Annotated in this window: 40 protein-coding genes (1 of these 40 running past the window's edge); 31 read left to right on the plus strand and 9 right to left on the minus strand. The window is 62.8% G+C overall.

What is annotated here, in order from left to right:
* Positions 1-311 precede the first annotated feature (311 nt).
* A complete protein-coding gene (gene nrdG / locus DF196_RS03705; protein WP_109056551.1) occupies positions 312-1,043 on the plus strand; it encodes an anaerobic ribonucleoside-triphosphate reductase activating protein in 732 nt (243 codons plus the stop codon).
* A gap of 218 nt (positions 1,044-1,261) precedes the next feature.
* Here the strand turns inward: nrdG and DF196_RS03710 are convergent, their stop codons facing one another.
* The gene (locus tag DF196_RS03710; RefSeq protein WP_109056552.1) at positions 1,262-2,314 is read right to left on the minus strand and encodes a LacI family DNA-binding transcriptional regulator; all 1,053 of its coding nucleotides are present in this window, start codon (positions 2,312-2,314) and stop codon (positions 1,262-1,264) included.
* Between the two features lie 159 nt (positions 2,315-2,473).
* Complete coding sequence (locus DF196_RS03715; protein ID WP_109056553.1) at positions 2,474-4,021, minus strand: glycoside hydrolase family 31 protein; 1,548 nt, start codon at positions 4,019-4,021, stop codon at positions 2,474-2,476.
* A gap of 382 nt (positions 4,022-4,403) precedes the next feature.
* Between DF196_RS03715 and DF196_RS03720 the strand changes: the two genes are divergently transcribed.
* From DF196_RS03720 to DF196_RS03745, 6 genes are all read left to right on the plus strand, one after another.
* Positions 4,404-5,648 carry an ABC transporter substrate-binding protein gene (locus DF196_RS03720; RefSeq protein ID WP_109056554.1) on the plus strand — a complete coding sequence of 415 codons (1,245 nt, stop codon included), beginning with the start codon at positions 4,404-4,406 and terminating at the stop codon, positions 5,646-5,648.
* Positions 5,649-5,838: 190 nt separating this feature from the next.
* Positions 5,839-6,825, plus strand: a complete 987-nt coding sequence (locus tag DF196_RS03725) for a carbohydrate ABC transporter permease (protein WP_241519570.1) — start codon at positions 5,839-5,841, stop codon at positions 6,823-6,825.
* Between the two features lies 1 nt (position 6,826).
* On the plus strand, positions 6,827-7,669 hold the full coding sequence (locus DF196_RS03730; RefSeq protein ID WP_109056555.1) for a carbohydrate ABC transporter permease: 843 nt from the start codon (positions 6,827-6,829) through the stop codon (positions 7,667-7,669).
* Between the two features lie 146 nt (positions 7,670-7,815).
* On the plus strand, positions 7,816-9,099 hold the full coding sequence (locus DF196_RS03735) for a glycoside hydrolase family protein (RefSeq protein WP_109056556.1): 1,284 nt from the start codon (positions 7,816-7,818) through the stop codon (positions 9,097-9,099).
* A gap of 326 nt (positions 9,100-9,425) precedes the next feature.
* Positions 9,426-14,591: an acyl-CoA dehydratase activase-related protein gene (locus tag DF196_RS03740; protein ID WP_109056628.1), complete on the plus strand. Its 5,166-nt coding sequence runs from the start codon at positions 9,426-9,428 to the stop codon at positions 14,589-14,591.
* Positions 14,592-14,859: 268 nt separating this feature from the next.
* Positions 14,860-16,137, plus strand: coding sequence for a glutamate-cysteine ligase family protein (locus tag DF196_RS03745; protein ID WP_109056557.1), 1,278 nt, complete (start codon positions 14,860-14,862; stop codon positions 16,135-16,137).
* Positions 16,138-16,442: 305 nt separating this feature from the next.
* Here DF196_RS03745 and DF196_RS03750 read toward each other — a convergent pair whose 3' ends face one another.
* Positions 16,443-17,360 carry a MerR family transcriptional regulator gene (locus DF196_RS03750; protein ID WP_109056558.1) on the minus strand — a complete coding sequence of 306 codons (918 nt, stop codon included), beginning with the start codon at positions 17,358-17,360 and terminating at the stop codon, positions 16,443-16,445.
* A gap of 167 nt (positions 17,361-17,527) precedes the next feature.
* On the minus strand, positions 17,528-17,659 hold the full coding sequence (locus DF196_RS14035; protein ID WP_277745282.1) for a hypothetical protein: 132 nt from the start codon (positions 17,657-17,659) through the stop codon (positions 17,528-17,530).
* Between DF196_RS14035 and DF196_RS03755 the strand changes: the two genes are divergently transcribed.
* The 13 genes from DF196_RS03755 to DF196_RS03815 all read left to right on the plus strand — a co-directional run bounded on the left by DF196_RS03755 (position 17,658) and on the right by DF196_RS03815 (position 36,785).
* Positions 17,658-18,593 carry an SDR family NAD(P)-dependent oxidoreductase gene (locus tag DF196_RS03755; protein WP_109056559.1) on the plus strand — a complete coding sequence of 312 codons (936 nt, stop codon included), beginning with the start codon at positions 17,658-17,660 and terminating at the stop codon, positions 18,591-18,593. The two genes, DF196_RS14035 and DF196_RS03755, sit on opposite strands and share 2 nt — an antisense overlap.
* Entirely contained in the window at positions 18,590-19,858 is a 1,269-nt protein-coding gene (locus DF196_RS03760) for an L-lactate MFS transporter (protein ID WP_109056560.1), read from the plus strand. The genes DF196_RS03755 and DF196_RS03760 overlap by 4 nt, the downstream gene beginning before the upstream one ends.
* Before the next feature lie 64 nt (positions 19,859-19,922).
* Positions 19,923-20,960, plus strand: coding sequence for a Gfo/Idh/MocA family protein (locus DF196_RS03765; protein WP_109056561.1), 1,038 nt, complete (start codon positions 19,923-19,925; stop codon positions 20,958-20,960).
* A 137-nt stretch (positions 20,961-21,097) separates the two neighbouring features.
* Entirely contained in the window at positions 21,098-21,733 is a 636-nt protein-coding gene (locus DF196_RS03770; RefSeq protein ID WP_170114970.1) for a TetR/AcrR family transcriptional regulator, read from the plus strand.
* Positions 21,734-22,035: 302 nt separating this feature from the next.
* Positions 22,036-23,364: an MFS transporter gene (locus DF196_RS03775; protein ID WP_109056563.1), complete on the plus strand. Its 1,329-nt coding sequence runs from the start codon at positions 22,036-22,038 to the stop codon at positions 23,362-23,364.
* Positions 23,365-23,601: 237 nt separating this feature from the next.
* Entirely contained in the window at positions 23,602-25,737 is a 2,136-nt protein-coding gene (locus DF196_RS03780) for a beta-galactosidase (protein WP_109056564.1), read from the plus strand.
* Between the two features lie 432 nt (positions 25,738-26,169).
* Entirely contained in the window at positions 26,170-27,516 is a 1,347-nt protein-coding gene (locus DF196_RS03785) for a glycoside hydrolase family 30 protein (RefSeq protein WP_109056565.1), read from the plus strand.
* Between the two features lie 265 nt (positions 27,517-27,781).
* A complete protein-coding gene (locus tag DF196_RS03790; RefSeq protein ID WP_109056566.1) occupies positions 27,782-30,319 on the plus strand; it encodes a glycoside hydrolase family 31 protein in 2,538 nt (845 codons plus the stop codon).
* Positions 30,320-30,371: 52 nt separating this feature from the next.
* Positions 30,372-31,016 (plus strand): TetR/AcrR family transcriptional regulator, encoded by a 645-nt coding sequence (locus DF196_RS03795; RefSeq protein WP_109056567.1) that lies wholly within the window; start codon positions 30,372-30,374, stop codon positions 31,014-31,016.
* 151 nt (positions 31,017-31,167) lie between these two features.
* Entirely contained in the window at positions 31,168-31,806 is a 639-nt protein-coding gene (locus DF196_RS03800) for a TetR/AcrR family transcriptional regulator (RefSeq protein ID WP_109056568.1), read from the plus strand.
* A 353-nt stretch (positions 31,807-32,159) separates the two neighbouring features.
* On the plus strand, positions 32,160-32,453 hold the full coding sequence (locus DF196_RS03805) for a hypothetical protein (RefSeq protein WP_109056569.1): 294 nt from the start codon (positions 32,160-32,162) through the stop codon (positions 32,451-32,453).
* A gap of 61 nt (positions 32,454-32,514) precedes the next feature.
* Positions 32,515-34,860 carry a glycoside hydrolase family 3 N-terminal domain-containing protein gene (locus DF196_RS03810; protein WP_109056570.1) on the plus strand — a complete coding sequence of 782 codons (2,346 nt, stop codon included), beginning with the start codon at positions 32,515-32,517 and terminating at the stop codon, positions 34,858-34,860.
* A 296-nt stretch (positions 34,861-35,156) separates the two neighbouring features.
* Positions 35,157-36,785, plus strand: coding sequence for a DUF5605 domain-containing protein (locus DF196_RS03815; protein WP_241519572.1), 1,629 nt, complete (start codon positions 35,157-35,159; stop codon positions 36,783-36,785).
* A 45-nt stretch (positions 36,786-36,830) separates the two neighbouring features.
* Here the strand turns inward: DF196_RS03815 and DF196_RS03820 are convergent, their stop codons facing one another.
* Complete coding sequence (locus DF196_RS03820) at positions 36,831-37,892, minus strand: TDT family transporter (protein WP_109056572.1); 1,062 nt, start codon at positions 37,890-37,892, stop codon at positions 36,831-36,833.
* Positions 37,893-37,977: 85 nt separating this feature from the next.
* Here DF196_RS03820 and DF196_RS03825 point away from each other — a divergent pair, with 85 nt between their 5' ends.
* Positions 37,978-38,628, plus strand: coding sequence for a GDSL-type esterase/lipase family protein (locus DF196_RS03825; protein WP_158276258.1), 651 nt, complete (start codon positions 37,978-37,980; stop codon positions 38,626-38,628).
* 317 nt (positions 38,629-38,945) lie between these two features.
* Here DF196_RS03825 and DF196_RS03830 read toward each other — a convergent pair whose 3' ends face one another.
* Together DF196_RS03830 and DF196_RS03835 are read right to left on the minus strand one after the other, a co-directional pair.
* Positions 38,946-39,992 (minus strand): MFS transporter, encoded by a 1,047-nt coding sequence (locus DF196_RS03830; protein ID WP_109056573.1) that lies wholly within the window; start codon positions 39,990-39,992, stop codon positions 38,946-38,948.
* A 209-nt stretch (positions 39,993-40,201) separates the two neighbouring features.
* The gene (locus tag DF196_RS03835; RefSeq protein ID WP_109056574.1) at positions 40,202-40,819 is read right to left on the minus strand and encodes a TetR/AcrR family transcriptional regulator; all 618 of its coding nucleotides are present in this window, start codon (positions 40,817-40,819) and stop codon (positions 40,202-40,204) included.
* A 265-nt stretch (positions 40,820-41,084) separates the two neighbouring features.
* Between DF196_RS03835 and DF196_RS03840 the strand changes: the two genes are divergently transcribed.
* The 3 genes from DF196_RS03840 (at position 41,085) to DF196_RS03850 (ending at position 45,163) form a co-directional block, all read left to right on the plus strand.
* Positions 41,085-42,344 (plus strand): MFS transporter, encoded by a 1,260-nt coding sequence (locus DF196_RS03840; RefSeq protein WP_109056575.1) that lies wholly within the window; start codon positions 41,085-41,087, stop codon positions 42,342-42,344.
* Between the two features lie 158 nt (positions 42,345-42,502).
* On the plus strand, positions 42,503-44,182 hold the full coding sequence (locus tag DF196_RS03845; protein WP_109056576.1) for a CocE/NonD family hydrolase: 1,680 nt from the start codon (positions 42,503-42,505) through the stop codon (positions 44,180-44,182).
* A 60-nt stretch (positions 44,183-44,242) separates the two neighbouring features.
* On the plus strand, positions 44,243-45,163 hold the full coding sequence (locus DF196_RS03850; protein WP_109056577.1) for an alpha/beta hydrolase: 921 nt from the start codon (positions 44,243-44,245) through the stop codon (positions 45,161-45,163).
* Between the two features lie 299 nt (positions 45,164-45,462).
* On the opposite strand, the gene DF196_RS03855 is transcribed toward DF196_RS03850, so the two are convergent.
* Complete coding sequence (locus tag DF196_RS03855; protein ID WP_109056578.1) at positions 45,463-46,062, minus strand: TetR/AcrR family transcriptional regulator; 600 nt, start codon at positions 46,060-46,062, stop codon at positions 45,463-45,465.
* A 313-nt stretch (positions 46,063-46,375) separates the two neighbouring features.
* Between DF196_RS03855 and DF196_RS03860 the strand changes: the two genes are divergently transcribed.
* From DF196_RS03860 to DF196_RS03875, 4 genes are all read left to right on the plus strand, one after another.
* Positions 46,376-48,628: an exo-alpha-(1->6)-L-arabinopyranosidase gene (locus DF196_RS03860; RefSeq protein WP_109056579.1), complete on the plus strand. Its 2,253-nt coding sequence runs from the start codon at positions 46,376-46,378 to the stop codon at positions 48,626-48,628.
* Between the two features lie 328 nt (positions 48,629-48,956).
* Positions 48,957-49,430 (plus strand): MarR family winged helix-turn-helix transcriptional regulator, encoded by a 474-nt coding sequence (locus DF196_RS03865; protein WP_109056580.1) that lies wholly within the window; start codon positions 48,957-48,959, stop codon positions 49,428-49,430.
* The gene (locus DF196_RS03870) at positions 49,427-51,352 is read left to right on the plus strand and encodes an ABC transporter ATP-binding protein (RefSeq protein WP_109056581.1); all 1,926 of its coding nucleotides are present in this window, start codon (positions 49,427-49,429) and stop codon (positions 51,350-51,352) included. The genes DF196_RS03865 and DF196_RS03870 overlap by 4 nt, the downstream gene beginning before the upstream one ends.
* Positions 51,349-53,367, plus strand: a complete 2,019-nt coding sequence (locus DF196_RS03875) for an ABC transporter ATP-binding protein (protein WP_109056582.1) — start codon at positions 51,349-51,351, stop codon at positions 53,365-53,367. Before DF196_RS03870 ends, DF196_RS03875 begins: the two co-directional genes overlap by 4 nt.
* A gap of 376 nt (positions 53,368-53,743) precedes the next feature.
* Here the strand turns inward: DF196_RS03875 and DF196_RS03880 are convergent, their stop codons facing one another.
* Positions 53,744-54,472, minus strand: coding sequence for a class I SAM-dependent methyltransferase (locus DF196_RS03880; protein WP_109056583.1), 729 nt, complete (start codon positions 54,470-54,472; stop codon positions 53,744-53,746).
* A 500-nt stretch (positions 54,473-54,972) separates the two neighbouring features.
* Between DF196_RS03880 and DF196_RS03885 the strand changes: the two genes are divergently transcribed.
* The 3 genes in view from DF196_RS03885 to DF196_RS03895 are tightly spaced (at most 14 nt apart) and all read left to right on the plus strand, a layout consistent with a single transcriptional unit that may run on beyond the window.
* Positions 54,973-55,725 (plus strand): ABC transporter ATP-binding protein, encoded by a 753-nt coding sequence (locus tag DF196_RS03885; protein WP_109056630.1) that lies wholly within the window; start codon positions 54,973-54,975, stop codon positions 55,723-55,725.
* Entirely contained in the window at positions 55,722-56,960 is a 1,239-nt protein-coding gene (locus tag DF196_RS03890; RefSeq protein ID WP_241519574.1) for a COG1361 family protein, read from the plus strand. The genes DF196_RS03885 and DF196_RS03890 overlap by 4 nt, the downstream gene beginning before the upstream one ends.
* A gap of 14 nt (positions 56,961-56,974) precedes the next feature.
* A protein-coding gene (locus DF196_RS03895; RefSeq protein WP_109056584.1) for an ABC transporter permease crosses the window boundary here: on the plus strand, positions 56,975-57,671 show its 5' end (the start). The gene runs 794 nt beyond the window's last position; 697 of the gene's 1,491 nt are visible here — the first part of the coding sequence; it begins with the start codon at positions 56,975-56,977; the stop codon falls past the right edge of the window.

Consider the following 57,671-nt stretch of genomic DNA (forward strand, 5'->3'; position numbering starts at 1 on the left):
CTCGGCAGCCCGGTCCAGCGCCCGATGGTCCACGGCCGCCACGAGGAGATCGCCCACCGCGTCAAGCACATGAGCGGTGAGACCGGTCGCGTGACCTTGGACGACGGCACCACCCGCGAGTGGTTCGAAGAGGCCAAGTAACTACTGCTAACTACTGCGCGTGAGTCGGCTCCCCTCTCCGAGGGGAGCTGTCAGCGAAGCTGACTGAGGGGAGTCCTGCAATCGGGCGGGGTCTCCCCTCAGTCGCCTAGCGGCGACAGCTCCCCTCAGAGAGGGGAGCCTGCGTGTTTTCGGCAAATACGGAGGTGGACATGTCGGGATTCCAAGAGACCGCGGCGCGCGAAATCAAGCGCCATGACTTTGCGGCAGGCGAGACCGGGCGAGGCCCCTCTGTACCATCCCATGGCCTGGCCAACGATCCACGTGCCGGACAATGGGACGGCCGGCGCATGTCCAAGCGGATGATCGCCGATTACAAGACCTTCATCGTCACCGACGGCGAGGGTGTGCGCAATTCCCTGTACGTCTCCGGCTGTCCGTTCCACTGTGTGGACTGCTTCAACGCCTCCATCTGGGATTTCCAGGCCGGCCATGAATACACCCAGAAGCTCGAGGACAAGATCATCGAGGATCTCCGGGCCCCGTGGGTGCAGGGCATCACGTTCCTCGGCGGCGAACCGATGCTCAACACCCCAGTGCTGGTACCGCTCGCACAGCGCATTCGTGAGGAATTCGGCCACACCAAGGACATCTGGTGCTGGACCGGATACACATGGGAGGAGCTCATGCGCCCCGGAGAGACGCCGGACAAGCTCGAACTCCTGCATCTCATCGACATCCTTGTGGATGGCCGGTACTTGAAGGACCAGAAGAACTCCCTGCTGCAGTTCCGTGGATCCGCCAACCAGCGCATCCTCGACGTGCCCAAGTCATTGGAGGCAGGCAAACCGGTGATCTGGGCCAAGCTCCATGACCAGGAGCGCGACATCCCAGAAATCTACCTCAAGGACCGCGAGGCCGGCGAAGGTTCGCAGGCCTCGTGACGATGGCGCGTTATCTTCGCCGAATCGCATAAAGGACAGCCCAGTGGACTGTCCTTTATGCGATTCGGCGCCTTCCCCTGGTGCGTCTCGATACCGCGCGCATCGTCACGACGCCTTCCGACGTCCTGAACCATATAAGGGGCGGTTCGGGAACGTCCGGTCTGATTTCCGCGGGTCTCCGGCGACACCATCGTGTGTAATGGAACACCAAAGGTGGCCTAATCGTAGGCATTCCAATCGATGGTTGTGGCGCGTCGCGTGATGCCTGCCGGCGCAATCAACTCGCATTGTGCATCACGGTCGCGATTGCCTTCGAGACGGTCGAAGAGCAGATCGGCGGCTCGTTCGGACAGCTGCTCAGGCGTGGTGGATACGTTGGTGACCTGCCATTCGAATGATGTTGCGGCGTAGTCCGAGCAGTACGACACCACGGAGACATCCTGTCCGGGAACCACATCGTGTCGGCGCAACGTGCGCAGCAGCCATTCGGTCGGTTGAGGCTGACGGACGATGATGCCAAGCCGATCGTCGGCATGCAGCAGCAGTTGATCGACGGTCTTCTCAATGCCGGGCCAGCCTTCGCCGAGTCGTTGCACGATGGAAAATCCCAATCCACGTTCGTCCGCGCGCTGGTGCGCGGTGCTGTAGAACTCGTCGACGAAGTTGTATTCATTCGGGTCGCTACCCAGTTGCGTACCGACCATCGTCACATGGTGATGCCCGGTGTCGGCGAGCTCATCCACGGCCAACAGTGCGGCTTTGCGGGCGTCGGCGTCCACGCAGTCCAGCCCGCGCGCGTTGGTCGCACGGCCCACGAGCGTGACGGGTTGGCTGAGTTCGGCGGCGATTGGGATGCGCGGGTCCTCACGGCTGACGTCCATGAGAATGAAGCCGTCACAGATTGATTTGCCGGCCATGCGCTTGAGCGCGGCCACGCCGTCATGCGTGGTGGTGAGGATGACGTCGTAATCGCGTGCGCGTGCGCTGCGCACGATGGCATCGATGTACGGCGTGGTCTCATTGGCGTCGATCGTCTCGCTCATCTCTACGAACAGCGCGATGATGTTGGTACGGTTTGTCTTCAACGTGCGTGCGCCGGCGTTTGGCTGGTAGTTGAGCTTGCGCATCGCATCCTCGACCCGCCGTCGCGTCGCTTCGGACACGGTGTTCTTGCCGTTGATGACGAACGACACCGTGCTTTGGGATACGCCCGCCAGGGCGGCGACGTCCTTGCTGGTCGGTGGTCGGGTTCCGGCTTGTCTGGTGGTCATGAGGTCCTCTTGCGTTGTATTGCGGCGGGATGCGCCGGCGGTCGCGTCGTCGCCACGCCGCTATTCGATATTAGCCCGTACGGCTAACCCCTTATGCTGCCGGTCTCTTGGCTGGCTTTATCCGATCGACTGAGGGGATGGTCTTTGCGAGTCATGCGATCAGCCTTCGCGCATGAAACGCGGCAGCCTGTCGAGCGGGCAAGGCGTGTCGATGACGGCAGGTCCCGCGATGATCCGCCCGTCGTCCCCACGCCATCGTCCTTCGGGAATCGATATTCGACGGGAGACCGCATGGCGTTGCGTGCAGGGGGCGACGATGATGTCACTGCCCAGAAGGAACTGGTCGGTGACGGTATCCATGTCAGGGAAGTGGTAGGCCATCGGGCGGATGATAGGCTCGCCGGTTTGCGCCGCATGATCGGCAAGCCGAAGAATCGTCGGCAGGTATTCCTCGCGAATGGCCAATGCCTTGCGTACGGCTTCGAGATGATCGGCGTCCAGCACGCGGGAGGGCGCGGTGGAGAACTGCATCATCGGGGAAAGCGCTGCGATCTGCGCGTAGCGGACGAAGAACTCCTGGTCCACGTCCGAATGCTTGGTGCTGTTGACTTCGCCGCCGCCGATCATATCGGGACAGACGAACGGCTGCCCGATCATGCCCTGTGCCAACATCTCCGGAATCAGCGAGCCGATGCCGTGCTCATCCCAGGCGGCGGGCTTGTCCTGAAGCCTTTGTGCGAGCGGCTGGCCGCCCATCTTCCAGCAGGCGCGGAACTCGTTGAACGGGTAGTGCACGCCGATGGCGGCCCACTGTTCGCACATGTCATTGGACGTCATCGGAGTGAACGGCAGATCGTCGTCGTGGAAGTCATACAGGTCGGCGCCGTCGAACTTGAAGCCGTCCACGCCGAGCTCGCACAGTGCGTCGAGCCGGCCGCGGATCCACTGCCGCGCTTCGGGGTTGCTCAGGTCGAGCACGGCGCTCAGACCGTTCCACCAGCGGCGGATGGCCGTGCGGCCGTGGCGATCGCGCAGCATGAGCCCACGCGCCTCGAGCTCGCGGAACACCGCGGAATCGGGGCTGACGAACGGCACCAGCCAGACGATGACGTCGAATCCCTTGCCGTGCAACTGGCGGAGCATCTCCTGCGGATTCGGGAACGTGGATGGGTCGAAGGTCCAGGTTCCGTAGTCGGGGCTCCACTTGTCGTCGATCATCAACACGCCCGGGGGCATGTCGGCGGCCAGCATCGCGTCGGCGTAGGCAAGCACCGCCTGCTGGGTCGGGCGATAGGGCATTTCGATCCACGTGTTGTATTGCGGCTTGGCGAACATGGCCTTGGCGGGAGTCTCGCCGGACGGGGGGAAGTGGTTCCGGCTTGCGGCGAGGAAGGCGTCTCGCAACGTGCCGTCGCCATCGCCGTGCACGGTGACGGGATGATCGGCCTGCACGGTCAGGTGTTCGCCTTCAAAGGAGAATGCGAACGGCTTGTCGCACCATATATACCGTCCGCAGGTGGAGACCAGCAATGGCGCGCTCTGGTTCGAGGCTTCGGGCAGTTGTCCGTCCTCGTGCTTCCAGGTGGCCAGGTCGCAGGAGAACGGCTGTGCGCCGAATGGCATGAGTCGGCCGTCCGCCGCGCGGCCTCCCCACCAGAGTTCATTGGGAAGAAGGTCGATTGTTGTGTATTGAGCCGTGTTGTTCATAATCGGTCTTTCCTATGTGCAGTAAACATCTGACGCGGCTGCAGTGCCGCGTATATCTAATACGTATTATTACGACGAAGGTACCGATTTACAAATTCCGGCGTGGCGTGATTTCTTGCGGGTAGCCCGGAGGGTAATTGCTGTGCTGTCTGACGTCAAATAATGGCTTTATTGTGAGGTTTCATGTGAATGATGTTATTGCGACACGCCGCTTTGCCGCCTTTGCCCCTTGGTGGCATACTGAAGTCACGTAGTTACTCATACGTATTAACAAATCAAGACGGTGCACAATGGAGGGGCATAGTGGCCCCGAGGTTCGAGCCGAACTTGATTAACGTTCTTGGCGACACCAAAGCGGGTGCCGCAGGAAGGAAGAAGAATCATGAAGTTCTCCAAGACCATCATCGCAGCCGTAGCAGCAGCGGCGATGATCGTTCCTCTGGCCGCATGCGGTAGCGGAACAGCTGATTCCGGCAAAACCACCATCACCTACTTCTCGTGGAACAACGAGAATCAGGTCAAGCCCATCATCGAGGCCTTCGAGAAAGCCAATCCCGATATTAAGGTCGATCTGAGCACCGCACAGGGCGAAGCCGCCGATTACGCGCAGACGCTGACCACACGTGCCGCAGGAAATCAGCTGCCCGATGTGTTCCACATGTCCATCGAGACGCGCAATGAAGTGCTGGACGCCGGATTGGCCAAGGATTTGACTAATGAGCCGTTCATGGATTCCATTCCGGACACCAATAAGGACCTCTATACCCGTGACGGCAAGGTCTATGGCATGAGCCCCACCGCATGGGTCGGCGTCATTGTATATAACAAAGACCTGCTCAAGCAGGTGGGATACGATTCCGTGCCTGAGACGATCGATGAGTTCTGTGAGTTGGGCAAGAAACTGCAGGCTGCGGGAATCACGCCGTACATGGACGATCCGACCGTCGTTTCCGGCTCGTTCCAGCCGATGCTTGGCGGCTACTACGCCAAGCAGGGCATCGATACCAGCGAATGGCCGGAAATGGGCGAAGGCGGAAGCTTCGAAAAGCAGTGGACCCCGATCATCAAGGAATGGCAGAAGCTCATCGACTCCGGCACCATGCCCAAGGAGGTCGTGGGCGTGAACAACGACCAGATCAAGCAGCAATTCATGACCGGCCAGCTGGCCATGTTCCGTTCCGGCCCGTGGGACTTCCCTGATCTGAACTCCTCCGGCGTCGACTACGCCACCGCCCCGTTCCCCGCGGTGGAAGGCGGCGAACCGTACGTGGGCGGTGGTCCGGACTCCCCGTTCGCCATCTCCTCGAAGATCGATGGCGATAAGCTCAAGGCTGCCGAGAAGTTCCTTGCCTTCATGAATTCCGAAGAGGGACTCAAACTCGAGGAAAAGAACATCGGTCAGATTTCCGTCTCCTCCGAATACGCCGCCGATGTGGCTCCGCAGCTGCAGGACATCTACGACGAGTACGTGACCACCGGCAAGTACTACTGGACCAACTGGTCCCAGAACGGCAACGTGATGGCCACGGAAATGACCTCCCAATGGCAGCTGCTCATCCAGGGCAGTACGGACGCCGCTTCGGTGGCCAAGCACATGGACGAGACCTGGAAGGCCAACGCCAAGTAACGCGATTGGTGTGAATGCGCAATCAAAGCGAATGCGCAAATCAGCGGCGACCGGTTCTCTGGGTGCTGGGTTTTCCGCACTTCAGTGCCAGCCGCCGCTCCGGTCGGGGCGAATCTCCTGACGATTCTCCTCTTCTCTGCGCCTCGAAAGTTTCGCCCCGACGCACTCCTTATGGAAAGGCAATAAAGACATGACGGCACAAACATGCAACCCCGCAATGATGCGGCAGTCCGACAGCAGCGGCGACGCCAAGGTCGGTGGACGCGATGGCGTCCGCAAGACGCCGTGGTACAAGACCCGCGGATTCGTTGAATCGGCATCGTCCACCGGATTCCTGATCCCCGTCCTCGCGGTGTTCGTCGTGCTGACGCTGATCCCCTTGATCCAGACGGTGTATTACTCCTTTACCGACTACACCGGATTCAACCCCAATGTGAATTTCGTCGGATTCGACAACTACCGCAAGGTGTTCACTGATCCCTCCCTGCTGGTGGGCCTGGGATTCACCATCCTGTTCGCGCTCGCCACCACGCTGATCACCACGATTATCGCCATTCCTCTGGCGGTGCTGCTCAACACGAAGTTCTACGGCCGCTCGTTCGCCCGCTCCCTGTTCTTCTTCTTGGGCGTCCCCTCGCTGATCGTGCTGGGTATGGTGTGGAGCTTCATCCTCTCCCCGCTCAAGACGGGCGCGCTCAATTCCGTGCTGGTGTCGATGGGACTGGATTCCGTACCGTGGCTGGCCAATGAGACCTTGGCTCGTGGCTGTGTGATTTTCGTGGCCATCTGGGCTGCTGTGGGTTGGCATGCCACGCTGTATCTGGCGTATCTGCAGGCGATTCCCGCAGACCTTTACGAGCAGGCCGCCGTCGACGGTGCCAGCGGATTCCAGAAGTTCATTCACATCACCCTGCCGCAGCTCATTCCCGGAATTGTGGTCTCCACGTTCCTGCTCATCACCAACGGCCTGAAGGTGTACGACCTGCCCTTCGGCATGACCAAGGGTGGCCCCGGATATTCCACCAACACCATCACCCAGGCGATCATCGTCCATGGTATTTCGCAGTCGCAGTACGGTCTCGGTTCGGCGCTGGCGGTGCTGTTCACGCTGGCATGTCTGATCGTGGTTCTCGGGCAGACGGCTCTCACCAGCGCCATCTCTAGGAGGTTCGCGTAATATGAACAAGCTCAAGCCAAGCACCAGAGCGAAGATCGGCGTGTGGGTGCGCACGATCCTCATCAACGCCGTGGCAATCATCATGGCGCTCCCGCTGTACTACATCATCGTCAACTCGTTCAAGACCTCCATCGACATGGCGAAGTCTCCGTTCGGATTGCCTGAGACATGGTCCATCCAGAACTACATCGACACTTTCGCTAACCTACCGATCGCCCGAAGCTTTCTGAACTCGCTGATCGTCACGGTCGTGGCGGTGTTCCTTCAGCTGTTCATCGGTTCCCTGGCCGCATACGGCATGATTCTGCGTAAAAGCTGGTTCACTGCCGGAGTCGGCGCCGTGCTGATGATAGCCTTCTGCATCCCGTTGCAGGCCACGCTGATCCCGCAGTACCGCATGGAAGCCAATCTCCATCTCGTCAACACATTGTGGGGCCTGATTGCGCTGTATCTGGTCAACTCGATTTTCTGCTACTTCCTGATCGTCGGATACATGCGAAAGCTGCCGATGGAGGTGCTGGAAGCGGCGCGCATCGACGGTGCCGGCCCGTTCAAAATTTACTACAAGATCGTCCTTCCGATGATCACACCGATTCTGGCGACCGTGGTCGTGTTTCAGACGCTGTCCACGTGGAACGACTTCCTGCAGCCGAATGTGTTCCTGTCCTCCACGGACAATCGCACAATCATCCTGCAGGTGTTCAACTCCATGAGCCAGTTCACCACCAACTGGCCGGCGTTCATGGCCATCACGGTGATCGCGCTGGTTCCGGTGTTCGTCTTCTTCATCTTCTGCCAGAAGTGGATTGTGTCCGGCCTGGTGGCTGGATCGGTGAAGGGGTGATTCGGAACGGGATTGGTCCGTGCGGTTTTCCGGAACCATCCCGCGCATGATCGATTCCATTTCAGAGCAGCGCCTCTCTGGTGTGTGCCGTTCGACGGTGTCGACGGTGCTGCCGGAGGGGTGCCTTGCTTTCAAGGAGAGTGGCTATGTCCCAGCAATCATTCATCGTCAGCGGCGTCCCGTGGTTCGATGATCGCGGACGGACGGTCAATGCGCATGGAGGCTGCATCGTCGAGGAAAACGGCCTGTACTACCTGTTCGGCGAATACAAGACCGACGAGGAGAACCGGTTCGCCGGCTTCTCCTGTTATTCGTCGCCGGACCTGGCGCACTGGACGTTCCGGCGAATCGTGCTGCCGCAGCAGAAAGACGGTCTGATGGGTCCCGGGCGCATCGGCGAGCGGGTCAAGGTCATGCGCTGCCCCACAACCGGACAATATGTGATGTTCATGCATTCTGACGATTTGGGATACTACGATCCGCACATCTGCTACGCGGTTTGCGACACGATTGACGGTGACTATGAATTCCGCGGCCCGCTGACGTTCCATGGCGAGTCAGTTCACCGCTGGGATCTTGGTGTTTTCCAAGATGATGACGGCACTGGCTACCTGCTCGTCCATGAAGGCGACATCTACCGTCTGTCCGATGATTATCTGTCCGTTGCCGAACAGGTGGGGGAGGGCATTGCGCTCGGAGGTGAGGCGCCGGCCGTCGCCAAACTCGGCGGACGCTACTGGATGCTGTTCTCCGGCAAGACCTCATGGGACTGCAATGACAACTACTGTCTGTCCGCGCCCACAATGCGCGGGCCGTGGACCTATCAGGGACTGTTCGCCCCGGAAGGCTCGATGACCTGCAATTCGCAGACGCTGTACGTGCTGCCGGTGCGCACCGCGCATGGCGAGATCGCGATGTACATGGGCGACCGTTGGTCGTTCCCGCATCAGGCGTCGGCGGCCACTTATGTCTGGCAACAGTTGTCCGTGGACCATGGACGGCTGCGGTTGGCAGAATACCAGCCTTCATGGTCGCCGATATCAGGTAAGGCGGAACCGTTCGAAGGGCGGCACGTCGATGTCGGGTTCTGGTCGGACAAGGCCGGAGAATCGGTTTCCATTCCATTCCACGGCTCGCGGGTAGCGCTGACCGGAAAGGCCGACCAGTGGGGGTCATACGCGAGGGTCGGTATTCGCGGTGCCGGGATGAGCGAGGAATCCGCGATGGTGGTGGATCCCATCTTCGTGAGTTGGTATGCCAAGTCGCCGGATGCCGGGTATCGATACGTCTCGCCGGAATTGCCCGAGGATGACTACGTACTTACCGTCACGGTCACCGGCGAAGTGCCGCAGTGGACCGACAAGTCGGGCCAGCGGTTCGGTTCGGTGGGCTCCATGGTGGACGTGGATGAAGCCATCGTTGCACAATAGCGGAGCGGCGAGCGGTGCGACGGCACGGTTATGGACATTCTGCGCAGAGGCCCGTCAATATCTTGAAAAGTGTCGGGAAACGTGCTTCCCGTGAGCGAAATCACCTTGCGGGGCGTCATGTTGGGCAGGTGGTCGGACTATTCTTAGGGCGAGAAGTAGCCGGGCGAAGCCGTCCGCAGGGTGCCTGCCAGCCGTCCGAAACGGTTCGGGATGCCTTGCGGTGCCGTGAGAAAGGCGATTATCCCGGAGGCCGAAGCTAAGAGGAATACATGGTTGACACCGCATCGAACGTGACCACGGATGCCGCCCGCACCGCGAATGCGAGCGTGAACGCCGCGCCGAACACGAATACGAGCGCGAACGCGGCAGCCGTATCGGGGAACGCCAAGCCCCTGCGCGTGGGACTCGACATCGGTTCCACCACCGTCAAGGCCGTGGTGCTGGACCAGTCCGACTCCCTGGGCAGCACGCTCTTCTCCGATTACCGCCGTCACCATGCCAACGTTCGCGCAACCGTGGCCGGCCTGCTCGTCGACATCCATAAGAAACTTGAGGAGCTCGGCCGCGGCGACGAGCCGATCCGTCTGGCCATCACCGGCTCCGGCGGCCTGGCCCTCGCGGACAACATGCATGTGCCGTTCATCCAGGAGGTCATCGCCGAGACCGAGGCCATCGACAAGGAATACCCGGCCGCGGACGTCATCATCGAGCTCGGCGGCGAGGACGCCAAGATCACCTACCTGAAGCCCACCCCCGAACAGCGCATGAACGGCTCGTGCGCAGGCGGCACCGGCGCGTTCATCGACCAGATGGCCACGCTGCTCGACACGGACGCCGCCGGCCTCAACGAGATGGCCAAGAGCTACGAGAACCTGTACCCGATCGCATCCCGTTGCGGCGTGTTTGCTAAGACCGACCTGCAGCCGCTCATCAACGACGGTGCCGCCAAGCCGGACCTTGCCGCCTCCATCTTCACCGCCGTGGCCACGCAGACCATCGCCGGTCTGGCTTCCGGCCGACCGATCCACGGCACCGTGATCTTCCTCGGCGGCCCGTTGTTCTTCATGTCCGAGCTGCGCGCCGCCTTCCAGCGTGCGCTCGAAGGCAAGGTGGACGAATTCATCGTGCCCACCAACGCCCACCTCTACGTGGCGTACGGTGCCGCGCTCCAGGCGGACATCGACTCGGACGACGAAGGCCACCACTTCGAAGCCCGCACCTGCGCCGACATTTTGCACACGCTGGAAGAGCTGAAGAACCTGCCCTCCAACACGCCCACCATGCCCCCGCTGTTCCCCACCGAGGCCGACCGTGAGACATTCAACAAGCGTCACCACCGCGAGCACATCCACATCGGCACGCTCGAAGGCGCGCACGGCCCCCACTTCCTGGGCATCGACGCCGGCTCGACCACCATCAAGGCCACGCTCGTCAACGACGACCGCGAGATCGTCTGGTCCTCCTACGCCAACAACGAGGGCAGCCCGCTGACCGCGGCCATCAACATCGTCAAGAAGATCCAAGCCGAACTGCCTGCGGACGCATGGATTGCACGATCCTGCGCCACCGGCTACGGCGAGGGCCTCATCACCACCGGCCTGCACCTGGACGAGGGCGTGGTCGAGACCATGGCCCACTACCGCGGCGCCGAAATGGTCAGCCCCGGCGTTACCGCCGTCATCGACATCGGTGGCCAGGACATGAAGTACCTGGCCATCACGGACGGTGTGATCGACTCCATCGCCGTCAACGAGGCCTGCTCCTCCGGCTGCGGTTCGTTCCTGCAGACTTTCGCCATGTCCATGGGCCTGACGATCCAGGAATTCACACAGAAGGCGCTCGCCTCCACTCATCCGGTGGACCTCGGCTCGCGCTGCACCGTGTTCATGAACTCGTCCGTCAAGCAGGCGCAGAAGGAAGGCGCCTCCATCGAGGACATCGCTGCCGGCCTGTGCTATTCCGTGGTGCGCAACGCCTTGTATAAAGTCATCAAGCTGCGCGATTCCGGCGAACTCGGCGACACCGTGGTGGTCCAGGGCGGCACGTTCCTCAACGACGCCGTGCTGCGCGCCTTCGAGCTGCTCACCGACCGCAAGGTCACCCGCCCGAACATCGCCGGCCTCATGGGCGCGTTCGGCGCGGCCCTGACCGCCCGCATGCACTATCAGGACGAGGCCGACCATCTGGACGTGGTCGTCAAGGCCGATGGATCCGAGGAGGCGGCCACCGCGTCCGGTGAGGCCGACTCCGCTCCTGCCGATACCACCGACAAGGCTCCGGCCGACGGATTCAAGAAGACCGCCATGGCCGCCTCAGCCGAGCCCGAGACGCACACGGTCGTCATCGACGGCGTGACCCACACCGCCAGCTCCATTCTGACCGGCGAAGCGCTCGACACCATGTCCATGACCACCGAGCGCGACGTGTGCAAGCTGTGCCAGAACCACTGCAAGCTCACCATCACCACGTTCTCCGACGGCTCCCGCTTCGTGACCGGCAACCGCTGCGAGCGCGGCGGCGACGCCAAGAAGAAGCGTTCCGACCGCCCGAACCTGTACGACTACAAGTACAAGCGTTGCTTCGCCTACCGTCGCCTGACGGACAAGAAGGCCACCCGCGGCGAGATCGGCATCCCGCGCGCGCTCAACATGTACGAGAACTACCCGTTCTGGTTCACGCTGCTCACCTCGCTCGGCTTCAAGGTGATGATCTCCGGCCGCAGCTCCCACGAGCTGTTCGAGACCGGCATCGAATCCATCGCCTCCGAGAACATCTGCTACCCGGCCAAGCTCGTGCACGGCCATATCAAGTGGCTGCTCAACAAGGGCATCAAGACCATCTTCTACCCGTGCGTCTCGTATGAGGACAACCTGGTGCCCAACACGGACAACCACTACAACTGCCCGGTGGTGGCCAACTATCCGCTCGTGGTCGGCGCGAACATGCCCGAACTGCGTGAGGAGGGCGTGCGCTACATGCACCCCTACTTCAACCTCGCCAACCATGAACTCATGGTCGACCGCATCGTCGAGGAGTTCGCCTGGGCCAACGTGACCCGCGAGGAGGCCGAGACCGCCGTCAAGGCCGCCTACGCCGAAGACAAGGTCTTCAAGCACGACGTGCAGCAGGAGGGCCTCGCCGCGCTCGCCTACATGAAGGAACACGGCTGCCGCGGCATCGTGCTTGCCGGCCGTCCCTACCACATCGACCCTGAAATCAACCACGGCATTCCCGAAACCATCTGTTCGCTCGGCATGGTGGTGCTCTCCGAGGACTCCATCTGCGAGCTGCAGCCGGGGGAGAAGCTCAACCTCACCGAATTCCTTTCCGAAGGCGAGCAGAGCCCGCGTGCCAAAAACGCCGCCGGATTCCGCCACGTGGGCGATCGCACCGTGACCAAGATGCCGTTGCGTGTGACCAACCAGTGGGCCTACCACTCCCGCCTGTACGCCGCCGCGCATTTCGTGGCCTCCTATCCCGGCCTCGAACTCGTGCAGCTCAACTCGTTCGGCTGCGGTCTCGACGCCATCACCACCGACCAGGTGGCCGAGATCCTCGCGGACAAGGCGGACGTGTACACGCTGCTCAAGATCGACGAGGTCTCGAACCTCGGTGCCGCCAAGATTCGTCTGCGCTCGCTCAAGGCCGCCGTGGAGGAGCGTGAGGCCAACAAGGCCCGTGAGGCCGCCGCTGCCGCAGGTCAGGACGTCTCCGGTGAGACCGCCGATGACGAGACCGCTGCCGAGGCGCGCAAGGCCCGTGAAGCCGCGCGGGCTAAGGCCGAGGCCGATCTGGCCGCCGCCAAGGCCGCGCTCGCCGAAGCGCAGGCCGCCGTGGACGCCGCCGAAGCCAAGGTCAAGGCCGAACAGGCCGCGTCCGGCAAGCCCTCCGGTCCCAAGCCGATGGGCTTCCGCAAGACCGGCACCAAGGCGCCGACCCCCGGCCGCCAGGTGCTGCTCGACACCACGATGGCCGCCAACCCGAAGCTCACCAAGGCCATGCGCGAAGCCTCCAAGAAGGCCGCCCAGCGCGACATCAAGGCCGCGGCGAACGCCGTGAACGCCGGGAACGTGCTCGCCGGATCGAACGGCACCGTCGACCAGCCGACCGGCAAGGCTTCCGCCAAGAAGCAGTCCGCGCACAACAACGCCACGATGAGCCGCTACGCCCACCGCGAGAAGTTCGTCAAGGACATGAAGAAGGACTACACGATCGTGGCCCCGCAGATGAGCCCGATCCACCTGTCCCTCGTGGAAGCGGTGATCCGCTCCGGCGGCTACAAGTTCGACGTGCTCAAGCACGCCAGCCGTGGCGACGTGGAGACCGGCCTCAAGTACGTGAACAACGATGCCTGCTACCCGGCCATCATGGTCATCGGCCAGCTCATCGACGCGATCCTGGAAGGCAAGTACGATCCGGACCACGTGGCCCTGGCCATCACCCAGACCGGCGGCATGTGCCGTGCCACCAACTACTTCGGCCTCATCCGCAAGGCCCTGATCGATGCCGGCTACCCGCAGATTCCGGTCATCGCCATCTCCACGCAGGGTCTGGAGGACAATCCGGGCTTCAAGGCCACCGTGCCCATGCTGCACCGTGCCGTCAAGGCGCTGATTCTGGGCGATCTGCTCATGAAGTGCCTCTACCGCGTGCGTCCGTACGAGGTGGAGAAGGGCTCGGCCAACCGCCTGTACGAACAGTGGGACGTGATCGTGCGTGAGACGCTCGAGCACCACGGCTATTCCAAGACCGCGGCCAAGACCCCGTGGCTCAGGAAGGGCTGGCTGCCGTACGCCACGCTCGCCAAGGAGATCGTGAAGTCCTTCGACGCCCTGCCCCTCAAGGACATTCCGCGCAAGGTGCGCGTCGGCGTGGTAGGCGAGATCCTCGTCAAGTACCAGCCGGACGCGAACAACCACGTGGTCGACGTCATCGAATCGCAGGACTGCGAGGCCGTGGTGCCCGGCATCATGGAGTTCATGACCACCCGCCCGTACATCACGGACTGGAACGAACGAAACCTCGGCATGGGTGGCAACCAGACGCTTTACGCGCTCATGCGCTGGGGCCTCGACCGGTACAACGCGCCCATCAAGGCCGCCATCGCCACCGCCCACGGCAAGTTCAAGCAGGACGATCCGATGCCGGAACTGGTCAAGAAGGCCGCCGAAGTCACGTCCATCGGTGTGCAGGCCGGCGAGGGCTGGCTGCTGACGGCCGAGATTCTGGAGCTCATCGAGCAAGGCTGCCCGAACGTGATTTGCGCGCAGCCGTTCGCCTGCCTGCCCAACCACGTGACCGGCCGTGGCATGTTCGGCAAGATCCGTCGCCTGCACCCGGAGGCCAACATCGTCTCCATCGACTACGATCCGGGCGCCTCCGAGGCCAACCAGCTCAACCGCATCAAGCTCATGATCGCGGCGGCGAAGAAGGCCCACAACGCCAAGTTCGCCGAAGCCGGCGAGCCGCAGGGCTTCACCTCCGCCGACTGAGGCGTAACGTTGCCGTTCACACGGTGTGGCCATCCCCGCACCGTGTGGTCTTTTTCGCACTGTGTGGTGTAAAGGATGCTTGGAATAAAGCCGTTTTGGCGGAATACAGCCATTCCGGGAAACCACACGGTGGAGGATTTACCACATGGTGGGAGATCCTCCACACGGTGTATGGCTCGAGACCGCAATGCCCGCTATCGGTTTTTCGTATAGCCGATTGGCGGGCGTTTGGGCGCGGCAATGCCCCGGCTCGCATACCATACCGATTATGGTTACTCCGAGAATTAGTTATGCCCATTTGCTGGCCAAGCCGAATCCGAAGCACGTCGAGAGCCTGCTGAAGTTCTTCGAGAACGGTCGCGCGCAGCGTGGCACCGGCGGTTTCGGCGTGGAGATCGAGCACCTGCCCGTGCACAACGGCAGCGACACGGCCGTCAGCTACTACGAGCCCAACGGCATCGAGACGCTGCTCAAGCGCCTGGCTCCCTACTATGACCCGGAGAAGGAGTACTGGGAGAACGGCCATCTGGTAGGGCTCGCGCGCCCCGGCGTGTCCGTCTCGCTGGAGCCGGGCGGCCAGGTGGAGACCTCCATCGGCGTGCTCAGGAAGCCCAGCGACCTCATCACGCTCTACTCCAAGTTCCGCCGCGAGGCCGACCCGATCCTGGAGGAACTTGGCTTCCGTTTCGTCAACTACGGCTACCAACCCAAGTCCAGCTTCGCCGATGTGCCGGTGAACCCCAAGGATCGCTACGATGCGATGACTGATTACCTTGGCCGTGTGGGCCAGTTTGGTCCGTGCATGATGCGCTGCTCCGCCTCCACCCAGGTCAGCATCGACTTCGTGGACGAGCGCGACGCCATCGAGAAGATGCGTCTCGGCACCGTGATCGGCCCGATTCTGGCGTACTACTTCCGCAACACCCCGTACTTCGAAGGCCAGCCGAACCCGTACCCGCTGCTGCGCCAGCGCATGTGGGACTTCCTCGACTTCCAGCGCACCAACGTGCTGCCCGGCCTGTTCGACCCGCGCTACGGCTGGGAGGATTACGCCATCGACGTGCTCTCCACGCCGCTCATGTTCGCCGACCTGACCCACACGCCCGAAGCGGTGGCTTCCGGCGCCTCGCCGAAGGAACTGCACCGACCGGCCTTCCGCGAGAACGCAGGCGAGGTGTACCCGGACCGCGAGCTCAACCCGTACGAGATCAACCACATCATCTCCACGCACTTCAACGACGTGCGTCTCAAGAACTTCATCGAGCTGCGCCACTGGGATTCGCTGCCCATCGAACGCGCCGAACGCTTGACGGAGATTGTGTCCTCGCTGTTCTACATCCCCGAGAACCGCGACCGTCTGGAAAGCTACTTCGAAGGCATCACCGAGTCCGAGGTGTACGAGGCCAAGGCCAACCTCCAGGCCCACGGCCGCGAAGCCACTCCATACGGCCAGCCGCTCGACTTCTGGAAGGAATTCCTGGGCCTCGAAGGCCTGCTGGCGGACATCCCCGGCGACCCGAACCACCCGGACGTGTTCCAGGAGTAGGTTTCAACGACTGCGTTCTCCGTGTCGTCGATTTCCTTCGCTGATTTCGGCGCAACGGAATTGCGGTTGTCGGGAATTCCGCCTCGAATGCATGATGCGTGTGGGATGATGCGGCCGAAACCACCGATTCAGGCCATCGTCCCACATGGCTGCGGGGCCACAGCGTCGTCAATCGATTGAAGCGGGGATTGTCCCGCATGCCCTTTTGAAGGAAACCTTGGAATCAAGCCGTTTTGACAAACCAAGACGGTATCGGGCTCGCAAGAGGTGTGGGATGATACGCGAAATTCGCTGAAAATCATGCATCATCCCACACCGGGGCGCCCGACTACGCCCGCATCGCAGCGGTGACGGGTATAGCGTACCCGCATCGAACCTTCGGCGGTGTGGCTGCCCCAGATCTCGCAGACCGTGGCGTGGGGCCATTCGGCCGGGTCGTTGCGGGTCACCATCGCCAGCGCCTCGTCGAAGCAGGCCGACAGCGATTCCCGCTCGATGACCTGGCCTTCGGCGGGGCCGCCGGTGGGATGGAAGACGGTCAGTGACGAGTCGAGGCCGAAATCCGTGGTACCGGGGGCGTCGGCGGTTCCGGTGACGGGTGCATTGGGGGAGTGGCCTGCGGTAGGACGTCCGGTATCGTCTGCTTCGAACTGCTGGTAGGCGTAGGCCTTGCCCGCACGGCAGTCAACGATGATGCCGCGGCGCAGCAGTCGTGGCAGTCCAGCCTCGCGCACGGCGGCGCGCAGCGCGGTCATCGCGCGCAGATATGGCTTGAGCATGAACGGGCCGCCGTAATACGGCCAAGGTTTACCCACCATCCATGTGGGCGGCAGGTCGGAGCTCACCACGCCATCCTCGGGCGTGCGGGCCTTGCGCGTCACCTCGCCCAGAAAATCGTTGAGACTCGTCTCCAATGTGCGCAGACGGGCGGCCTCGCGGGCCACGCGGTCGCGGCCGGTCTCCATCAACGCCCGCCAGTCAAGAGAGCCGTCCTCGTTTCTGAACGTTTCGATGGACTCCAGCGGCACGCCGGCGTCCAAGCACAGGCGGATCACGTCCATCTCCAGCATCTGGTCGGGGGAGTAGTAGCGGTATCCGGTGCGCGGGTCGGTTTCGTACGGCGTGAGGATGCCGTGCGCGTCATAGTAGCGCAGCGCCTTGGCGCTTGTGCCGTCCAGTTTGGCCACTTCTCCGATGGTCAGCAGCTCGTCGTCATCGCGCATTGATGACACTCCTTCGTCCATCTTGTCCATCGGCCCGGCAGTCGGCGGGCCATCGCGCCGATTTGACCTTACCCTCGGGGCAAAGTCTAGCATCGCAGCTGTCGCGCCCGAGGCGGGCGGGATGGAACAAGTGAACAAGGCTTGGTCGAATCGGAATTGACTACCCCTCAGTCGCTTTCGGCACCAGCTCCTCTGACAGGGGGAGCCAAGTGGATGGGCTGTCGAGCCGGGTGGACCATGGCTACGAACAACGGCGCGCACAGGCGCGTGCCGGACTTATCGAACAGGAGGTTCGTCATGGTTGACGGGCACAAGGACAACGGCTGGCTGGGCCTGGCCGGTGACGTATGCGTGGTCACCGGCGCCGTGGGCGGCATGGGTACCGCCATCGCCGCGGAGCTGGCCCACGCGGGCGCCAGGCTCGCGCTGGTGGACATCAGCGAGGAGCACACCGCGGCGTATGCGGCGCAGCTGGCCGCCGAATACGGCGTCGAGGCGCGCGGCTACGGCTGCGACGTCTCGGACGCGGACGACGTGGAGATCGTCAAGAACAGGATCGTCGCCGACTTCGGCACGGTGGACGTGCTCGTCAACACAGTCGGCATCCTGCGCTTCGCCCCGCTGGAGGACCTGCCTCTGTCCGACTGGAAGGACGTCATCAACGTGAACCTGACCGGCGCGTTCATCCTCTCCCAGGCGTTCGGCAAGGTAATGCTGGAACACCGGGCCGGTCGCATCGTGCACATCTCCACCGTGGCCTCCCACTCGCCCGAAACCTTCTCCGGTGCCTACTCGTGCGCCAAAGCCGGACTCGGCATGCTCTCCAAGATGATCGCCGCCGAATGGGGACCGTTCGGCATCCGCTCCAACTGCGTATGCCCGTGCTTCGTGAAAACCCCGATGAGCGCCTCCTTCTACGCCGATCCGAAGGTGACCGAGGAGCGCGAACGACTCATCGCCTCCCGCCGCATCGGCGAGGTGCAGGACATCGCCAACGCCGTGGCCTTCCTGGCCTCCAAGCGCTCCGACTTCGTCAACGGCGACGAGGTGAGCGTGGACGGCGGCTTCCACCTCATGATGGGCGACCTCACACCCAAGCCGGGCGGCCGCCGCCAGTTCGCCATCAATTCACTGAAACAGCGCGGCCTGCTGCCGGAGGGCGGCCCGGAGATTAACCCGGACGCCGGTCCGGAATCCGGTCCGGAGACCAACACGGAAGGAGCGCAGGCATGAGCGCCAAGCACGAAACGAACCGTTATGGCGTCCTCTCCGCCGCGTTCGTGGTCATGTTCTTCGTGGCCTCGATCGCACTGTTCAGCGTGTTCCTCAACCCGCTGTCCGAACAGCATGGCTGGACGCCGGCCGAAGTGAGCCTGTCCTACTCCATCTTCCAGACGGTCATGGCCGTCACCGGCATCTTCTCCGGCCGCATCTCCGACAAGTTCGGCCCGCGCACGGTGATGCTCGTGGGCGGCTTCGTGTTCGGCCTGGGCTGGTTCCTGACCGGCATGGCGAACAGCCTGCCCATGCTGTACATCTGCCACGGGCTCATCGCCGCCGTGGGCAACGGCCTGGTCTACAACCCGGCGCTCACCACCGCGCAACGCTGGTTCCCGGACATCCGCGGCAAGGCATCCGGCATCCTGCTGGCCGCCGCCGCAATCGGCCCGGCCACGCTCGCGCCCGTGGCCAACGCCCTGTCCAGCGCGTTCGGCGTATCCAATGCGCTGCGGATCCTCGGTGTGACCTTCTGGGTGACGATCACGCTTGGCTCGCTGTTCGTGCAGCCCGCGCCCGCCGATTACCGTCCGAAAGGCTGGAATCCGCCAGTTGCCGACAAGCCCGCTGCAGCGGCCGCGTCCGGTGACGACGGCAGCTTCGACTTCAAGGCCATGCTCGCCTCCCCGCGCTTCTACGTGCTGCTCGCCGTGTACGCGATGGCCGCGTCCTCCGGCACGATGCTCGTGGGCGCCGTCTCCTCCATCTCGCAGGAGCACGTGGGCGCGGTGGGCACCATGACCGCCGCCGCGTTCGGCGCCATGGCCGTGTCCATCTCCACCATCTCCAACTTCCTGGGCCGACTGACCTTCGGCGCGCTCTACGACAAGTTCGGCGCGTTCAAGTGTCTGTCCATCATGCTGGTGGTCACGGCGCTGGCCATGATGGCCATGTCCTTCGCGTACAACGCGGCGTTCTTCGTGGTGTGCGTGATCGTGCTCGGCTTCGCGTTCGGCGCGCTGCTGGTCATCTACCCGCCACTGACCGGCGAAACCTTCGGTACCAAGCACCTCGGCGTCAACTACGGCATCATGTTCCTTGGCTACGCGCTGGGCGCATGGATCGGCCCGAGGCTCGCCACCGGCCTGCATTCCGAGGCCTACGGCTACCGCATGGCTTTCTACGCGGCCGCCGGCATCACCATCCTGGGCCTGGTGATCGTGCTGCTGCTCGCCGCCCGCGTCAGGAAGGCCGGCACGATGATGCCGCCGCGAAAGTAGCCGAGAGGCTGCCGCAGAGCCGAATCAGGACGAATCAATACAAACAGACAAGAAGGAACACATCATGACCGAACAACTTCGACTGGCCGTCATCGGCGCCGGCGCCATGGGCCGCGACCATATCCGCTACATTCAGGACGATCCGGACGCCCGGCTCGTGGCCATCGCCGACCCCGTGCCCGCCACCGAACAGGTGGCCAAGGATGCCGGCGTGCCCTGGTTCGCCGACTACAAGGAGATGCTGGAGTGCACCGCGCTCGACGGCGTGGTCATCGCCTCGCCGAACCACCTGCACGTGCCGATGGCCCGCGAAACCGTGTCCCGCGGCATCCCCACCCTGGTGGAGAAGCCCATCAGCGACGACCTGGACGACGCGCGCGCCTTCGCCGCCGAGGCCCGCGCCTCCGGCGTGCCGGTGCTCGTGGGACAGCACCGCCGCCATAATCCCAAGGTGCGCCGCGCCAAGGAGATCATCGAATCCGGGGCCCTGGGCCGCATCGTCACCGTGGCCGTGCTGTACAACCTGTACAAGCCGGACACCTACTACGACATCCCGTGGCGCAGGCAGAAGGGCGCCGGTCCGATTCTGGTGAACATGGTGCATGACGTGGATCTCATGCGCTATCTCATCGGAGAACCGGTGGAGATTCAGGGCATGAGCGCCAACGCGGCGCGCGGCTTCGAAGTGGAGGATTCCGCCGTGGCCACCGTGCGCTTCGAGAACGGCACGCTCGGCACCATCACCCTGTCCGATTCGGCGGCCAGTCCGTGGAACTGGGAGTCCACCGCGCGCGAGAACCCGTTCTTCGCGCCGTACGACACGGACGCCTACTACATCATGGGCACCAAGGCCTCGCTGTCGCTGCCGCGCCTGCACCTGTTCTCACATGCGGGCGGTGTGAGCGACTGGACCAAGCCATTCACCTGCGAGGTGCAGGGCGTGCGCGAGGGTCTGCCGCATCGTCTGCAGCTCAGGCACTTCGAGCGCGTGATCCGCGGCGAGGAGGCGCCGCTGGTTACCCCGGAGGACGCCATCAAGACGCTTGAGGTGCTGAACGCCGTCAAGCGCGCGGCCGACGGCGGCGAACTCGTACGGTTGTAGCCTGTTGTAGCTGGCCGTATCTGGCTGTAGGCTCCGCGGCTGAATCATGATCACGATCCGGCTTTCCTTTCCCGGGAAGCCGGATCTTTTTGATGTCGGTGCGATATATCGAATGGTTATTCGATATACTGACCTGTATGACAACGACGACAAAAACCAAGCGAGTGCGCAAAAGCCCCGAGGAGCGTCGCGCCGAAATCGCCCAGGCAGCGGTTCGCCTGGTGGGGGAGAAGGGCTACTACGGTACGTCGCTCAAGGACGTGGCGGACGCGGTGGGTATGAGCCAGCCGGGGCTGCTGCACTACATCGGCAACAAGGAAGGTCTGTTGTCGATGCTCATCACCGACAACTACGACGTCTACGGCACTCCGGATGATTTCATGGCCTCGGGCCTGCCGGGCAGCGACCCCGACCGCCTGCTGTTCCCCGCCTACCTGCGGTATCTGGTGCGATACAACGCGCAGCGCCGTGAGCTGGTGCGGCTGTACATGAGCCTTGAAGCCGAGGCGTTCAGCCCCGAGCACCCGCTCTACGACTACTTCGAAAACCGTCCGGCCGCGGTGTGGGACCATTACTGCCGCTACCCGTGGGTGATCCCGCCGGAGATGGGTTCATGGGAAAACTCGATGAGGCTTGTGGTGCGCATGTGCATCGAGGCGATGGACGGTGCGCAGTTGCGCTGGATGCGTCAGCCCCCGGTGGATCTGTACGACGAATGGCTGGCGTTCGAGCGGGTCATCTTCCCTTCGCCGTTGTGGGACAACTACCGCTGACGCCGTCGGGGATCGCCGGCGTGCCGGCGGATCGCTGATAGGTCGATGACGATGCGGTTGGTGGGTGATGTCGCTATCGGAAGCGGTTCGACAATCGTCTGCAGAATTGTTGATAGTTATCAACCGTCCCGCGTGTCGCGGTGAGAGTAGAATCGTTGGAAAATCAACGTTTTCTGTTATCTAATAGTCACTCAGTAAGGATTTGACAAACCTGTGGCCGCGGAGCTATTCTTCTAGGTATCTAACGGGTGTTAGATACCTGTCAAAGCAGACATAGAAGAATAGGAAACACGAGGTCAAGGATGAGTGCTTCAACCGCAATCCCCGCAGACGAGCGTCTGGCGGCCTTCAATGCGAACATTGCCGCGGCGGATAAGGATCCGTCGCTGTCTCCCGAAACCGGCAAGCAGATGGACAAGGTCACGCTGATCCGCTTCGGCGCCGGCTTCCTGGCCTTCGGCCTGCTGTGGATGAGCGGTTTGGCCATCGTCTCCGCCGTGCTGCTCACCAAGCACCTCCAGTCCATCTTCGGCCCCGACGTTGAAGGCCTGACCGGTGTGATCAACGCCTGCACCGCAGTGGCCTCCCTGGTCTCCAACCTGCTGTTCGGCACCCTGTCCGACCGCTCCCGCTCCAAGTGGGGCCGCCGCACCCCGTTCATTGTGCTCGGCGCCATCCTTGGCGGTGTCACCCTGTTCCTCACCGGCATGGTCACGAACCCGGTGGCCATCACCGTTATCTACTGCCTGTGCATGTTCGGCCTGAACGCCATGATCGCCCCGCTGGTGGCCATGATCTCCGACCGTATCCCGATGAACGTGCGCGGCACCATGTCTGCCTTCTTCGGTGCCGGCCAGACCTGCGGCGCCCCGATCGGCACCCTCATCGGCTCCGCCTTCATTCTCAAGCCGTTCCCGGGCTTCATCCTCGCCGGCGTGCTCATGTTCCTCGGCGGCATCGTGGCCGTCATCATCGTGCCGAAGGAATCCTCCGCCGACTTCCTGCCCAAGGACGAGGGCAAGGCCTCCGACGTGCTGCGCAGCTTCATCCCGCCGAAGTTCTCCACCGCCCATGACTTCTACAAGGCGTTCGCCGGCCGTATCTGCATGCTGCTGAGCTACCAGATGATCACTGTCTACCAGCTGCTCATCTTCCAGAAGTACATCGGCCTGGACGACACCGCCGCCGGCGCCGCCATGGCCACCATGTCCGTCATCACCATGGTCGTCTCCCTCGGCGGCTCCGTGGTCGCCGGCCCGATCTCCGACCTCATCGGCCGCCGCAAGATCCCGGTCGTCGCCGCCTCCGTGCTGTTCGCCATCGGTATGGCCATGCCGTGGATCATGCCGACCACCCTGGGCATGTTCCTGTACGCCGGCATCGCCGGCCTCGGCTACGGCGTCTACTCCTCCGTGGACCAGGCCCTGAACGTGGACGTGCTGCCCAACAAGGAGGAGGCCGGCAAGGACCTCGGCGTCCTGAACCTCGCCACCACCCTCGGCCAGATGCTTGGCCCGGTGCTCATGTCCGTGATCACCATGACCCTCGGCTACGCCGCCGCCTTCCCGATCTCCATCGTGTTCGCGCTGCTCGGCTGCGTGTTCATCATGATGATCAAGGGCGTCAAGTAAGCCCGGCGCGCTGAGGCGCACCATCACAATCAACCTACGGCTGCGGCCGGTCCGCTCGAACCAACCAGTGGACCGGCCGTTCGCATACCTCCTCTTGGCTCCCCTTGTCGGGGAGCCGGCGGCGAAGCCGACCGAGGGTAGCCCAACGAGCCTTGACGCAGGGCTCAACGAGACAGCGAATCAACCGAAACGACCAATCGAACCCAAAATCACACAACACAGGGGAGTGACCTGACGATGAGCAAGCACAGCGTGGACCGCATCCTGTTCGGCGCCGCCTACTACGACGAATACATGCCCGCGGGCGAGGACCGCATCGAAACCGACATGAAGATGATGGACGCGGCCGGTATCAACGTGATCCGCATCGCCGAATCGACCTGGAGCACCTGCGAGCCGCAGCTTGGCGCGTTCGACTTCAGCCACGTGGACCGCGCACTGGACGCCGCGCAACGCCACAACATCAACGTCATCGTGGGCACGCCCACCTACGCCGTGCCCGCCTGGCTCGTGCGCATGCACCCGGACGTGCTCGCCGTGACCCCGAACGGCCCCGGCAAGTATGGCCCGCGCCAGATCATGGACATCGTCAACCCCGCCTACCGCTACTACGGCGAGCGCGTGATCCGCGAGCTCGTCAAGCACGTGGCGAACCACCCGGCCGTCATCGGCTACCAGGTGGACAACGAAACCAAGTACTACGATTCCGTGAGCCCGGACATGCAGGCGCTGTTCGTCAAGTACCTGCGCGGCAAGTTCAACGACGACCTCGACCGGCTCAACGCCCACTTCGGCCTCGACTACTGGTCCAACCGCGTGGACGCCTGGGAGGACTTCCCGGACGTGACCAACACCATCAACCAGTCGCTGCGCGGCGAATTCGACCGTTTCCGCCGCGCGCAGGTGGCCGAATTCCTCGCCTGGCAGGCGGACATCGTGCGCGAGTACGCCCGCGACGACCAGTTCGTCACCCAGAACTTCGACTTCGAATGGCGCGGCTACTCCTACGGCGTGCAGCCGGCCGTCGACCACTTCAAGGCCTCGGCCGCCGTGGACATCACCGGCGTGGACATCTACCACCCCACCGAGGACGAGCTGACCGGCACCGAGATCGCATTCGGCGGCGATATGACCCGTTCCACCAAGAACGGCGCCAACTACCTGGTGCTCGAAACCGAGGCGCAGGGCCAGCACGGCTGGGTGCCGTTCCCCGGCCAGCTGCGCCTGCAGGCCTACTCGCACCTGGCCTCCGGCGCGGACATGGTGGAGTACTGGCACTGGCATTCCATCCACAACTCCTTCGAAACCTACTGGAAGGGTCTGCTGTCGCATGACATGGAATCGAACCCCACCTACGAGGAGGCCGGCGTGTTCGGCCGCGAGGTGGCGGATCCGGCCGTGGGCGAGCGCCTCATCCATCTGAAGAAGCGCAACAAGGTGGCCATCATGGTCTCCAACGAGGCCCTGTCCGCGCTCGAATGGTTCCGCGTGGAGACCGGCTTCCCGGACGGCACGGGCGTCAACTACAACGACATCGTGCGCCGTGTGTACGACGCGCTCTTCCAGCTCAACGTGGAATGCGACTTCCTGCCCGTGGACGCGCCCACCGAGCGCCTCGCCCAGTACGCCATGATCATCACCCCGGCGCTGTACTGCACGCCGGAGGAGACCATCGCCCGCCTGCGCGGCTTCGTGGCCGGCGGCGGACACTTGGTCTCCACGATGCGCTCGTTCGTCACGGACGACGAGGTGACCGTCTGGCACGACCGCGCGCCGCACGGCCTCACGGACGTGTTCGGCCTGAGCTACAACCAGTTCACCCGCCCGAAGGGCCGCGTGCCGGTGGTCTTCGCGGACGACGCCGCGCTCGCCGGCACGTCTGAAGCCCCGGCCGAGGCGCTCATCGAACTGCTCAAGGCGGATGCGGAGGCTGGCACCGAGGTGCTCGCCCGATACGGCCATTACGCCTGGGAATCCTACGCGGCCGTGACCCGCCACGGATTCGGCAAGGGCAGCGCCGAATGGATCGGCACGCTGCTCGACGCCGACACCATGAAGGCCGTGATGCGCGAGGCCGTGGCCCACGCCGGCATCGAGCCGGCCGGACTGGCGCTCGCGGGCAAGGTCGCCGTGCGCCAGGGCGTGAACCAGGCCGGTGAGACCGTGACCTACCTGCTCAACTATTCGGCCGATGAGGTCACGTTCGCCAGCCCCGTGGCCGGTTCCGTGGTCGTGGCGCCGCAGGTCGTGGGCGCCGACGGTCTGATCGACGAAGCCGCGTCCGCTTCGCTCGCCGTGCGTCCCGGCATGCCAGTCTCGGTCGGCGACGAGCTGACGATTCCGCGCTGGAACCTCGCCGTCATCGCCGGCTAAGCGGCCTGACCGGGCCGTCGTGCGGAACCTCGCCGGCGGCCCATGATGTAGGGAATATCCCATGATGTAGGGAAAGTCCCATGGTGTAGTGATGGAAAACGGCGGAATTCCGCCAAAGCCAAAAATGCCATCCCTGCATCATGGGACTTTCCCTACATCATGGGGCATGCGGTGCAGGTACGGCTTATCGGCTGTCTGCCGGGCAACCTGTTCGGATTGGTATCTATCGAAAGGTAGATACCTTCTTTATTTGTCGTTATAGTGAGCAAGACACGCCGGTGAATCGCAATGATTACTTTGCGTTATCATTTATCTAGTAGCTGTTAGATAAAGAAGTCAGCTGACGGCGAAGAAGCATAACTCAACGAAGAGCAGCGCGCCCGCCATGCCCCGCGAGTCGCGCAACCATCACCGAAAGAAAGGAAATCCATCATGACCACATGGATCGCCACCACCCCGGATGCCAAGCTCGTGGACCGTTCGGCCGAAGTCGCCGCCACCGGTGCCACCGCGGCCCCGGATTTGGCTCTCGACGGCAACGAATACCAGGCGCTGCGCGGTTTCGGCGGCTGCTTCAACGAACTCGGCTGGCTGCCGCTGCAGACCGTGACCGAAGCCGAACGCGACCAGATCATCAAGGAGCTGTTCGACCCCGAGGAGATGAACTTCACGTTCAACCGCGCTCCCGTGGCCGCCAACGACTTCGCCGACCACTGGTACAGCTACGACGAGGTCGAAGGCGACTATGACATGGAGCACTTCTCCGTCGAGCGCGACGAGGAGACCCTGATCCCGTACATCCACCGCGCCCAGGAATGGCAGCCGGACATGCGCCTGTTCTCCAGCCCGTGGTCCCCGCCGACCTGGATGAAGCGCCCGAAGGCCTACAACTACGGCCGTCTCATCCAGACCCCCGAAAACCTCAAGGCCTACGCCAAGTACCTGGTCAAGTACGTTCAGGCCTACGCCGAGCACGGCATCACCGTGAACCAGCTGCACGTGCAGAACGAGGTGTTCGCCGACCAGAAGTTCCCGAGCGCCCTGTGGGACGCCGAGGCCCTGAAGGTCTTCATCCGCGACTACCTGGGCCCCGCCTTCGACGAGGCCGGCCTCGACACCGACATCTGGCTGGGCACCCTCAACGGTCCGGAAGACATGAAGTGGACCGGCGGCGGCTACGGCATGGCCCTCAACAACTACAACCGCTTCGTGGACAACATCCTCTTCGACGACGGCGCCCGCCACTACATCAAGGGCATCGCCTACCAGTGGGCCGGCCAGAACTGCATCGCCCGCACCCACGAATCGTGGCCGGAGATCGAGCTCATCCAGTCCGAATCCGAGTGCGGCGACGGCCAGAACACCTGGGAGTACGCGGAGTACGTGTTCCACCTCATCAACCACTACTTCCGCAACGGCGCCACCGCCTACACCTACTGGAACATGATCCTGGACGATCAGGATTCCACCTGGGGCTGGTGGCAGAACTCCCTGTTCACCATCACCGCCGACACGCACGAGGTGCGCCGCAACCCCGAATACTACGTGATGCGCCACTTCTCCAAGTACGTGCGTCCGGGCGCGGTGCTGCTTGGCACCACCGGCCACTTCAACTCCATGGCCATCGCCTTCCGCAACCCGGACGGCACCATCGTGGTCGTGGCCCAGAACGCCCTCGAGACCGAGCGTCCGTTCGAGTTCGCCGACCCGTCAGACGCCTCCCGCGGTCTCAAGGTCACGCTCGCCCCGCGCTCCTTCAACACCTTCGTGCTTGACTGAACGATCCTATGATCGGTGATCGACGGATGCCGATTGGGTGACCAGCATCGACTGATTGCGTTGTGACCGGCTCCCCTCCCATCATCGGGAGGGGAGCTTTTTGCGTTGATTGGCCTGTTGCGTGTGCCGGCAATGCCGATGCCGCGGGCAATGCCGGTGAAGGTGAAAAGGCGAAGGTGGTGCCGCCCCTGTTCGGTGAGTTGGGCGGTCGCTGATGATATCGTTGTCATGGACAGCAGGCAGCACCAACGCAAAGGAGCACGGCATGACCTTCCCGAAACTGAAGACCAATCCCGGCATGAACCCGGCGGCGGTGATCCAGGGCGACCGCTGGCGCATCGGCATCCTCACCGAATCGCTCATCCGCCTCGAATGGCAGGAAAATGGACATTTCGAGGACCATGCCACGCAGATGGTCGTGGACCGCGACTTCGCCGAGGAAACCCCGCACTTCACCCAAACCATCCGCGACGGCCTGCTCATCGTGGACACGCCGGCCCTGCGCCTGACCTACGACATGCAGCCCTTCAGCAAGGAAGGCCTGAGCATCGTGGTCAAAGGCGTGGCCAACTCCCAGATGAACACCTGGCATTACGGCGACGTGCAGCGCGGCAACCTGAGGGGCACCGCCCGCACGCTGGATGAGGTGAACGGCGAGACCAAGCTGGGCCTCGGCGTGATCTCCCACGACGGCTGGGCCGTCATCGACGACTCCGCCTCGAACATCATCGTGGACGGCGCCGAAGCCGCCGAGGTCAAGGGCGAGGCCAACCCGTTCGGCACCTGGGTCGTTCCACGTGACAACGATGGCACAGATCTCTACTTCTTCGGCTATGGCCACCGCTTCGTCGAGGCCGTGCAGGACTTCTATCGCCTGACCGGACCCACCCCGCTGTTGCCGCGCTTCGCCCTAGGCAACTGGTGGAGCCGCTACCACCGTTACACCGAAGCCGAATACCTGAAGCTCGTGGACCGCTTCGAGCAGGAGGGCCTGCCGTTCACCACCGCCGTCATCGACATGGACTGGCACCTCGTGGATGACGTGGACCCCAAATACGGCTCCGGCTGGACCGGATACACCTGGAACCGCAAGTTCTTCCCCGACCCGGAACGCTTCCAGCGCACCCTGCACGAGCACGGCCTCAAAACCACGCTCAACGTCCACCCGCGAGACGGCATCCGCGCCTTCGAGGATGGCTACGAGGCGGTGGCCGAGGCCATGGGCATCGATCCGAAGAGCGGCGAACCGGTGGAATTCGACCTGACCAGCCCGCGCTTCATGGACGCCTATTTCAACCTCCACCACAACCTCGAGAACATGGGCACCGACTTCTGGTGGCTCGACTGGCAGCAGGGCGGCGTGACCCGCCAGAAGGGTCTCGACCCGCTGTGGATGCTCAACCACATGCACTACCTCGACTCCGGACGCGAGGACCGCTGGCCGCTCACCTTCTCCCGGTACGCCGGCCCCGGTTCGCACCGCTACCCGGTCGGCTTCTCCGGAGACACCGTGGTCACGTGGGAATCGCTGAAATTCCAGCCCTACTTCACCTCTACCGCATCCAACATCGGCTACGGCTGGTGGAGCCACGACATCGGCGGCCACATGTTCGGCTACCGCGACGAGGAACTGGAGGCCCGCTGGTACCAGCTCGGCACGTTCAGCCCCATCAACCGCCTGCACTCCACTGATTCGCCGTTCAACGGCAAGGAGCCGTGGAACTTCCACGCCGAAACGCGCAATGCCATGGACAAGGCCCTGCGCCTGCGCCACATGCTCCTGCCGTACCTGTACGCCATGAACTGGCGTGCCGCCGCCGAAGGCCGTCCGCTGGTCGAACCGATGTACTGGCAGTCGCCGGAGAACGCGAATGCCTACGGCGTGGAACAGGAGTTCCGCTTCGGCACCGAACTCATCGTGGCCCCGATCGTGACCCCCGCCGACCGCGACGTGCAGATGGCCAAGGCCGACGTCTGGCTGCCGCAGGGCACCTGGTTCGACTTCTTCACCGGTCGCCGCTACGAGGCCCGTCCCGCCGCTGGCCGCAAGTTCGAGGTCTGGCGCGGGCTCGACGGCATGCCCGTGTTCGCCAAGGCCGGCGGCATCGTGCCGCTGCAGACGCTGGATGAACTGAATGGTCGTGAGAACTCCGTGGCCAACCCCGCACACCTCGACGTGCTCGTCTTCCCGGGCGCATCCGGCGCATTCGCGTTGAAGGAGGACGACGGCACCAACCAGGCCCGTCCGGACGAATCGGCCCTGGCCGTCACTGCCATGAACCTCGCGTGGGGTGGGGAAGTGGCCGGCGAAGGCGAGCCCGGCGAGTCCCGCTTCGTCATCGCGCCTGTGTCCGGCAACCGTGCGGCCGTGCCCGAATTCCGCACGTGGACCGTCACCTTCCGTGGTGTGGCGCGGAACGATTCGTCCGTCACCGGGCCGACCGTCACGGTGGACGGCAAGCCGGTCGAGGCGCAGGTCTCGTACGATGCGGAGTCGCTGAGCCTCACGGTGACGGTATCCGACGTGCCGGTCAGCGCGGAACTTGCGATTGCCGCAAAGCTTGCGATCGCCGACGACCCGTCCGTCGAGGACGCCTTCCGCGTGCTGTACGACGCGCAGATCGACTACCTCACCAAGGAGCGCGCCTACGGGCTCATCCGCGAGAGCGGGGCGGGGGCACTGGGTGCGCTGCATACGTTGGAAAGCACGGCCAGCGACCGCCCGCGCCACGACTTCGATGACTCGCACATGCCGTCCGCGGTGATTCAGGCCATCGCCGAACCGCTGCTGCGCACGATGTGATCGCCTTTCCCGCCTTCTCTTTTTGGGAGGGGGCGGGATACACTGGGCAGCTATGTCCACACAATCCACACAGCAGGCGACGCCCAAGCGCGTCCGCAAATCTCCCGAGGAACGCAAACGCGAAATCCTCGACGCGGCGGTGCGCCTCATCTCCGAGCGGGGATACAACGGCATCTCAGTACAGGACGTGGCCGATGCGGTGGGCGTCACCAAGCAGGGCGTGCTGCGGTATATCGGCAGCAAGGACAACCTGCTCGCCATGGTGTACCTCGAAAACTACAATGCCACCGGCAACGTGGAGGATTTCCGCGCATCGGGCGAGCCGGGTTCCGAGGAAGGCAACCTGCGGCTGCCGTCCTACCTGAGGTTCCTGGTACGGCACAACTCCCGCCGCCGCATGCTGGTGCAGCTGTTCTCCATCCTGCAGGTCGAGTCGTTCAACCCGGATCACCCGCTGCACGATGAGTTCGCCGACCGTCAGAATTCGGTCTGGCGCTATTATTCCTGCTTCGAATGGCGGGTCCCGCCCGCGTTCGACTCGTTCGACGACGTTCGTCCCACCGTGCGCAAGGCCCTGGAGATCATGGACGGCGTGCAGCTAAGATGGCTGCGTGAGCCCGCCATCGACCTCAACGAGGAGTGGGCCGAGCTGGAGCCGATGATCTTCCCGTCGCCCCTGTGGGACGGGTACCGCTGACCCGGCTGATTTCGGGGGCGGACGTTTTTTCGATTGTTGTCGAATCGTTATCTAACAACCATTCGCAAATAACGGACTGTCCGGTCAGTCGGAGGCTTTGCCATGCTACGCTGACTGCGGTAAACGTTTTCTAACGATGGTGAGGTTTTCCATGGTGGAGAAAAGCGCGGCGGACGTGCAGCGACATCGTCCCGAAACCGAGGCGAGGCGCAAGGCGATCCTCCAGGCGGCCGTTGAGGTGTTCGGGCAGAAGGGCTCGGCCAAGGGCACGCTGGAGGAGGTCGCCGAAAAAGCGGGTATGACGCGCGCCGGCGTGCTGCACCACTTCGGCTCCAAGCAGCGCCTGCTGCTGGAAACCATGCAATACCGCGATTCCATCGACGTGGCCGGCTACGCGAACAAGCACATTCCGGACGGCGCCGATCTGTTCCGTCATCTCATCAAGACCGCGCAGATGAACCAGCAGCGCAAGGAGATCACCCGCGCCTACGTCACGCTGTCCTCGGAGTCCGTCGCGGACGGCAACGTCGGATACGAATACTTCAAGCACCGGTACGAGGTGCTGCGCGGCGAGCTGTCGGACGCGCTGAAGGTCATGGGCAAGGCGCGCGGCGTCGAAGTGGACGAGAAGGTCGCGTTGAACACGTCGGCGGCCATTCTGGCTGCCATGGATGGTTTGCAGCTGCAGTGGATCCTCGATCCGGAGGCCGTGGACCTGTCCGAAGCCACGGAGTATATGATTCGTGCGCTGGTGGCGCAGGTGTTTAACCCGGGGGAGCAGGCTATCTGAGTTGCGTTATGCGCGGAATCCGGGTTTGGTGCCTTTGCTGGATACGATCCGGCAAAGGCAGCTTTGTTTTTGGCGGAAGCGGCCATTTGCGCGGCTTTTCAGGTGATTAACGCGATTAAGACATGCCGGTCAATTGTTCTACTTGACTTACTTACTGACTCATCAGCAAGATATTCGTATCACTGATGGAGATAGGAAGGAATTTCCGGCAGTGAACGTCACAACAGGGTGACGGAGGGGGATTTCACAGATGAAATTTTCCCGAGGAAAGAGAAAACGGCATCGCCATAGGAGGTCCGTATGCGTTTTACAAATCATCTGAAGAGTGCGGCGGCACTGGTGGCCGAGCTGCAATGTTGCTGTCGGTGACGGCATGCGGCGGCGGTACCTCCGGTTCCCAATCCAGCGCAGATGATGCCACGTCCATCACCATCGCCAAGCCGGACGGCGCGGTCGGCTCCGAGAACAACAACCCGTTCATCGGCGACTCTTCCGCGATGAAGCTGGGCTACGCCAACGCCATCTATGAGCCGCTGGCCATCGTCAACATGGTCGACCCGACACAGGAAATCAAGCCGATCCTGACCTTCCTGACCTTTGTTTCGCGCGCCGCCGCGCGTCCGTGTGTCGTCGCGGCGGCGTGCTAAACTACCAATTGGTAATTAAAGGAACGTTGTTCGATTTCATCGAAGAAAGCGAAAACCCCAAATGACTGAGAACGCAGCAACCCTGCCCTACAAGAACCCCGACCTGCCCGCCGCCGAGCGCATCGCCGACCTGCTCTCCCGCATGACCCTCGAGGAGAAGGTCGGCCAGATGATGCAGTTGGACGCCCGCGGCGGCGACCTTGACGACCTCATCGTCAACAAGCACGTCGGCTCCATCCTGCACACCAGCCCGGAGGACCTGCCCCGCGCCGTCAAGACCGTCAACGAGAAGACCCGTCTCGGCATTCCGCTGGTCATCGGCGACGACTGCATCCACGGCTACTCCTTCTGGCCCGGCGCCACGATCTTCCCCTCGCAGCTGGGCATGGCGCTGAGCTGGGACCCGGCCGCGGTCGAGGCCGCCGGTCGCGCCACCGCCGAGGAAGTCTCCTGCACCGGCGTGCACTGGACCTTCTCCCCGGTACTGTGCATCGCCCGCGATACCCGTTGGGGCCGCGTGGACGAGACCTTCGGCGAGGACCCGATGCTGATCGGCGAGCTCGCCTCCGCCATGGTCAAGGGCTACCAGGGCGGCGCCAAGGCCGGTGAGGAACTGCCGAAGAACGCCATCCTGGCCTGCGCCAAGCACTTCGCCGGCTACTCCGAGACCCAGGGTGGCCGCGACGCCTCCGAGGCCGACCTGTCCCACCGCAAGCTCGAATCCTGGTTCCTGCCGCCGTTCGAGCGCGTGGCCAAGGAAGGCTGCGGCACGTTCATGCTCGGCTACGAATCCATCGACGGTGTGCCGGTCACCTTCAACAAGTGGCTCCTGACCGACAAGCTGCGCGGCGCCTGGAAGTACCAAGGCACGCTCATCACCGACTGGGACAACGTGGGCCGTTCCGTGTGGGAGCAGAAGGTCAAGCCCGACTACGTGCATGCCGCCGCCGACGCCGTCAAGGCCGGCAATGACCTGGTCATGACCACCCCGCAGTTCTACGAGGGTGCCATCGAGGCCGTGAAGACCGGTCTGCTGGACGAATCCTTGATCGACGAGGCCGTCGCCCGTATCCTGGCCCTGAAGTTCCGTCTCGGCCTGTTCGAGGATCCGCGCCTGCCGGACGCCGAGCGCATCAAGACCGTCATCGGCTCCGCCGAACACCAGCAGGTCAACCTGAAGCTCGCCCGCGAGGCCGTGGCCCTGCTGCGCAACGACGGCAACTTGCCGTTCGCCGCCGGCTCCGCCAAGCGCATCGCCGTGGTCGGCCCGCTCGCCGACGACGCCCAGAACCAGCTCGGCGACTGGACCGGCAACTCCGGCCAGGTCTCCTGGATGCCGGACGGCCAGCCGCGCGAGATGATCACCACCGTGCTCGATGGCATCCGCGAGCTCGCCGGTGAAGGCACCGAAGTCGTGTACTCCCGCGGCGCGAACGTCGTGGATCTCGTGACCGACCCGGCTGGCGAGTTCTACCCGGACGGCCAGCCCCGCCCGAAGATCGGCATCTCCGCCGCCGTGGACCAGTCCATGCTTGATGAAGCCGTGGCCAACGCGCGCCAGTCCGACCTGATCGTGGCCGTGGTGGGCGATACCGTGCAGCTCACCGGCGAATCCTGCTCCACCGCCACCCTCGAACTGCTCGGTGGTCAGAACGCGCTGCTCGACGCGCTCGCCGCCGTCTCCCGCGAAACCGGCAAGCCGATGGTCACCGTGCTCGTGAGCTCCAAGCCGCAGATCCTGCCCGCCTCCATCGTGGGCGAGGCCGGCGTGTTCGCCAAGCGCGTGAGCGACCCGTCCACCGGCACCGGCTCCATCCTGTGGGCCGCGAACCCCGGCATGAAGGGCGGCCAGGCCATCGCCGAAGTCATCTTCGGCCTGACCAACCCGTCCGGCCGCCTGCCCGTGACCTTCCCGCGCCATGCGGGCCAGTTGCCGGTCTACTACAACCAGGTGCGCGGCCAGCACGGCGACCGTTACGCCGACCTCACTCAGGATCCGGCGTTCGCGTTCGGCGAGGGCCTGAGCTACACCACGTTCGAGTATGGCGAGCCCGTCGTCACCGGCGGTGCCTCGAATGCGGACGGCACCTTCGCCGAGGGCGACACCGTGCACGCCTCCATCACCCTGACCAACACGGGCGACCGTGCCGGCGTTGAGGTCGTGCAGGCCTACATCGGCGACATCGTGACTTCCTACAGCTGGACCGACCGCGAGCTCAAGGCCTTCCAGCGCGTGGCCCTGGAGCCTGGTGAGACCAAGACCGTTTCCTTCGAGATTCCGGTGGCCGACTGCACCATCGTGGACCCGGACGCCAACCGCATCGTGGAGCCCGGCGAATTCGAGCTGCTCATCGGCCACTCCTCGCGCCGCGAGGAACTCAAGCGCACCACGTTCACCGTGGCGTGATTGACCAATCGGCCTGGCTGGTCGGTCGGCTGTCCATTGTCCGTCTAATTGGATGGTTGCATGGCCGACCGGCTGCTTGGTTGATTGATTACCGGCCCGTCCGAGGTGTCCCCGTCTCCTTTGGCACCTCGGGCGGGCTTCTTTGCGCCTGTTTTGCCGCACTGAGTGGGGTGTAAGCGAGGTAATCCGGGTAGTTGCTGCCTGTGCGACCCTTTTTGATGATGCCTCGACGTGCTGCATGGCCGATATGTGATATGTGTTGTCTGGTATGTCGAGACGATTCGAATGGAGATGCAGTGGAGCAGTACGGCCTGGTTGAAATCGAACTGAATGGCACCGCGGACGGCAACCCGTATGTGGAGGTCGAACTGTCCGCCACTTTCACTCATATCGAGACTGGCCGCACGGTGCGGGTAGGCGGTTTCTACCGGGGTGAAGGCCGCTACGCCGTGCGTTTCATGCCGGAATCGACCGGCGAATGGACCTATGCGACGGCCAGCAACGATTCCGCGCTTGACGGCATCACTGGCACGTTTGCCACGAAACCGCCGTCGCTGACCAATCATGGGCCCGTGCGGTTGGCCCCCGACGTGCTGGACGGCGAGGCGGCGGCCGCGTACGGAACCGAACTGCCGTATCGTTTCTGCTATGCGGACGGCACCCCGTACCAGCCGTACGGCACCACCTGTTATGCGTGGACCAACCAAAGCCCGGACGTGCAGGAGCGGACATTGGCGACGCTTGCGCAGACACCGTTCAACAAAATCCGCATGTGCGTGTTCCCCAAGTTCTACGACTTCAACACCGCCGACCCAGTCATGTTCGCCTATGAAGGCTCGATGGCTCACGGATTCGACCACACACGTTTCAACGAGCCGTTCTTCGCCAACCTCGACCGCCGCATCGCGCAGCTCGCCGAGCTCGGCATCGAAGCGGACATCATCCTGCTGCACCCGTACGACAAGCCCGAATGGGGCTTCTCACGCATGTCCAAAGCCGATGACGAGCGCTACCTCGCCTACATGGCTCGCCGCTATGGCGCGTACCGCAACGTGTGGTGGTCGCTGGCCAACGAATACGACCTCATGCCATGGAAGGGCCGTGGCGATTGGCGCGATTACGCGCATGTGATCATGGCCAACGATGCGTTCGGCCATTTGCGTTCCGTGCACAACTGCGTCACTCTGTACGACTGGGGCGAGGATTGGGTCACGCACTGCTCATACCAGCGTGTGGATGTGACCCGTACCACCGAACCGATCGCCGAATACCGCGAACGCTATGGTAAACCGGTCATCTGCGACGAGCCCGGCTACGAAGGCAACATCTACTGGGGCTGGGGCAATCTGCCCGGCACCGAACTCATGCGACGCTTCTGGGAAGGCGCGATGCGCGGCGGCTACGTGACCCACGGCGAGACGTATATCGATTGCGGCCCGCAGATCTGGTGGGCGCACGGTGGCGAACTGCACGGCGAGGCACCGGAACGTATCGCGTTCATGCGGTCGATATTCGCCGAGGCGCCGCTCGATGCTGCGCCGCTGGGCGCCGCGCTGCCGCTGGAGGCCGTGTGGCCGTCGGCGGCTGGGGATGCCGGTGTTGATGGAACCGTTGAGTCTTCTGCCGAGACCGCTGAGTCTGCCCACCTCGATGCGCCAACTCCCATCACCCCGGCGCAGGAAAAGGCCATGCAGTACTGGGATGTGCCCGTGCTGCGTTCCGGCCTCGACTGGCAGCTCGTGTACTTCGGCTGGTACCGGCCCGCCTGGCGCGATTTCTCGCTACCTGCCGGTCGTCGATACGCGGTCGATGTGATCGACACCTGGAACATGACCGTCGAGACGCTGCCCGGCATCCACGAACGTACCGTGCGCGTGCCCCTCGGTCGCCAATGGCTGGCCGTCCGCATTCGTCGCGTGGACTGACCGTGGCGGCGAGCGGCACGGCGGACGGGGTGTGCGGCTTGGGGCCTATGCCAATGTGGCGGTCGGCCGTGTCCATGGACGCCGGATGAACACGACCGCGGTTGTGACGGTCAGCCCGCAGGCCAAGGCGGTCTCGCCGAGCTGTAGCCACTGGGCCCATGCCGGGATGCGCCATCCGTTCTGCGCCAACACGTCCAGCGCATTGCGCAGGGCGGTCGCGGTGATGATCGTCGGAAACGTGAACGCCGCCCATGCGGGGGAAGCGGGCGTCGCGAGCATCCAGGGCAGCAGCACGGCGACGAACGCGAACAGCAACTGCGCGCAGGCGACCAGCGTCAGCATGAACGAGGGGGAGTGCCGCGGACACGTCGAGGCGTAGGACGCGACAAGCAGGCTGATCGGGGCCGTGTAGATTGTCATCGTCGGCCGGATGGCGGGCGGCAGGCCGAGCCATGCGATGCGGGTGGAGATCAGTATCAGCATCACAACGTCGATGATGAATCCCATGTGGAAGACCGTGCGCCCGGCCCATGCGAGGCCGACCGTACTGGAGTTGACTGCCGCCACCAGAACGCCCACGAACCCGACCAGCCATGCCGGACAGACGTTCTCGAGCTGGAACTCATGCAGGATGAACCTCCACAGCAGGTACCCCATCAGCATCGCGATGACCGTGGTGCCGAGCCACCACAGGATGCGCGCACCCAGCATTCCCGCATGTCCGAACCGGACCAGATACGTTCCCAGAACGATCAGCGCCATCGGCATCGTCGTCGCCAGCGGCGCAATCGTTGGATCGCGGTAATCGACGGCAAGGCCGCGGCGGATGCGCGGATTCCGGATGGCGCGTAGGTGACGCTCCAATACGGGAATCAGGAACGCGAGCCCGAATCCGGCGCATGCGATGTGCGACGGCATCCACCATGATTCAGGCAGCATCGCCGCCAAGAGATTGCCCAGCGAGAATATCGCCAGGGCGAGCCCGGCCTGTGGAATGGGCGCGGCGCTGGTCTGCGGCGGTCGGAAAAAGAGCTTGGCGGACGGGGTGCTGGGCTGTGTGTCCGCGGCGTGCTGGAACCACGGTGTATTGTTGCGGCATCGGAACATGCAGCATATAGTAGTAAGTACTTACTTACTTTTCAACATGTCGAATCGAGCCGAAAAGCCCGCCATCGCAAAGGAGCCTACGGATATGGATCTCAAGCAATACTTCGCACTGGAGAAACGGCAGAAGATCGAGCAGTTCCGCCGTCTGAACCGATTCGCCAAGAAGGGGCAGATCGTGTTCGCCGGCTCGTCGCTCGCGGAGCAGTTCCCGCTCAACGAGCTCATGCTTGACCGCGGCATCACAACCGTCATGTACAACCGCGGCGTCGGCGGGTTCACTACGCAGGAATTCGTCGACAACCTGGATGTGCTGGTGCTCGACCTTGAGCCGCGCAAGCTCTTCATCAACATCGGCACGAACGATCTGAACGGGGCCGATTTCGATATCGATGCCTTCGCCTCCCGGTACGACGGCATCGTTGGGGCCATTCAAGACGCTCTACCGCTCACCGCGATATATATGATGGCCTACTATCCGGTCAGCGAGGCGATGCTGGCGGCGAATGGTTCGTGCGGTGCGGGATTCGCGCACCGCACGAACGCGCGCATCGATGAAGCCAACGTCCGTGTGCGCGCGATTGCGGATGCGCGCGGGGCCGGTTATATCGACGTGACTGCCGGACTGCGTGATGATGCAGGCGCTCTTAAGGCTGAATCCAGCAAGGAGGGGCTGCATTTCTATGCCGATGGTTATGCGGCCATCTTCGACAACCTCATGCGCTATGCGCTCGATTGATTGCGCCGCAGCCCATATTCCATATGGGCGTTGAATGCGTGTCCGTCAGGCGGGTCTCCCGGTCGGTGCCGGCTGGCGGACGTTTGCTGTGCGGACTGTGCCGTGAGTGCTTCGCTGCCTCTTATTCCGTAACGGTGTAGATGCGTATCGGGCGCAGGTGGTAGGCCATGCAGGCGGCGACGGATGCCAGCACATAGAGGCGAGGGCGCTGACGATCAGCGACGGCGCGTAGGAGCCGAGCAGGTCATAGATGGCACCGTGTGCGGTCAGTGCGATGGCGGAAGCCGACGATGTGAATATCGCGTATCGCGAGAAGATCAGACTATAACTGCGCGGGCCGAAGCATGTGCGGGCCAGCCATGCATGCTGACCAGCAGCAGCCCCTGTGCGATGCCGCCCAGCACGCCGAAGAACACGGAGGTCGTTGGGGTGTGCGCGAGCAGTAGGCCGATCCATCCGGTCACGCCGATCGCCGCATAGCCGGCGATGACGTAGTATGCGCGGAAGCCATCCAACAGCACACCGATGACGACCTTGCCGATGGCCGCGCCAAGCATGATACCGGTCACCACGGTCGCGCCCTGCTGCAGTGTCATGCCTTGGGAGATTTCATAGCCGGAGATGTGCTGGATAAGTCCGGAATTGAATTGAAGCATAAAAGCGGCGGGGATGATCAGTATGAACGAGCGACTGCGGAAGGCGTTTTTCGCGCTAAGGCCGGCGCGAAGTGGCGCGGATGCCTGTTGCCGTGCGAATGCGCCGTATGCGTGCTCGCCCTTGGCTGGATCGGGCCGGAAAGTCAGAAACGCCGCCGAGAACGGCAGGATGAGCAGGGCGATGGCCATGCCGGTGATGAAATAGGAACGTCGCCAGCCCCATGTGGTGATCATGGTGGAGACCACGGGATTGAAGATGGCTCCGCCGATGCCGCTCAATCCCAGCGCAATGCCGAGAACCGTGCCTTGCCTGGCCTGGAACCAGTTGGACAACAGTGCCGATGGGGCCAGATAGATCGCGATAGCATAGCCGGCGCCAAGGAAGGCGAAGGCCACGTAGAACTGCCAAATCGCGGTGAAGCGGGAACACAGCATGAACATTGCGGCGCACGTGGCGACCGCCAGCGAGAGTACGACGCGAGAATCGAAGCGGCTCAACAGCCGGCCTGCGAATATGGAGGTGACGGCGGCCGTCGCGTATTCGATGGAGATGGGCAGCGCCACTTGCGCATGGGTGATGCCGAGTTCCTGGGTCAGTGTGGAGAAATACAGGCCGGGCGTGTTGATGACCAGACCGTAGCCGATGCAGGAGAGCATGCAGCAGCCTGCGAAGACCAGCCATGGTTTCCAGTGGCGAGCTGTCTTCATGTGGTTTGCGTGTGGGGGAGTGAGAGTGTTGACGTATTCGGCTATCTCCCCGTCGTTTGATTGCTTGGCTTCCTGCGTCGGTCCTCCATTTTTCACAAGTAAGTAAGTAATTACTTACCATATTCTTATGTATAGAAAACCGGTAATGAGGGGCCGCCAATCGGACTGTAAATGTTAGCTGTCTGGTTGATTCTGACTGGCCGCTAGGTCTAGCGGTAGCCTTCCCAGTGGGGGAGCGGGAAGAGGATGTCCTCATATTCGGCCCAGCATGCGAGATAGTCAATGCTCGGTTCTCCGAGCCAGCGCATCTGCAATCCCTCCATGGCCGAGCCGATGCACATTGAAAGCATGCCGATTTTATGCGGGGTGTCGTATTCGGGCGGCAGTTTCCAGGGGTAGTGGGAGATCAGCGCGCGCATGCGGTTACCGCGTTGCGCGAAATATTCGTGCGCCGGATGGTTGAGGTCGATGGCCTCGGCTCGTAGGACCAGATACAGCTGTGTCAGCTGGGGGCGTTGCAGGTTGTATCGGGCGATTTGGCGGTAGTACTCGGGCATGAGTAGAGGGGATTGTTCGCGCTGTTGATCGGTGAGCGTGAGCTTGCTGCCGATGTACCCTCTGTCGGCCTCGTTGGTGTCGTCGTATCGTTGCAGCACCAGTGTCAGCAGACCGTTCTTGTTTTTTACGTATTTCAGAAGTCCGGCTTGGGTGATGCCCACGCGGTCGGCCACTTCCTGAATGGTCATACCGTAATATCCACGTTCGGCCACCACCTGAGTGGCGGCTTCTGCGATTTCCAGTAAGCGTGCTTCGCCGCGTGCGCCCATTCGGTTTTGCCCTTTCTCGATGTTTCTGCCGCGTATCGCGGGAATGGCCGGCTTTTGCGGCCGTGTGCTCGGACTCTCTGTGCCGATTGTACGACCAGGGGCATGTTTTATGGGCGTGTCGTGCCCTTGACACAAGAGTAAGTAAGTAGTAACTTAACGTATATCACAAAAAGTAAGTGCTTACTTACTAACTGATGCGGTGACTTTGCAATGTAGGAAGCCGCCGGTGGCAAACAATTCACATCACACGAACATGGAGGTTCGGATGTCAGCCAATAAGTCTTCGGCCCGCTCATGGTGGGTCTTCATCGGATGCTGCGTGCTGTCCCTGGTCGGATTCGGCCTGATCGTTAACACGCCCGGTCTGTACTTCACCACGCTTGGCGAGGTTCTGAACGTCTCGCGTACTCAGGTTGCGTTGGCTTCGTCCATCATGGCCTTCGCCGCGCTGCCGTCCATGCTGGTCGCCGGCAAGGTCATGAAGCTCGTGGACGCACGTATCCTCATCAGCGTGTGCGTCATTGGCGTGGCCGCTCTGTTCTTCATCCAGTCGTTCTTCAACGCCGTCTGGCAGTTCTATGTCTCCTTCGCGTTGATGGGCATCCTCTACGTTATCCCGATCACGCTCGCCCCCAGCGTGCTGCTTGCCAACTGGTTCGAGGCCAAGCTTGGTACCGTGATGGGCATCGCGCTCGGTTTGTCCGGCATCGGCGGCACCATCTTCAACCCGGTCGTCTCCTGGTTCATCACCAACCTTGGCTGGCAGAACTCCTACCGCATCACTGCGGTCATCCTGCTGGTGTGCATCCTGCCGTTCTCTCTGTTCGTCTTCAAGTTCCGTCCTGACGAATCCAAGGGCGAATACGCTTACGGACACGTCGAAGGCAAGGTCGAGAACGCAGGTAAGGACAATGCCGAGCTGCCGGGTCTCGCCGCTAAGCAGGCCTTCCGTACCCCGACCTTCATCCTGTTCGCCGTTGTCGGTATCCTGCTGCAGATCGTGGCTGCCGTGGTCCAGCACATCTCCGCCCATGAGATCTCTCAGGGTCTGACCCTCGAACAGGGCGCGCTCGTCGTCTCTGGCATCATGCTTGGCGCCGCGGCCGGCAAGGCCAGCATCGGCATCCTGCTCGATTACCTCAAGCCTGAGCTCGCCATCGTCATCTACTCCCTCATCGGCCTGTCCGGCTGGGGTCTCATGGCTGTCGCCACCACACCTACTCCGGCCATTGCCGCCGGCTTTATGGCTGGCATCGGCCAGGGCGTCGTGCTCGTGGCTCTGCCTTGGTTCATCCGCCAGTCCTTCGGTCAGCGTGACTACAGCGAAATCCTGTCCATCAACGGCATGATTGCCGGCATCGCCTCCGCCATCGCCGTCACCGCGCACGGTGCCGTGTTCGATGCCACCGGCTCCTACGTGCCGTCTCTGTTCGGTAACGTGGCCCTGTACGTCGTCGCCGCCATCTGCATGATCATCGGCTTCCGTATGCGCCCGTTCAAGGCGGTTGCCAAGTCCGGCAAGTGATTACAGACCGATGACCTCGCTCCGCGCGGCCACATCATTCCTCCTCAGGTGGCTGCGCGGTTGTTTTCCTTCCCTCTTCGTTTTCCTCTCTATCCATTGACGCTGGCCGGCACCGTGCATCGACGCACATGTGCCGTATAAGTACTAAGGAGTATCCCATGAGCGACATCGACGATTTTCTGACCCGCTATCTCAACAACATCACCAATCAATACGAATCCTCCCGTTTCAAGCCCGAATGCGAGCCCGGCGAACGCGAGACCACGAAGGTCGCCTGCCGCGACGGCGTGGAACTGACCGTCGATATCTTCAAACCCGCCACACCCGGCCCGTGGCCCACCATCGTGGTCCGCTGCCCCTACCCGCAACAGGTCGAGCTGTGGAAACTGCACGGCGAACAGCTCAACCGTCGTGGCTACGCGATGGTATGCGAATGGTGTCGCGGCACCTACACCTCCGGCGGTACGTGGGAGCCGAACGTCAACGAACGCAACGACGGCGCCGACCTGCTCGCCTGGTGCGAACAGCAGGACTGGATTGACGTAATCGGCCTGTGGGGCACCTCATACCTGTCCCTGACCTGCTGGACCGTGGCCGACATCACCACCTCGAAGGTCGCTTCCATCTGCGCCAACCACTACGGCACCGACCGCTTCTCCTCCGCCTATCAGAAGGGCTCGTTCCGCTGCGACGTGCTCACTGCCTGGGCCATGCAGAACGCCGGCCATCCCGTCTCCGCCGATTACCTCGAATCCGCGCGACACCTGCCGCAGATGACCGTGGATGAGGACATGTGGGGCGGTCGTCTCGACTGGTACCGCGATTGGATCAGCCACCCCAAGGGAACCGATTCCTATTGGGATGAGGGCTTCTGGGGCTTGCTCAAGCAGATTCCAAGTCGCGTCAAGGTGCCAATGTTCATCCACGAAGGCTGGTTCGACCATCACCTTGGCAGCGCCCTGACCGGCTATGCTGCGCTCAACGAGGACATCAAGAAACACTCCTGGCTGCGTATCGGCTGCTGGAACCACTACTTCCTCAACCCGCTGGAGGGCCTGGAGCCCGAGAACCTGGACGCCACCGAAGTGCCCGCCGCGCTCGAATGGTTCGACCTGACGCTCAAGCAGAAGAAGACCCCGGAGCGCAAGGTGGAATACTACGAGGTCGGTGACGACTCCTGGCACACCTCCACCTCTTGGCCGCTGCCCGCCGAGGACACCAAGCAGGTCAAGCTGTATCTGGCTGAAAACGGTTCTCTGGCCGGTGTCGCTGCGCAGTCCGCGTCGAGCGTCGAGTACGACTACGATCCCGAGAATCCCGTCATGACCCGCGGCGGCGAAGCGTTGCTGACCACCATGAACGAGATCGGCGCACGCATCCAACCCGAACCCGGTTACCGAGACGATGTCATCACCTTCGAATCCGAGCCGCTGGAACACGATCTGCACATCCAAGGCGAAATCAGCGTGGATTTGTACGTCTCCTCCAGCGCGCCGGACACCGCTTTCACCGCCAAGCTCATGTGCGTGGACCCGGACGGTACCGCCCGCAACTACCGCACCTCCATCACCACCATCGGTCTGGACACACCTGATGCCGCCCCATACACGCCTGGCGACGTGCGCCGCGTGACCATCGACATGTGGGACATCTGCTGGAAGGTGCCTGCGGGATCCCGCATCCGCTGCGACATCTCCTCCTCCGACTTCCCGCAGTACGCCGTGCACACCAATCATGCCGGCCTGTGGAGTGAGCAGACCGAGCCGCAGGTGGCGCATCAGACCATTCACATGGGCGCCGATGCCCCCTCCGCCATCGTGCTGCCGGTACGCGGCTGAGCTGCGGGCAACAACGAATAAGTAATCTGAATTTCAATACAAGAAAAGGAAACGAACATCATGATTAGTCAGGAAGCGCGCGACTTGTTCACCGCGAACGTGGCGGCCATGACCGCCGGAGACGCGCCGCATCTGGCAGTGCAGGTGCTGCCGGAAGGCGTGAATCGCCGCAAGGACATCGCGTACATCGATGATGGCAGCGAAGCCCATCTGCTGGACGTGTACACGCCGGCCGATGCCGAGGCCGGAACCAAGCTGCCCGTGATCGTGGACTTCCATGGCGGCGGTCTGTACTACGGCAACAAGGAGAACAACGAGTGCCGTGACATGCTGCTCGCCAAGCAGGGCTTCGCCGTGGTCAACGCCAACTATTCGTTGGTTCCCTCGGTGAGCTTCCCCGCACAGCTCAAGGATGCGATGGCCGTGCTCGATTGGATCCGCGACCGTGGCGCCGAATATGGCCTTGATGCCGAGCGCGTATGCGTGACCGGCGATTCCGCAGGCGGTGCGCTGGCCCTGTACCTCACGGCCGCCAACGGTTCGCCGCAACTGGCGGGCGCCTTGGGGCTCAAGCCCTCCGGCGTCGACGTGAAGGCCCTCGTAGTGACCTCCGGCATGTTCCGTCTGTCCGGCGGCGTACACGCCACCGCGCTGAGCTACTACATGGAAGGCTATCTGCAGACGCCGGCCGACCGCATCAAGATCACGCCGTATCTTGACCTGGATAAGCTCATCGTGGATGGTGCCGTGCCGCCGATCTACATGATCACCAGCGTGGAGGACTTCATCGCGGACAACACCTACGAGCTGGCCCGCATCCTGCACGCGCGTCACAAGGACCATGCCATGAGCGTGTGGCCCAAGGGCACCGAACGTGCGCTGGGACATGTGTTCAACATCGTGCAGGCCGGTGACCCCGAAGCCGCCGAAGCGCATCAGGTGGTTCGCGACATCGCCGACTACTGCAAGCATTACATCTGAATTCGACGGAGACGTCGGGATTCGGCTGGTTCCACCGAACCGGATACCTATTGAGCGGGGTTGGAAGGTCACTTACTGGCCGTCCAACCCCGCTCGCGTGTTCCTGGGTGAAGCAGTCTGGGTTGCCTTTTGCCGGTCGAGCTTCGTGGATGACCGTAGGTGTGGCGTCCGGTGAGTTGATGCCTGTTTTGCCGCGCTGAGACGATTTCGGCGAGGCAAAACGGTTGATTCATGGCTGAATTGCTTCGCTCAGAGGGTATCGAGGCGCTTCTTATAGGTGCTCCGGTGCCCCTGTGCCTTTACCGGTATCCATCCCACATCGGCAGCGGCATGAGCACATCCTCGCAGTCGGCCCACATGGTCGTGAGGTCCTGACCGGGCGTGCGCAGCCAACGCAGCTGCAACCCATCCATCATCGAGAAACCGGCCTGCAGCACATGCTCCACATTCACACCATCCGGCACGCACCAGTTGATGTTCATAGCGTTGGATACGGCCTGGTGCTCGCGGTCAGCGAAATAGTCATGCGCAGGATGTTCGGGGTCCAGCGCCTCGGCGCTGAGCGTGGAGAACATATGCACCAGCGCGGGTCGCTTGGCGTTCACCGTCACGATGCGCCGCCACATATCCGCGATAAGCGGTCGCCGTTCGGTCACCATGGCAGCCATGATGTCTAACGTTTCGCGGTCATACACCTCGCCGAGCACCAAACTGAGCAGTCCCTCCTTGCTGCCCACGTAATGCAGCACGCCGGCCTTGGTAAGCCCCACTTCGGTGGCGATCCGCTGTAGCGAGGTGCCGTAGTAGCCGAGTTTGCCGAACGATTCCACGGTCGCGTCGATGATGGCGGCACGGCGGTCGTCCGTCTGCGTGGTGGGGGAGGGGTTGGAATCGCTCATGCGGGGCCTCTTCTCTGCTGTTCCGTCGATGAGAACACGGCGGTCGAATACGTTGTGCGATGCACGCTGTTGTGTCGAACCGTTCTCCATTGGTATGCCGGTTGTTGCCGATAACAGAATACCTGTAACCTTACGGTCGGTTAGTAGTGATTTCAAATGATTTCGGCGTGTTGGCCTGTCGATTTTGATAATCTACCTACCAACCGGTTGGTCGAGACAAAATCGGCTGAAGGAATTCGCGGACGAATCCCCGAACCGGGCCGAACCGACGTAAACGATTGTCATCGCACGCGACTCAAGGAAAGAGGCACACATGAGCGAGCACACCTACCCCTCCGTCAAGGACCTGACCCTCGAAGAGAAGGCCTCCCTCACCTCCGGCGGCGACGCCTGGCATCTGCAGGGCGTCGAGTCCAAGGGCATTCCCGGCTACATGATCACCGACGGCCCTCACGGCCTGCGTAAGTCCTTGGCTGCCAGCACCGGCGAAACCGATCTGGACGCCTCCGTGCCCGCCACCTGCTTCCCGCCCGCGGCCGGCCTGTCCAGCTCGTGGAATCCGGAACTCATCCACAAGGTCGGCGAGGCCATGGGCGAGGAATGCATCCAGGAGAAGGTCGCCGTCATCCTCGGCCCCGGCGTCAACATCAAGCGCAACCCGCTCGGCGGCCGCTGCTTCGAATACTGGAGCGAGGACCCGTACCTGGCCGGCCATGAGGCCGTCGGCATCGTCGCGGGCGTGCAGTCCAAGGGCGTGGGCACCTCGCTGAAGCACTTCGCCGCCAACAACCAGGAGACCGACCGTCTGCGCGTGGACGCCCGCATCTCTCAGCGCGCCCTGCGCGAGATCTACCTGCCGGCCTTCGAGCACATCGTCAAGACCGCTCAGCCGTGGACCATCATGTGCTCCTACAACCGCATCAACGGCGTTCACTCCGCCCAGAACCACTGGCTGCTCACCGACGTGCTGCGAGGTGAATGGGGCTTCAAGGGCATCGTCATGTCCGATTGGGGCGCCGACCACGACCGTGTGGCCTCCCTCAACGCCGGCCTCAACCTGGAGATGCCGCCGAGCTTCACGGACGACCGGATCGTCTACGCCGCCCGCGACGGCCGCATCGACCCCGCCCAGCTCGACCGCATGGCCCAGGGCATGATCGACCTGACGGACAAGGCCCGCGCCGCCATGAGCATCGACGGCTACCGCTTCGATGTGGACGGGCATGACGAGGTCGCCCACCAGGCCGCCATCGAATCGATGGTGCTGCTCAAGAATGAGGATGCGATCCTGCCGCTCAAGAAGGACGCCAAGATCGCCGTCATCGGCGAATTCGCCCGCACCCCGCGCTACCAGGGCGGCGGCTCCTCCCACATCACCCCCACCAAGATGACCTCGTTCCTCGACACGCTCGCCGAACGTGGCATCAAGGCCGACTTCGCCCCCGGCTTCACGCTTGATCTCGAGCCGGCCGACCCGGCTCTGGAGGCTGAAGCCGTGAAGGCCGCCGAAGCCTCCGATGTGGCGCTCGTGTTCCTGGGCCTGCCCGAAGCCGCCGAATCCGAGGGCTTCGACCGCGAGACCCTGGACATGCCGGCCAAGCAGCTCGACCTGCTGCGCCGTATCGCCGCCGTCAACGAGAACGTGGCCGTGGTGCTGTCCAACGGCTCGGTCGTCTCCGTGGCCCCGTGGGCCGACTCCGCCAAGGGCATCCTGGAGTCGTGGCTGCTCGGCCAGGCCGGCGGCCCCGCGCTCGCCGACGTGATCTTCGGCAAGGTGAGCCCCTCCGGCAAGCTCGCCCAGTCCATCCCGCTGGACATCAACGACGACCCGAGCATGCTCAACTGGCCCGGCGAGGAAGGCCATGTGGATTACGGCGAAGGCGTGTTCGTCGGCTACCGCTACTACGACACCTACGGCAAGGCCGTCGACTATCCGTTCGGCTACGGCCTGAGCTACGCGACCTTCGCAATCTCCGATGTGACCGTGGCCAAGACCGGTGCCAACACCGCATCCGTGACCGCCACCGTGACCAACACGTCCGACGTGGACGCCGCCGAAACCGTGCAGGTGTACGTGGCTCCGGGTACCTCCGACGTGGCCCGTCCGGTCCACGAGCTCAAGGGCTTCGAGAAGGTGTTCCTCAAGGCCGGCGAGTCCAAGACCGTGACCATCGACCTCGACGAGCGCGCCTTCGCATACTGGTCCGAGAAGTTCAACGACTGGCACGTGGAGTCCGGCGAATACACAATCGAGGTGGGCACCTCCAGCCGTGACATCGCCGCGACCGTGACCGTGGAACTCGACGGTGACGGCAAGTCCCTGCCGCTTGACGAATGGTCCACCTACGGCGAATGGGAATCCGACCCGGTGGGCGGCAAGGTGGTCGAGGCCGCTGCCGCCGCGGCCGAAGCCGGCGCCGATGGCCTGCCCGTCCTGCCGAACAACGCCATGATGCGCATGTTCCTCAAGTCCATGCCCATCAACTCGCTGCCCACCCTGCTCGGCGAGGGCGGCAAGACCCTCACCTCCTACCTGCTCGACGAATACGCCAAGCTGACAAAGTAGGGCGTATGGCACGACTGTCATAGCGTGTAAATCCGGCTCCCCTCTCTGAGGGGAGCTGTCGGCGAAAGCTGACTGAGGGGAGTAGCCAAACGGGATATCCGTGGTGCTCCTCTTCAGCCTCGCTACGTTCGACAGCTCCCCCTCAGAGAGGGGAGCCGATGCCGTATCTGCCTGGTTTTGTCATCCTTGTACTCCGCCCCGCGACACGCTGATTGTTGCATGTGCAACTGTTGTATGCGGCACCCATTATCATTTTTCGTTGCATATACAACAGTTGCACATGCAACGCAAGTATGAAAACAGTCGGGCAAACGAATGGGGGAGCGATATGGATCATCATGCCCTCAGCGTCGAAATGCGCTCACTGAGCAAGGCCGTGGATCGGTATCTGGGCGAAAGCATGCCGGAATCGGCCCGCATGGCCACCGGCGGCAACGCCCATATCATCATCTTCCTGGCGCGCAACCGTGACCGCGATGTCTACCAGCACACCATCGAGCAGAAATTCTGCATCACACGTTCCACCGCGTCCCGCGTATTGACGCTGATGGAAAAGAAAGGGCTGATCGTGCGCGAGCCGGTCGCCCATGATGCCAGGCTCAAGCGCATCGTGCTCACCGATAAGGCGGATGCCATCGTGGCCGATCTCAAGGCGAACGGCGAGCGTGTCGAGAAGATGCTGCTCAAGGGGCTCACCGCCGAGGAACAAGCGGCCATGCGTGATTACGTCAGACGCATGCGAGCGAACATCGACGCCGCACAACGAGAATACGAACAAGACATGAAGGAGGAGAGCAAATGAGCGATACGACCGACAACGTCGGCGAGAACAACATCGTCGCCACCGAAACGGCTATCGAACAGTCGCGCAAGTCCGCAGAGCCGGACCGACCGAAGCACGTCATCCGCACGCTGGGCAAGTCCATGCGTGAATACACCAAGGAAAGCTGGTTGGCTCCGCTGTTCGTGACCATCGAAAGCGTCCTGGAAATCGTGATCCCCACGGTCATGGCCGCGCTCATCGACCAGGGCATCACCGACGGCAGCATGCCGGCCATCGTCAAGTTCGGCCTGATTCTGCTGGCCTGCTCGCTGATCTCCCTGGCCTGCGGCTTCCTGGCCGGAAAGTTCGCCGCCATCGCGGCCGCCGGCTTCGCGAAGAACCTGCGCCACGACCAGTTCGAGAAGGTGCAGGGCTTCAGCTTCACCAACATCGATCGCTTCTCCACCGGTTCGATCATCACACGACTGACCACTGATGTGACCAACCTGCAGAACGCCTACGCCATGATGATCCGCATGGGCGTGCGCGCCCCGATCATGGTCGTGGTGGCTTGGATCTTCTCCTTCCGCATCAGCCCGTCCATCTCTATGGTGTTCCTGGCCTGCATCCCGATTCTGGGTCTGGGCCTGTGCGGCCTGGCGGTGCTGGTGCACCCGGTGTTCGAGCGCGTGTTCCACACGTATGACGCGCTCAACAACGTAGTGGACGAGAACCTGCAGGGCATCCGCGTGGTGAAGTCCTACAACCGCGAGTCCTTCGAGATCTCCAAGTTCGATCGCATCTCCAAGCGCATCTTCAAGGACTTCACGCTCGCCGAACGCATCATGAGCTTCAACAGCCCGATCATGATGTTCTGCATCTACGGCTCCATGATCCTCATCTCCTGGATGGGTGCCCAGCAAATCGTCGCCTCCGGCAACAACGCCGCGATGGGCCTGACCACCGGCGACCTGACCGCACTGGTCACCTACGCCATGCAGATCCTCATGTCCATGATGATGCTCTCGATGATCTTCGTCATGTTCATCATCTCCCAGGCCTCCGCCGAACGTATCTGCCAGGTCCTGCAGGAGCAGAGCACCGTGACCGATCCCGCCAACCCGGTCGACCGTGTGGCGGACGGCTCCATCGAATTCGACCACGTCACCTTCCGTTACTCGGACAACTCCGAAAAGCCCGTGCTTGACGACATCGACCTGAAGATCGCCTCCGGCATGACCGTGGGCATCGTGGGCGGCACCGGCTCCGCCAAGTCCTCGCTGGTCCAGCTGGTCCCGCGACTGTACGACGTCTCCGCCGGAACGCTCAAGGTCGGCGGCCGCGACGTGCGCGACTACGATCTGGAGGTCCTGCGCGACCAGGTGGCTATGGTGCTCCAGAAGAACGTGCTGTTCTCCGGCACCATCGCCGAGAACCTGCGTTGGGGCAACCCGGAGGCCACGGACGAGGAGATCCGTCACGCCTGCCAGCTCGCCCAGGCCGATGGGTTCATCCAGGAGTTCCCGGACAAGTACGACACGTACATCGAACAGGGCGGCACCAACGTCTCCGGCGGCCAGCGTCAGCGCCTGTGCATCGCCCGCGCGCTGCTCAAGAAGCCGAAGATCCTGATTCTGGACGACTCCACCTCCGCCGTGGACACCAAGACCGACCAGCTGATCCGCGCCGCGTTCCACCACGAGATCCCGGACACTACCAAGATCATCATCGCCCAGCGTGTGGCCTCGGTGCAGGAATCGGACATGATCCTCGTGATGGATGAGGGTCGCATCATGGCCCGTGGCACGCACGAGGAACTGCTCGCCACCTGCGACGAATACCGGTCCATCTACGAATCCCAGACCAAGAACACCGCGGAAGGCCAGGCCGAGATCGAACAGGCTGCGGCACGCGAAGCCGCCGCCGTGCGCGGCGCCGAACAGGAAGGAGAGGCACGATGAGCGACGCGAAGCAGAACTTCAAGAACCGCAAGCCGGGCATGGGCAAGCCGGCACCCGGCACTACCAAGCGCATCTTCGGCTACATCATGCAATACCGCTGGCGTGTGATGGCCATCGTGGCATGCATCCTCGTGGGTGCCGCCGCCCAGGCCGGCTCCGCGCTGTTCCTCCAGTCCCTCATCGACACGTACATCCTGCCGATGGTGGGCGCCAAGAATCCCGATTGGGGCCCGCTGCTCCGCGCCATCACGCTTATGGGCTGCCTGTACCTGGCCGGCATCGTGGCGAGCTGGCTGTGGCAGTGGCTCATCGTGACCGTCGAGCAGGGCACGCTCAAGAAGATCCGCGACGACATGTTCGCCCACCAGCAGCACCTGCCGATTCGCTACTTCGACACCAACGAACACGGCGACATCATGAGCCGCTACACCAACGACACCGATACGCTGCGTCAGGCCATTAGCCAGTCGTTCCCGCAGATGTTCGCCTCGCTGATCTCCGCGATCGCGGCCGTCATCTCCATGTTGTGGCTCTCCGTGCCGATCACCCTGTTCGTGCTGCTGTTCACCGTGCTGCTGTTCTTCATCGTGCGCGTGGTCGTCTCCCGCGCCGGCCGCTACTTCGTCAAGCAGCAGCAGTGGCTGGGCGACGTGAACGCCTTCGTAGAGGAATCCGTGAACGGCCAGAAGGTCATCAAGGTCTTCAACCACGAGGACGCCACGCAGGACACCTTCGACAAGAAGAACCAGGAACTGTTCGAGGCCTCCGCCGAAGCGAACACCTGGGGCAACGTCACGATGCCGATCGTGGGCAACATGGGCTACATGCTCTACATCCTGCTCGCCATCGTCGGAGGCGCCATGGCGCTCGCCGGCGTGGGCAACTTCGGCCTGTCCGGCTTCGGCTCGCTCACCCTCGGCACGCTGATTTCGCTGCTCACGCTCTCACGTTCGTTCATCAACCCGCTCGGCCAGGTCTCCATGCAGCTCAACATGGTGATGATGGCCCTCGCCGGTGCCTCCCGCATCTTCGCGCTGATGGACGAGCCCGTGGAGCAGGACGGCGGCACCGTGACGCTGGTGAACGTCGAGCTCGGCGAGGACGGCCGCACCATGACCGAAGTGGACCATGAGACCGGACACTGGGCGTGGAAGCGCGAGGCCGGCGACGACGGCACCCGTTCCCTCAAGGCCGCCGAAAAGCTGCGCGGTTCCGCCCGTGAGGTGGCCATCAAGGCCAAGGAGCAGGCAATCACCTCCCCGGACGGCCGGTACACGCTGCTCAGGGGCGACGTGCGCTTCACCAACGTAACCTTCGGCTACAACCCGGACAAGCCGGTCCTGCATGACATCACCTGGTTCGCCAAGCCCGGCCAGAAGGTGGCATTGGTCGGTGCGACTGGTGCCGGCAAGACCACGGTGACCAACCTCATCAACCGCTTCTACGACATCCAGGAAGGCCAGATCCTCTACGACGGCATCTCCGTGGCCGGTATCAGGAAGCCTGACCTGCGCCGCTCGCTGGGCATCGTGCTCCAGGATGTGAACCTGTTTACCGGTACCGTGATGGACAACATCCGCTACGGCCGTCTGAACGCCACGGACGAAGAATGCATCGAGGCGGCCAAGCTGGTGAACGCGGACAGCTTCATCCGCATGCTGCCCAACGGCTACCAGACCGTGCTCGCCGGCGACGGCTCCGGCCTGTCCCAGGGCCAGCGCCAGCTCATCTCGATCGCTCGCGCCGCCGTGGCCGACCCGCCCGCGCTGATTCTCGACGAGGCCACGTCCTCCATCGATACCCGTACCGAGGAAGTGGTGCAGGCCGGCATGGACGCACTGATGAAGGGCCGCACGGTCTTTGTGATCGCCCACCGCCTGTCCACCGTGCGCAACTCCGATGTGATTATGGTCCTCGACCACGGCAACATCATCGAGCGCGGCTCCCACGACGAGCTCATCGCCCAGAAGGGCGAGTACTACCAGCTCTACACCGGCGCGGTGGAACTGGAGTAGCTCGGTTCGGACAGGAGTCCATCCGTCGAGTAGATTCCCAAGGCTCCCTTTGGTCGGCAGAGTCCGGCTGAGGGGAGTCTTGTCATATCCGCGCGCCAATATGTGTACACGCTACACTGATGATGTCTCGCAGTCGCGGGAATGAACCGAGAAGGTAAAACATTTATGAGAATGCCCCGCATTTGCGGGGATTATGACTTATCCGATGTCACCGGATGGTATTCGGAAGAGAAGATAAAAAAATTAAAGGATTTCGAACACTTATTTGAATATCTGTCATCGAATCGTCAAAATTGTGACAGCTTACGGATATGAGTGTGCCCCGACGAAGAATCGATTTCGTCGGGGCACACTCATATCCGCAAGCGAATCGCGCCTACTTCTCCGCCACGATGGCGACGTAGCCGCCCTTGGTGTAGCCTTCGGTCGGCTCCTCGACGCCGCGGTTGGTGTAGACCGGGTTGGCCACGAGCGTCTGGGCGTACTTCAGGTTCTTCAGACCGAGCTGGTCGGTCAGGATGCCGATCTTCTCCTCGGTGGTGTGCCAGTACGCGGACTTTGCAAGCTCGATGGGGTAGGGGAGCTCGGGCATCGTGCCCTCAAGCTCATGGCTGGAATAGCCGTCCTGCACGGAGGCGAGCAGGTACATGAGACCGTAGGCGCTTTCCTTCGGCACATCGATGAGAACGAGCTTGCCGCCGCTCTTCAGTGCGTCGAGGCAGTTGCGATACGCGACGGTCAGATCGGGGATGTAGCTGGAGCTGCCGTTGAAGTAGATCACGTCGTACGCATCCGCTGGCAGGTCGGCGGTTTCGGCGGTGCCGATCTGCACCTCCATGCCGCGCTTGCGGGCGATGGCCGCCATATCCTCGGACGGTTCCACGCCCTCGGTGACGGTCAGGCCGTACTCATCCTTGAGCGCCTTCTCGAACAGGCCGCTGCCGCAGCCGACGGACAGGATTCTGGAGTCGGAGCCGTCTCCGGCGACCCCGGCCAGGTCAAGGGAGAGCTTGAGCAGCTTGAGTTCGCTGAGGAACACGTTCTCGTTGGCGATGAACCAGCTGTCGTAGTCCGCTGCGTATCCGTCGAATTTGGCCTTGGTCATGGCGATTCCTTTACTCCGTGTGCTTCACGAGTGCATCATGAAGCACTTCGTGGGTTGTGCCGCGCGCATTCGTCATCCGCATGCGAAACAGCCCGTTATCGTTACTGCGGCCAGAGCACCGAAAGCACCGGATCACCGCTTCGTAACCCGAACCTTCGCGGAACAACACGTTGCTTCCCTACGCGAGCATTGTCTCACAGGTTCAAAGGGTCCCAAACGGTCTCAGCGAAATCGCTCCCCTAGCCGCATCCCAGTCTAGCCATGCCGGACGCGATTGGGAAGGTTCCGGTTCCGGTCCCGAGTGTCGCCGGGCCGAGATCCGTCACCCCGAAGCCGCTATCAGGGAACACCCTTACGGGGTGCGCACTCTGAACGTTCGCACTAGACTTGCTGGAAAACGTGCGAGAAAGAAACGTCACCGCGGTTCATTCCGCGGCATGATTCGGCCTCAATCGCATGGAACGTCCGCCAATGGCGACGAACGAGAGAAGAAGGTGCGTGTGCCCCGACCCATCATCGAAGTGAGAAACCTACGCAAGGAGTACCCCGTCGAGGACGAGACGGTGGTGGCGCTCGACCGCGTGAACCTCGCCATACCCCAGGGCCAGATCTGCTGCATCTTCGGCGAATCCGGCTCCGGCAAATCCACCCTGCTCAACCAGCTCGCCGGCATGGAGAGACCCACGCGCGGCGGCGTGCGCATCGGGGGAGTGCCGGTCAGCAAACTCAGCGAACGCGAGCTCGCCGCCTTCCGGCAGAAGCATCTCGGATTCGTGTTCCAGTCGTACAACCTCCTGCCGAACCTCACAGCCGTGGAGAACGTGGCCATGCCGCTTATGTTCCGCGGCGTGCCCAAGGAGCAGCGAGAACGCGCGGCCCGCGGCGTCCTGAAGCGCGTGGGACTCGGCCATCGTCTCGGCCACTATCCAAGGCAGATGTCCGGCGGACAGCAGCAGCGCGTCGGCATCGCACGCGCGTTCGTGACCAAGCCGGAAGTGGTGTTCGCCGACGAACCCACCGGCAACCTCGATTCCAAAACCAAGGCCGAGGTCATGGACATGATCTGCGCGTTCGCCCGCGACTTCAACCAGACCATCGTGCTGGTCACGCACGATCCGCAGATGGCGTCCTACGCCGATCGCATCGTCACGTTGTTTGACGGCAAGATCGTCGACGACCGGCTCAACCAGCCCGCATCATCCGTACCATCCATCGTCCCGTCCACCCCAGCAGTTCAAGGAGCTGACCGATGAAGCACATCACCAACCGCACCCTCGCCGTCATCGTGGCGTTGTTCGCCACACTCGCATTGGCGCTCACCGTCATCTCCCTGCCGCACTCCGCCTATGCCGTGGATGAGGGCGGCGACTCCTCCCAGGGCGCGGACACCGCCCCCGTGGCAGGACCGGTGCCGAACATCATCGTCACCAACTTCACGTACGGCGGCGAATCCGTGCCCGCCGGCTCCGATTTCAACCTGGACTTCACCTTCCAGAACATGGGACAGGTGGCCGTCTCGAACATGGTGATCACCGTGGACGGCGGCGAAAGCTTCGCCATCGCGGGCGGCACGAACACGTTCTACGTGGATTCGCTGTGGGCCGGATACGCCATGACCCAGTCCGTGCCCATGCAGGCCCTGGCCTCCGCCAAGTCCGGTGCGCAGCCCGTCACCGTGAGCTTCAAATACGAATACGTGGACGCCGGATCTCGCTCCTCGAACCAGTCCGACATCAAGATCTCCGTGCCCATCAGCCAGCCCGACCGCTTCGAGATCAACGACCCGGTGCTGCCGGACCAGGCCTTCGCCGGCGAGGAGACCACGCTCACCATGGAGTACGTGAACAAAGGCAAAGGCGACATCTCGAACGTCGAGGCCACCATGGAGGGCGAGGGCTTCGACGCCACCATGAAGACCCAATACGTGGGCAATGTGGCCTCTGGCGCCACCGGTTCCATCGGGTACGCCTTCACGCCGCAGGCCTCCGGCGAGCTGGATGCCAAGCTCAAGATCACCTACGAGGATTCGGACGGCCAGACCAAGACCAAGGAATTCCCGGTCAAGCTCACCGTCAGCGATCCGATGCCCGTGGATGACGGCGGTGTGGTCGATCCGAACGCGAACGTGGACGCCAATCAGGGCGTGCCGTGGTGGGTGTGGGTCGTGGCCGTGGTGGTCGTGGCCGGCGTGATCGTGCTGATCGTCGTGATCGTGCGCCGCAAGCGCAGGAAGAAGGCCAAGGACGATATCGATGAGGAGTGGGACGACTGGGCCGGTTCCGGCGACGGTGATTCCGCCAGCGGAGCCCGTCAGGTCAAGTCCGATAGTGACGGGTCCGTCAATACGACCGGTGCGACCGATGCCGTGACCGGTGCGTCGGGCAGCAGCGACACTGCTGCCACCCAGGTCATCGCGCCTGCCGCGAACGGTACCGAGCAGGACAAGCCGGGCAAGTCTCGCTTCTCCGGTCCGTTCCACAAGGCCTGACGAAAGGCCTTGCCATGCGATTCGGCGATATTCTGCGACTATGCCGCCAGAACCTCTGGCGGCGCAAATCCCGCACCATCCTGACCGTGCTCGGCGTGATCGTGGGCTGCTGCTCCATCGTGCTCATGGTCTCCCTGGCCCAGGGCATCAACGAGCGTAACGAGCAGACGCTCAAGCAGATGGGCGACCTGTCCATCGTGACCGTGTACATGAACGGCGGCGGCACGGTGAACACCGGTTCGGGCACCGAAACCATCAAACTGGACGACAAGGCCATCGAATCCTTCCGTCAGATCGAAGGCGTCTCCGGCGTGACCCCGATGATGAACTTCCCGTACAACGCCACGCTCAAGGCGGGTGCAGGCGGCAGATACGTCGCCGACTACGTGCAGATCATGGGCATCGACATGGATCAGTTCGAGCGGATGGGCTACAAGCTTAAGGACGGTGTCATGCCCGCCAAGGACGGGCAGGTGCTGATCGGCGAATGGACCGCCTACGACTTCATGGACATGCTCAAGGGCGGCGATATGCGCTATGCCAACCGCGGCGACGGCAGCTACTCCTGCACCTACAACGAGGCCACCGGCGAATGCGAGGAGCCTGAGGATCAGGAGCCGTTCTTCGACCCGATGAAGACGCAGATCACGCTTGTGACCGGCGCCGACTACCAGGGCGACCCGTCCACCATGCAGATGTACGGCAACATGG

The organism is Bifidobacterium callitrichidarum, from assembly GCF_003129905.1.
In the GTDB taxonomy this organism is placed as follows: Bacteria; Actinomycetota; Actinomycetes; order Actinomycetales; family Bifidobacteriaceae; genus Bifidobacterium; species Bifidobacterium callitrichidarum.

Excerpts from the sequence above, each read along its gene's own strand:
- nrdG (WP_109056551.1), top strand. The coding sequence starts at position 312 with ATGTCGGGATTCCAAGAGACCGCGGCGCGCGAAATCAAGCGCCATGAC.
- DF196_RS03710 (WP_109056552.1), bottom strand. The coding sequence starts at position 2,314 with ATGACCACCAGACAAGCCGGAACCCGACCACCGACCAGCAAGGACGTC.
- DF196_RS03715 (WP_109056553.1), bottom strand. The coding sequence starts at position 4,021 with ATGAACAACACGGCTCAATACACAACAATCGACCTTCTTCCCAATGAA.
- DF196_RS03720 (WP_109056554.1), top strand. The coding sequence starts at position 4,404 with ATGAAGTTCTCCAAGACCATCATCGCAGCCGTAGCAGCAGCGGCGATG.
- DF196_RS03725 (WP_241519570.1), top strand. The coding sequence starts at position 5,839 with ATGACGGCACAAACATGCAACCCCGCAATGATGCGGCAGTCCGACAGC.
- DF196_RS03730 (WP_109056555.1), top strand. The coding sequence starts at position 6,827 with ATGAACAAGCTCAAGCCAAGCACCAGAGCGAAGATCGGCGTGTGGGTG.
- DF196_RS03735 (WP_109056556.1), top strand. The coding sequence starts at position 7,816 with ATGTCCCAGCAATCATTCATCGTCAGCGGCGTCCCGTGGTTCGATGAT.
- DF196_RS03745 (WP_109056557.1), top strand. The coding sequence starts at position 14,860 with ATGGTTACTCCGAGAATTAGTTATGCCCATTTGCTGGCCAAGCCGAAT.
- DF196_RS03750 (WP_109056558.1), bottom strand. The coding sequence starts at position 17,360 with ATGCGCGATGACGACGAGCTGCTGACCATCGGAGAAGTGGCCAAACTG.
- DF196_RS03755 (WP_109056559.1), top strand. The coding sequence starts at position 17,658 with ATGGTTGACGGGCACAAGGACAACGGCTGGCTGGGCCTGGCCGGTGAC.
- DF196_RS14035 (WP_277745282.1), bottom strand. The coding sequence starts at position 17,659 with ATGACGAACCTCCTGTTCGATAAGTCCGGCACGCGCCTGTGCGCGCCG.
- DF196_RS03760 (WP_109056560.1), top strand. The coding sequence starts at position 18,590 with ATGAGCGCCAAGCACGAAACGAACCGTTATGGCGTCCTCTCCGCCGCG.
- DF196_RS03765 (WP_109056561.1), top strand. The coding sequence starts at position 19,923 with ATGACCGAACAACTTCGACTGGCCGTCATCGGCGCCGGCGCCATGGGC.
- DF196_RS03770 (WP_170114970.1), top strand. The coding sequence starts at position 21,098 with ATGACAACGACGACAAAAACCAAGCGAGTGCGCAAAAGCCCCGAGGAG.
- DF196_RS03775 (WP_109056563.1), top strand. The coding sequence starts at position 22,036 with ATGAGTGCTTCAACCGCAATCCCCGCAGACGAGCGTCTGGCGGCCTTC.
- DF196_RS03780 (WP_109056564.1), top strand. The coding sequence starts at position 23,602 with ATGAGCAAGCACAGCGTGGACCGCATCCTGTTCGGCGCCGCCTACTAC.
- DF196_RS03785 (WP_109056565.1), top strand. The coding sequence starts at position 26,170 with ATGACCACATGGATCGCCACCACCCCGGATGCCAAGCTCGTGGACCGT.
- DF196_RS03790 (WP_109056566.1), top strand. The coding sequence starts at position 27,782 with ATGACCTTCCCGAAACTGAAGACCAATCCCGGCATGAACCCGGCGGCG.
- DF196_RS03795 (WP_109056567.1), top strand. The coding sequence starts at position 30,372 with ATGTCCACACAATCCACACAGCAGGCGACGCCCAAGCGCGTCCGCAAA.
- DF196_RS03800 (WP_109056568.1), top strand. The coding sequence starts at position 31,168 with ATGGTGGAGAAAAGCGCGGCGGACGTGCAGCGACATCGTCCCGAAACC.
- DF196_RS03805 (WP_109056569.1), top strand. The coding sequence starts at position 32,160 with ATGTTGCTGTCGGTGACGGCATGCGGCGGCGGTACCTCCGGTTCCCAA.
- DF196_RS03810 (WP_109056570.1), top strand. The coding sequence starts at position 32,515 with ATGACTGAGAACGCAGCAACCCTGCCCTACAAGAACCCCGACCTGCCC.
- DF196_RS03820 (WP_109056572.1), bottom strand. The coding sequence starts at position 37,892 with ATGTTCCGATGCCGCAACAATACACCGTGGTTCCAGCACGCCGCGGAC.
- DF196_RS03825 (WP_158276258.1), top strand. The coding sequence starts at position 37,978 with ATGGATCTCAAGCAATACTTCGCACTGGAGAAACGGCAGAAGATCGAG.
- DF196_RS03830 (WP_109056573.1), bottom strand. The coding sequence starts at position 39,992 with ATGAAGACAGCTCGCCACTGGAAACCATGGCTGGTCTTCGCAGGCTGC.
- DF196_RS03835 (WP_109056574.1), bottom strand. The coding sequence starts at position 40,819 with ATGGGCGCACGCGGCGAAGCACGCTTACTGGAAATCGCAGAAGCCGCC.
- DF196_RS03840 (WP_109056575.1), top strand. The coding sequence starts at position 41,085 with ATGTCAGCCAATAAGTCTTCGGCCCGCTCATGGTGGGTCTTCATCGGA.
- DF196_RS03845 (WP_109056576.1), top strand. The coding sequence starts at position 42,503 with ATGAGCGACATCGACGATTTTCTGACCCGCTATCTCAACAACATCACC.
- DF196_RS03850 (WP_109056577.1), top strand. The coding sequence starts at position 44,243 with ATGATTAGTCAGGAAGCGCGCGACTTGTTCACCGCGAACGTGGCGGCC.
- DF196_RS03855 (WP_109056578.1), bottom strand. The coding sequence starts at position 46,062 with ATGAGCGATTCCAACCCCTCCCCCACCACGCAGACGGACGACCGCCGT.
- DF196_RS03860 (WP_109056579.1), top strand. The coding sequence starts at position 46,376 with ATGAGCGAGCACACCTACCCCTCCGTCAAGGACCTGACCCTCGAAGAG.
- DF196_RS03865 (WP_109056580.1), top strand. The coding sequence starts at position 48,957 with ATGGATCATCATGCCCTCAGCGTCGAAATGCGCTCACTGAGCAAGGCC.
- DF196_RS03870 (WP_109056581.1), top strand. The coding sequence starts at position 49,427 with ATGAGCGATACGACCGACAACGTCGGCGAGAACAACATCGTCGCCACC.
- DF196_RS03875 (WP_109056582.1), top strand. The coding sequence starts at position 51,349 with ATGAGCGACGCGAAGCAGAACTTCAAGAACCGCAAGCCGGGCATGGGC.
- DF196_RS03880 (WP_109056583.1), bottom strand. The coding sequence starts at position 54,472 with ATGACCAAGGCCAAATTCGACGGATACGCAGCGGACTACGACAGCTGG.
- DF196_RS03890 (WP_241519574.1), top strand. The coding sequence starts at position 55,722 with ATGAAGCACATCACCAACCGCACCCTCGCCGTCATCGTGGCGTTGTTC.